Below are 40,922 nucleotides of genomic sequence, written 5' to 3'. Positions count from 1 at the left end.
CTAGCTCAGTTACCGAAGCAACCTCGCCCGCTCGACTTGCATGTGTTAAGCCTGCCGCCAGCGTTCAATCTGAGCCATGATCAAACTCTTCAGTTAAAATCATTTTGAAGTTTTAATCTAAACTTCCAAATCTGGCTCATCAATTTTCTGACTTAAATTTCGCTCAAATAAACTTCGAGTAATTTAAACCAATCAATCAATGAAATATTTTCGATTAATCAATTAGTAAAAATCCACACAAGTTGTTCTTCATAATCTCTTAATGATCTTCTCGATGCTTCGTCAGCATCAAGCTAGGTCGGCTATATTACGCTTTATTTCTAAAGTGTCAACTGGTAATTTAAATTATTTTAAACTTTCTTTCTAAAACCCAACTCAATTATTCTTAACCAAGTCATTGTTTTATCAGAAGTTTTAATCTTCATCACCGCCGATGGATGTGCATTATAGGTGAAATATTTCGCCTTGCAACCCCTCTTTTTAAGTTTTATCAGTTTTTTAGTCCGAACGGTTATTTATTCGGCAAAATATTTTAAATCTGTATCATTCTTGCTCAAAATTAGCAGTATGCTTATTTTCAAATTTTAGCTACACTATTTTTATGTTCATTCGTGTTGTGTTGAAATGACTCAAAATTTAAAAATAATAACCTTGCTGTCATTTGTAGCAATGCAAACGCCTACTTTTTTGTATGCTGCACCCGCATCAAATCTTTATAGCACTACATTCTCTATTTTATCTTACGCAAAATGGGTACATGACACGCCCAAGCTCTGCGTCATAGACAATCATGCGATGGCACAACAATTCAAAAATGCCATGCACTCACATCATAACTACAGTATTCACGCTATTTCACTCAAAAATATTGCTCAAAGTGACTGCCAAATCTTAATTTTTTCCACGCTTTCTGCAGCACAAGAACAACACACCCTAAATACTCAAGTACAATTTCCAGCCCTATCTATTAGTTTGAACAATCTAGATTGTGAAACAGGCAGCGCATTCTGCATCTATAAGAAAAATCAGAATTATGCGTTTAAAGTGAATATGGAAAGTTTAACCCAGTCTAAAGTACATATTGATCCGCGGGTGTTATTGCTTGCCAAAACCACGGAGCCTAACTCATGAAGCAGTTATACTCCCCTATTACTTTGCATCAATTATTCACACGCGCACAACTCACTATTTTTGTTTTAACTTTTACAATTTGCTCTGGTATTTTTTTGGTGATCTCAACCTACACCATGAATGCTTATGCCAAAAATAGTCTGCAAAACTTATCTGCTGCGTTAAATGAGCGCATTCAGCCTGCAGTGGTTTTTAATGATCAAATGACGCTCAACAAAATTCTCTCTGAACATACGCAGCGTTATTCTATTCGGTCGATTGAAGTACTATCACCCAAACAAACGCGTATTGCTTTTATTGAGCAGCAAGACTTAGATCATTTCTCAATTCAAGCTTTATTGGATTATTTGTTTTTTAATCATCCTGTTCGGCTGAGTATTGACCATGATCAGCAAAACTATGGCGAACTGGTGGTGTATGGAAACTCTAGTGACTTGGTCAGTTTCTTTTATAAAATCGTTTTAGGATTAATTTTCGGTTTTATTTTGCTTTTAATTGCTGTGTTTTGGTCAATTAATTCAATTTATCAATATCTCATGCAATCTTTAACTTCGATTGTCAGCTCGGCGCGCGAGATTAGTGCACAAAAGAATTATAAGCTACGCGTTTCAAGTTCAGATATTCAAGAACTTCATGAACTGAGTTATGCCTTTAATGGCTTACTCAATGAGATTGAACAATCCCATAAGAATTTATTGGTTGAAAATCATAAACTGCAATTTCAGTCGCAATACGACAATTTAACGCAGTTGCCAAATCGTAATTATTTTTATGAAACACTGTTTAAGCTATTTACCCAGCCTTCTGCTACGGCTGCAGTATTTTTTTTAGACATTAATAACTTTAACCAAATCAATAACCAATTTGGGCATTTGACGGGCGATAATATTTTACGTGATTCATCACATTGTCTAATTCAGATTTTGCCCTCACATGCGTTTGTTGCGCGTTTAGGTGGCGATGAGTTTGCAGTAATCTTAACTGGCTCACACTCCACTGCAGAATTAGAGGATTATTGTCAAAAGATTCATGCTTGCTATACCTCTACATTTAAGTATGAACAGCAACAAGTTTCCTTAAATGTCAGTATTGGCGTAGCATTGATTGAATATGCAAAAACTCCTGAAAATTTAATTGCCGATGTCGATCGCGCAATGCTCAAAGCCAAACGTGATCAATCAAAATGGTATATTTCACCTCAATCAAACAATAAACAGGTTCCTTATGCTTAAAAAAGTTCTGATCGGCACACTTATTCTTGTTATGGTTTCACTCAGTGCTTGCATGAGTTTGGGGAATGTCAGCTATAAGCAGGCGCGCATGCTAAAACAAGAAGGCTTTATTTTAAGTGATGATGGCTGGACCTTAGCCCTGCCTGAACGCTTGTTATTTGGTTTTGATGAATACGCCATTCAAAATAGCCAAAAAGAACGCCTCAACCAATTGGCACAACAGCTGCATAAATATGACTTGGATAAACTCAAGTTTATTGGTCACACAGACAACGTAGGTTTAGCCAGCTACAATCAAACCCTATCGGAAAAACGCGCCCAAAATGTGGCTCAGATCTTTTTAGATCAGGGTTTTGAAAGAAAAAATATTCAGGTGATTGGACGTGGTGCAACACAACCAATGGTAAGCAATGACACACCAGCAAATCGTGCCACCAACCGACGCGTCAATGTGACGATTGTGCCTTAATAAAAAAGACACTAAAACTTTTCTTATATTGAGCCTCATTCTTGAGGCTTTTTTATGCTGACCAATAACTAATACGAAATCAATTTTAAACCAACAAGGCTTTCATAAATTTCAGGCATAAAAAAACCGCTTAACGCGGTATCTTTATTGACTTAACCATTTCTACTTAGTATCTGTTCTATTTAGAAAATGGTCGGAGCAGTAGGATTCGAACCTACGACCCCCTGGTCCCAAACCAGGTGCACTACCAGGCTGTGCTATGCTCCGTTTATCTCTCAAAGAGATTGGGGTGAATGACGGGATTCGAACCCGCGACAACTGGAATCACAATCCAGGGCTCTACCAACTGAGCTACATCCACCATTATGTTTGGTTCTTTTATACCAAGCTACCAAAAAATGGCGCGCCTGACAGGATTCGAACCTGTGACCATCCGCTTAGAAGGCGGATGCTCTATCCAACTGAGCTACAGGCGCATGACCGATGATACATAATATCATGCGATACGTTGCCTTGAAGAATTGGTCGGAGCAGTAGGATTCGAACCTACGACCCCCTGGTCCCAAACCAGGTGCACTACCAGGCTGTGCTATGCTCCGATTCATCTCAGCTTTTTGTGTATCGCACATCGTGCGGTACGGTGTGCATTCTAGGCGCGACGCCCGAAGACGTCAACACCTATATTTAAAAAAAATTAAAAAAAAGCTTCAACCGTATATTTATCAAGCATTTTTGATATTTTTCAATCAATTTTAGCGTTTTAAGCTCGCACTGAAATTCAACATACGATCTAGTGGTAATTTAGCACGTTCTGCCATGGCAGGTTCAACGAATACTTCTTGATCACCTGTTTGCAATACATGCAAAATTCCATCCAATTCATTCATCGCCATCCACGGGCAGTGTGCGCATGAACGACAGGTTGCACCCTCACCTGCAGTTGGTGCTTCAATTAGAATTTTATTTGGTACAGCTTGCTGCATCTTGTAGAAAATACCGCGGTCTGTTGCCACAATTAAACGCTCGTGTGGCAAAGTTTTTGCCGCTTGAATAAGTTGCGAGGTACTGCCCACCGCATCAGCTACATCAACAACTGATTCTGGTGATTCTGGATGCACCAAAACTGCTGCATCCGGATACATGGCTTTCATATTGGCTATACCGCGTGAACGGAATTCTTCATGCACAATACACGAACCATCCCAAAGCAGCATATCTGCGCCAGTTTTCTTTTGAATATAGCGTCCTAAGTGCTGATCTGGCGCCCAAATGATTTTTTCACCTAAGCTATCGAGATGTTCAATAATTTCAACCGCACAGCTTGAGGTAACGACCCAATCTGCACGCGCTTTTACCGCAGCGGACGTGTTGGCATAAACCACAACTGTATGATCAGGATGCGCATCACAGAAGCGGCTAAACTCATCGACAGGACAACCTAAGTCTAGCGAACAAGTCGCTTCTAAAGTTGGCATAAGAATGGTTTTTTCTGGCGATAAAATTTTGGCAGTTTCGCCCATAAATTTTACACCAGCTACGACCAACGTGGTTGCCGCATGATCACGACCAAAACGTGCCATTTCCAGTGAATCCGAAACACAGCCACCTGTTAATTCAGCCAGTTCCTGTACTTCAGGATCGCAGTAATAATGGGCAACCAAGACAGCATTGTGCTTTTCGAGTTCTGCTTTAATTTGCGCAAATTTTTCCTGCTTGGCTTGCTCACTCAAATGATGTTCTTTGGTTTCACCCAAGCGATCTAAATGCGCCTGCACAATTGATTTGGCTTCATTGGCAATTAAATTGGTCGCATCATTCATAACAACGTCTTCTCTATCTTCATGCTTGCCCGAACACAAGCTTACTCAAGTCACTGATGATATGGGGGCAATTTGCTCATTCACCAGCCCTTTGCCGATTGAATGCTAAAAAAGCCTCACAACGGAGGCTTTATCACTCAATTTGAATTTTTACGAACGGTAATCCGCGTTGATCTTGACATAATCGTAAGACAAGTCACAAGTATAGACTGTATCTGTCGCTTGACCACGTCCTAAATTTACACGAATGGTCATTTCGGTTTGTGCCATGACTCGCGCCCCCGCTGCTTCGGTATAGTCGGCAGCAGCACCGCCATCTTTGCAAATTTGCACATCATCCAACCAAACCTGAATTTTTTCAACGTCTAAATTTGGCACGCCTGCATAACCAATTGCAGCAAGAATACGCCCCCAGTTTGGATCTGAGGCAAAAATGGCCGTTTTTACCAATGGTGAATGTGCAATGCTGTACGCAATATCACAACATTCTTGGGTATTGTCACCATCTTCAACACGTACCGTGATGAATTTTGTTGCACCTTCACCATCACGGATAATCAGTTGTGCCAAACGCAACATCACACGATTCAAAACATCTAATACCACAGCATAACGCGGGTCATTTTCACTGCAAATTTCAGTGCCACCCGCCTGACCTGTCGCCACCAAGATACATGAATCATTGGTCGAGGTATCGCCATCTACAGTAATACGGTTAAATGATTGTTCTACGCTGCGTTTGAGCAATTGCTGCAAGATGTCACGTTGAATTGGTGCATCGGTTGCAACATAGCTAAGCATGGTCGCCATATTTGGGCGAATCATACCTGCGCCTTTAGAAATGCCTGTCATACTATAAGTAATGCCATCTAACTCAAACTGCTCAGATGCACCTTTGGGTGTGGTATCTGTGGTCATAATACCTGTCGCAGCATCATGCCAAGCATCCTCACGTAACGATGCCAGCGCAGGTGCTAAACCAGCAACCAAGCGTTCAATCGGCAATTGCTCGCCAATCACACCTGTAGAAAATGGCAAAACTTCTTGGGTAGATACACCTGCCAATTCAGCCAATTTGGCACAGGTAATTTCTGCATTTTGCATACCCAATTTGCCTGTACCCGCATTGGCATTGCCTGTATTAATGACCAAGTAACGCGGATTGCCCTGAGCTAAATGTGCTTTGGACACATACACAGGTGCAGCGCAAAATGCGTTTTGAGTAAAGACACCCGCCACATTTGAGCCTGCTGCAAATTCAAAAATAACCAGGTCACGTCGGTTCTGATAACGCACATAAGCCTCTGCTGAACCAATTTTTACACCTTTGACCACATGCATGTGTGGCATAGAGACGTCACCAACTGCCATTTTGAAATTTCCAGTACAAATTTGAGAATGTCACAGCTTAGTGGAAATTGAAGAAAAAATCGAGCATCCACCCTGCTTGATTCAACTTTTGTTAATACACAAGGTCATATATAAAAAACCAGCCCGTATGGACTGGTTTTAATCTTCAATGTAATGCATCAGCAACTAAAATTATACTGATTGAGCCTATTGGGATTATGGCGTAGTCGCAACCACGGTTTCACCCAATAAAGCCTGTTTTGCACGTTCTTGACTTGCTGCAGATAAAGCAGGATTTGCAGCCACAATACGATTTACATTGGCAGCATTCGCAGGTGCAATCGCTGCAGTATGCAACACGATTGGACGCTGATCTGGATTGGCAAAGGTATAACGAATACCTGTGCGTGGGCTTGCCACAGTCACGTGACCATTATCCACTTGTACCTGTGCAGTGGTCGCACCCACAGCAGCTTGAACTTTTGCAGGAGTTGTCGTTGTTGCCGCATTTGCAAATGCGAAAGTAGGCAAGCTCAAGGCAACAATCATTAAAGGTTGTAATACTTTTTTCATTTTTTGTTCCACACGTGGATATTGCATGTGCAACTAAATAGCATTTAATTCCAAAATCTGCAAATGCTATACACATCTTGCAAAACTATTACCACAAAGATTTTGCGCCCCAAAATACAAAAAGCAGAACCAAAGTTCTGCTTAAGTTGTAACAAGTCAGGTTTAGATTTTACCGTGACACTGTTTATATTTCAGTCCTGAACCACATGGGCATGGCGAGTTACGGCTCGCAGGCGCAACAACAGTTTGCTCAGCAGCACTATACTGTGGTTCTGATTCAAAGGTTTCGCCCGTTAAACCGTCTACATCAGCATGTGAAAGATTAAGCTGCATCGCTTCTGCTTGCGCTTGCTGTTGAGCTTCCATCGCTGCCAATTCTTCAGGTGTTGGGACATGCACACGCGAAAGATCGGTCACGACATCGGCTTTAATCACGCCCAACATATTCACAAACAAGTTAAAGGCTTCTTTTTTGTACTCTTGCTCAGGATTCTTTTGTGCATAACCACGTAAATGAATACCTTGACGCAAATAGTCCATCGCCGCCAAATGATCTTTCCAATGACGATCAAGTGAACTGAGCATAAAGTGGCGTTCTAACATCGCTGCAGATTCATCACCCATTTGCTCACGACGTGCACGATAACGTGTGACAATTTCATCGGCAATACGTTCTACTAAAGCTTCTTCATCTAGGCGACGATCATCTTCAAGCCATTGGTTAATTGGTAATTCGATACCTAAATCATCACGCAAGGCACGCTCTAAACCATCAATATCCCATTGGTCATGAATTGATTCTGGTGGAATATAATTGGCGATCATACCTGTGACCACCTCACGGTGCATTTCTTCAATATAGTCTTGCAGCGTGCTTTCTGCCAGAATATCATCACGCTGTGAATAAATGATCTTACGTTGTTCGTTGTTTACGTCATCGTATTTCAACAAGTTTTTACGGATGTCGAAGTTACGTGCCTCAACTTTACGCTGTGCATTTTCGATAGAGCGTGACACCATTTTGTGTTCAATCGCTTCATCTTCCTGCAAGCCCATAGCACGCATCATTGCTACAACACGATCACCTGCGAAAATACGCATTAAGTCATCTTCGAGTGACAGATAGAAACGTGACACGCCTGGGTCACCCTGACGACCTGCACGACCACGCAACTGGTTGTCAATACGACGCGATTCGTGACGTTCTGAACCAATAATGTGTAAGCCACCTGAACTTAACACCATGTCATGGTTTTGTTCCCACTCTGCCTTTAAACGCGCTTCATCTTCAGGAGTTGGGTTTTCAATTTTGGCTAGCAAAGCTTTCCAGTTACCACCTAGCAAAATATCTGTACCACGACCCGCCATGTTCGTGGCAATAGTCACCGCACGTGGTGAGCCTGCTTGCGCAATGATGTCAGCTTCGCGTTCGTGTTGCTTCGCATTCAATACTTCGTGCTGAATACCTGCTTCACGCAGTTTATCCGATAAAATTTCTGAAGCTTCAATGGTCGCTGTACCAATCAGAATTGGTGCGACACCCGCTTCATGCACGCGTTGAATTTCTTGAATAATCGCGTTGTATTTACCAGTACGGTTTAAATAAATTAAATCGTTTTGGTCATTACGAATCATTGGTCGGTGCGTTGGAATGATGACGACATCTAGACCATAAATTTCTTTCATTTCTGCAGCTTCAGTGTCTGCAGTACCCGTCATTCCCGAAAGCTTTTTGTATAAACGGAAATAGTTCTGGAAGGTTGTGGTCGCTAAAGTCTGGTTTTCAGGCTGAATTTCTAGACCTTCTTTCGCTTCTACCGCTTGGTGCAAACCTTCTGACCAGCGACGGCCAGGCATGGTACGACCTGTGTTTTCATCGACAATAATCACTTCACCATCATGGATGATGTAATGCACGTTGCGTTGATACAAGAAGTGCGCACGAATAGCTGCAGATACGTGATGCACCAAATTCAGGTTAGATGCAGAATACAGACTTTCGCCTTCTGCCAATAAACCCATTTGAATTAATTCATTTTCTACCGTTTCATAACCAATTTCGGTCATTTCTACAGTACGTTGTTTTTCATCAATCCAGAAATGTCCACCATCGGCTACTTTTTCTTCTTTTTGTGCATGCAATTTTGGCGGAATGGTGTTGATTGCTGCATATAACTGCGATGAGTCATCACTTTGACCAGAAATGATTAATGGGGTACGTGCTTCATCAATTAAGATCGAATCGACTTCGTCAATAATGGCATACGTCAGGCCACGCTGTTTTTTCTCACTCAGTGAGAACACCATGTTGTCACGCAAGTAGTCGAAACCAAATTCGTTATTGGTACCGTAAGTAATGTCTGCACGATAAGCCTGTGCTTTTTCAGTCGGGTCTTGCATGGAGTAGATAATGCCAATGCTTAAACCTAAAAACTCAAATAAAGGACGGTTGAGTTCAGCATCACGCTGCGCCAAGTAGTCGTTCACAGTAATGACGTGCACGCCCTGACCGCTTAAAGCATTTAAATAGCAGGCCAAAGTTCCCATTAGGGTTTTACCTTCACCTGTACGCATTTCTGCAATTTTACCTTCGTGCAAGGTAATACCACCAATCAACTGCACGTCATAGTGACGCATGCTCATGACACGTTTAGCCGCTTCACGACATACTGCAAATGCTTCTGGTAATAATTTATCTAAACTTTCGCCTTTGTTATAACGTTGTTTGAATTCTTCGGTTTTTGCAGATAAGTCTGCATCGCTTAAGGCAGATATCGTCGGCTCGAGCGCATTAATCTTGTCTACGATTTTACGCATGCGTTTGAGTTCGCGCTCATTTTTAGTACCGAAGATTCCTCCGATCAGACTTGCCAACATGAATAAACTCTCTAAATCTTGCTTGTCAAATAAATAGGTTTTTCTTAGTGGTTATTATGGTGCTAGAAATTTGAAGTACAAGGGTTTTGCACAAAAACCTATTAAAAATTCCAATCTCTACTTGCCATTTCTCGCTGCTAAGTGGCAGTTAATGTAACAAATTTCGAGCGGACGATATATAGCAATCACACATGAATCTATTTTGAAAATGCAATAAAAACGACACAGCATATTCAATTTACTCATAAGCACATACAAAAACACTATTTAATTCTGCAAAAGGAATGGCGCATAGTAGTACGCACACATCACACAAAAAACAAGACAGAGGTACACAATGACTATTCGCTTAGGTGACACTGCACCCAACTTCACGCAAGATTCAAATGAAGGCCCAATTGATTTTTATGAATTTTTAGGTGACAGCTGGGGCATTCTATTTTCGCATCCTGCCGACTACACACCTGTCTGCACCACCGAGCTAGGCTATACCGCAAAACTGAAAGATGAATTCAGCAAGCGCAATGTCAAAGCGATTGCACTTTCTGTAGATGATGCTGAATCTCACAAAGGCTGGATTCAAGATATTAACGAAACCCAAAACACGACGGTTAATTTCCCAATTCTTGCTGACCAAGATCGTAAAGTATCTACGCTGTACGATTTTATTCACCCGAATGCCAGCGAAACACTGACTGTTCGCTCATTAATCATTATTGATCCAAATAAAAAAGTACGCTTGATCATTACTTATCCTGCTTCTACAGGACGTAATTTCCACGAAATTTTACGTGTGATTGATTCACTACAACTGACTGACAATTACAAAGTTGCAACGCCTGCCAACTGGCAAGATGGTGAAGATGTGGTGATCGTGCCTTCCATTCAGGATGAAGCGGAACTTAAAGAACGCTTCCCAAGTGGATATAAAGCCATCAAGCCTTATTTGCGTTTGACCAAACAACCGAACCGCACTTAATTAAGTGTTACATGAGCAAGCCTATCTTCGGATAGGCTTTTTACAATCAAAGCATTTGAAACACGCCTAAATTCAATCAGCATTAAAAAAGGATTTAACCCAAAAGATTAAATCCTTTTTAATAAACATTTTGATCGAATGATCTAGTCGCGTTTATCTAACGGTATCCAGTCAATCACCCATGCAGATTTCATATTCAAACTTGGGTCTGCGGTAATTTTCTTGCGGGTTGCATCTGCAGCATCACGGTCTTTAGATGGCCCAACCATAATCCGAACCCCTTTAGACGTTGGACTTTGGGTAACTTTATAACCTTTGGCTTTCAGTTTTGCCGCCAAAGCATCGGCATTGGCTTGGTTAGCTGCCAAAGCCACTTGTACCATCCACTGCTTATCGCCTTCTTCCAATAACTTACGTGCTTTTTCAGCTTCAGCCTTTTTCTTGGCAGCTTCTTCAGCTTTGCGTTTTTCCTCGGCTTTACGCTTATCTTCGGCAGCCTTACGTTCTGCTTCTTTTTTCGATTCTGCTGCTTTTCGCTCTTGTTCAGCTTTACGTTTTGCATCGGCTTGGCGTTGTTCTTCCGCTTTGCGCTTCTCTTCTGCAATGCGTTTTTCTTCCGCTAAACGCTTTTCATCTGCTGCTTTTTTCTCTGCAGCACTACGCTCTTGCGCAGCTTTTAACTCAGCAGCTTTCTTGGCATCCGTTGCTTTTTGCTGCTCTAACTTCTTTTGCTGAGCGGCTTTTTCTTCAGCCAAACGCTTTTGCTTGGCTTGTTCATCTTCGACCAATTCAGGCGGAATATTGTCAGAACTTTGCTGCTGACCAGAACGTAATGCATTTAAGGCAGCATATTCTTCTGCAGCTTTACGCGCTGCTTCTGCTTCTGCCTGTTGTTGCATCGCTAAAAACTCAGCTGCACGTGCTTCTTGCTCTGCCACTGCTTTTTCACGCGCACGGCGCTGCTCTTCAAGCAGACGCTGCTCGGTTTGCACATCGACAGTTAAAGGTTGCAATTGCACCATTTCTGCCTGATTGGCATTTTTATGTTGAACTTGTTCGGCTTGGCTTGGGGTTTTCACATTATTTTGATGTATTTCTTCTTGCCCTTTTAAAAGCAATGCTGCCAATAAAACACCACCACCTAATAAAACAACGCCACCCATCCAGCGCTGTTTGTTATTCATTGACATTCTTCCAAATACTCCCATACCGCTTCTAAGGTATGAAATGATCCACATACCAAAATCAGCTGATTATTTTTTGTTTCATCCAGTGCTGATTTAAAAGCCAATTGTATACTGTCGAAGTGTTGTATTGTTTCGCCTTGCAAAGCCTGATCCAAAACCGTGATCTCTGCCGCACGAGGCACATTTAATGTGGCAATTTTCCACATTACGACACTATCTTTCAATAACTCAACCACAGAATTTATATCTTTATCTGCAAGCATTGAAAAAACACTGACCACTTCAGTGTACTGTTTATTGTAATTTAAGAAATTGCGCAATTGCTTTAACAAAAATTCAACGCCATGCGGGTTATGTCCTGCATCAAAAATCACGGTTTTGCCCTGAATTTGACGAATTTCAAAACGTCCCGCCAATTTGGCCGTTTGAATACCTTGTGCAATTGCGTCTTGGGTGATTTCTAAACCACTGTGCAAGACTGCTGCCACAGCCGTTGAAATATTATCAAGTGCCAAGCTGCCTGCTGGAAGTTTTAAGGTGCAGCCCGATGCAGCAAACATCCACGACTCACCATCTTGCATGTCCCGATAAAAATAATCACGATTCAGGGTAAACAATGGTGCATTACAAGCTGCTGCCTTATCTTGAATAGCTTGAGGCAAATCTTGCTGACCTGCAAAAATGACAGGAATGTTAGGACGAATAATGCCTGCTTTTTCATAGGCAATTTTTTCGATGCTATCGCCTAACCAATCGACATGATCTAAACCGATATTGGTAATAACCGCCACATCAGGATTGACGACATTGACCACATCTAAGCGTCCACCTAAACCGACTTCAAGCACCCATACATCGCAATCACGTGCTTTAAAAATCACAAAGGCTGCCAAAGTCGTGGCCTCAAAAAAAGATAAACTCAGATCGCAATCACGTCGTGCTTGATCGACTTGCACAAAAGCATCAATCAAACTTTGGTCATCGATTTCGACGCCTGCTAATTTGACTCGTTCATTAAAACGGTAAATATGTGGCGATTGGTACAACCCAACCCGATAGCCCTGCGCATTTAAAATAGCCGCTAAAGTGGTTGTGGTTGAGCCTTTGCCATTGGTTCCCGCAACCGTAATGACTTTGGCTTTAGGATGGGTCACCCCCAGTTTTTCTGCAACGGGAATAACCCGCTCCAAACCTAAATCAATACCCGTAACGTGAACATGGCTCCAATAATTGAGCCATGTGTTTAAATCATCGGTTGCAAGAGGTGCTGTGTTCAAGGCAAGTTCATCAGTTTCGCAAGAATACGATAAACTGTATCACGTAATGCATGACGATGGACAATTTGATCGACCACACCATGATCAAGTAAGTATTCTGCACGTTGGAATGGTTCTTCCAGTTTTTCACGTACAGTTTGCTCAATGACACGTTTACCCGCAAAACCAATCATCGCTTTAGGTTCTGCAATGTGTACATCACCCAACATTGCCAATGATGCAGTTACACCACCGTATACAGGATGAGTTAATACTACGATGTACGGCAAGCCTGCTTCTTTCATGCGTTGAATTGCTGCAGAAGTACGCGCCATTTGCATTAATGACAACATGCCTTCTTGCATACGCGCACCGCCCGATGCTGCAAAGCAAATTAACGGTTGTTTTTGCTGAATCGCACGTTCAGCAGCTTGCACAAAACGGTCACCAACGACAGTACCCATTGAGCCGCCCATAAAGTCAAACTCAAACGCACAAGCAATGACTGGCATATCTTTTAATAAGCCCTGCATAACCACTAACGCTTCGGTTTCACCCGTTTTCTTTTGCGCTTCAGTCATACGCTCAGGATAAGCTTTGCTGTCTACAAATTTGAGTGGGTCTTTGGCAGAGAATTCTTGACCTAATTCGTTTTGTACTTGGTCAAAGAACCAAGTTAAACGCTCACGCGCTTTCATGCGTAAATGTTCATCACATTGTGGGCATACATAAGCGTTGAATGACATTGCCGTACGTGTCACCAAGGCATGACATTCTGGACATTCAATCGTTGGTTCAGTAAAGATCGCTTTTAACGCTTGTTGCTCATCTGGTGTTTCAATACCAGGTACACCACGTGCAGTCCACGGCGTCGATGGGCTTAGAATTTTCCCTGTTTTCACTTCTTGACTCATACTAACTCATCGAGCGCAGCTCGAAGCTCCTTCACTTTATTAACCGTTGCAATGACGGCTTGTTCTGGTGCTAAGCTCGCAAATTGTTTTACAAAAGCACTTCCGACAATGACTGCGTCGGCAGCCGCGCCCATTGCTTTGGCAGATGCAGCATCACTGATGCCAAAACCCACACCCACAGGCACGTTGGTTACAGCTTTAATCTGTTGGATGCGGGTTGCTGCTTCTGCAACATCAAGTGTTGCTGCACCCGTCACGCCTTTCAAAGAAACATAATAAATAAAGCCACTGGCTTGGTTTGCAACAAATTGAATACGCTCTGGTGTAGAAGTTGGCGCTAACAAGAAAATTTGATTCATCCCATATTTATTCAGGACTTCATCAAATTCTTGGGCTTCTTCAGGTGGTAAATCGACCAGAAGTACACCATCGACACCACAGTCATGTGCATATTCAACAAACTTTTCATAACCAATGACTTCTACAGGGTTTAAATATCCCATCAATACCACAGGAGTTTCCTGATCTTTTTGACGGAACTCTTTGACCATGTTTAAAGCATCTAGCGTATTGGTTCCACCTGCCAACGCTCGCTCTGCAGCGAGGGCAATTACTGGACCATCAGCCATTGGGTCTGAAAACGGCAAACCTAATTCAACGACATCTACCCCTGCCTCGACCATTTGATGTAACAACGGAACTGTGACTTCTGGATGAGGGTCACCTGCCATAACATAAGAAACCAAGGCCTTACGCTGTTGAGATTCAAGCTGTGCAAATCGTGTGGCTAAACGTGACATAGGGTTGTATTTTCCTTGAATGATTAAAACTGAGACATTTGCTATTGTAGAAATACAAATTGACCCATTGTAACGCTATTTTTTACTCAATGAATAGCGCACAGGCATGGGTTGCTGCATTTCTGTTTGCAAAACGATTTATTCAGAACAACCGCGAGGCTACATTTACTGATATTTGCGCTTTTTTCTCAATGATCAAAGATGCCTAATTTTGCCTGCTTATCGGTTTTTGAAACTTGCTCAATCGTGCTTTTAAATTTAAAAATATTGATAAAAATAAACAACTTCAGGTTTTATCTTAGGCTTTATCAACCTTGCAAAAGCTGATTCGGTCATGGCTACACACAGCTTATTTTCAATCTCTTAGCGCGAAATCACCTGTTGATAATGAGCCAATCCATACTATTTATGGCGTATTTTGCTGTAGAGAAAGTGCATCCTCAGCTTGCTGCAACTGCTGTTTACGTTTTAGCAAGGTCTGTCCTGTACAGGCTTTATAGGCACGCGCCAAAGCCGATTGGTCTGAATAACCCAACAACTGTGCAATATCGCTTAGGCTCACATTTTGTCGCAGTAAGTTTTCACAGCGCTGCATCCGTTCTATTTCAAGAATCTGTTTAAAACCCGTACCTTCCTGTTTAAGCTGACGCTGTAACGTACGCCCTGAACGAAATAAACGCTGCGCCACCCATTCAATGCTCGGCACTTGCTGTTCATAACGTAAATAATGCGCCACCTGCTCTTGGACTTGCTGCTGCACGGTTTCTAATTGTGGTTTTAACGCAATCGCATCTTCAGCTTGTTTGGTGAGTAAATGAATTAAAGAGGGATCGGCTTGCTGTGGTTTTAAACTGAGGCTTTCTAAATTTAAAACAATTTGATATTCCGCTTGCTTAAATAAAACCTTACAACCATAAAACTTTTCATAATGCAGCATCGCCATACGCGGTGCATGGGCAAAATGAATCTCCCGTATCGGAGAGTGTTGAAAATCAAAAATTTGCATGGCCAATTGAGTCATACAGGCAAAAGTCATTTCATGAACCAAGCTGTATTTTTCATCCACCAATGGCCATGATAAATATAAAGCATCTGATTGTTGTTCCAGTCGCATTGGTACGGCTGCCGTACCATCCACCACCAAGCGACTAAAACGCATCATATATTGAATGGCTTCTGCAACACTGTTACTACGCGATGCCATATAGCCAAGCACGCCAAAATGTTCAGGCTGAATATAACGTGCCAATTCAAAAACGAGCGTTGGACAATCTAAAAACTGAATACTGTGTTGGATGATCTCGTTAAAAAACTGATAGGACGATTGGGTATCCATGGGCAATGCCAACACATGCTGTAAATGCTGCAATTGTGCAGGCGAAAATCCAAGCTGCTCAGGAACTCTGCCCTGTGCAGATAAATAGCGTAACCAAAGTTGATAATAGCCATTTGGAATTTGAATTTCGCTCATGTGCTTGCTCATTTTGACATGCATCATTTTCTTTTGTCGTTTAATGTATAAAAACTGGCAAATACTGTCAAAACAAATCTGCCAAAGCCCGACATACTGCAAACAGGATTGACCAGAGTGAAATAAAATAAAATGAATGCACTTGTCCAATATCATGTTGCGCCCATAGTACGCAGCAATCTCGATTTTAAATTAGCCGATGTGCCGCGTTACTGGTTTGCAGGTGACCCGTTTTTGACCCGCATGTTTGATGCTTTAAGCCTGACTTTTCCTGATGGCGAGCGTTATTTCATTCAATCGGTACGTTTGTTCCGTGATCAAATTCAAGACCCAGACTTAAAACAACGTGTTGCCGATTTTATTCGGCAAGAAGCTCAGCACGGCATTGCACACGACAAAATGAATCAGGTTATGAAAGATCAAGGCATGCCTGTAGATCAGTTTATTCAGCGTCTAAACAAAGTGTTTAAGTTTGAACTGAAATATCGCTCGCCCCAATACAACATCGCCATGACAGCGGCTGCGGAACATTTAACTGCACTTATGGCAGAAACTTTTTATGGCGAAAAAGACACGCTACAAGATGCACATCCTTATGTCCGCGCCTTATTTGCATGGCATGCGATTGAAGAAATGGAACATCGTGATGTGGCGTTTGATGTGATGCAACAGGTGGGCAATGTGCCTGAAGTGACCCGAAAAATGGCGTTGGTGCTGACCACAGGTTTAATGTTCGGATTTACCCTGTACCGCGCCAATGTCATGCTGAGATGCGATGGGTTTAATCGTACCCAGCGCCTTAAAATGAATGTACGTGGCTTGCAATGGCTGTTTGGCAAACAAGGGAAATTACGCAAAATGCAATCACAATATCGTGATTGGTTTAAACCTGACTTTCACCCTAGCCAACATCCAATCATCGCGCAATATGATGTCTGGCTTGAGACTTTGGCGCAAACAGGCGACCCAATTCAGGCAGGTGAAGCATTTTGGCAGGCAGGAAAATAAAGCTTTTGGTTTTGCTTGGCTTTTAACCAATGAACACCTAAGCATTGCTTAGCTTTATACAAACTTGCCTCTAATATCTTTATATAAAGTAAGGCATAAGGCAATGCTGAGTCATATCTTATTATTTCTTATTTATGAGTGACTCATACCGTTTTGGCGCAAGAGATCGCTGTTACTGTTACAGCCCCATCTCCTACGCAGAAAAAGGTTTTAGTCCTGATTCATAATAAAAAAGTACTGGCGATAATATTTCAGCTCGGCAATCGAATCACGAATATCATCCATCGCCAAATGCGACGCATTCTTTTTCAAACCGCTCATAATTTCTGGACGCCAGCGCTTTGCCAACTCTTTCACTGATGATACATCCAGATTACGATAATGGAAATATTGCTCCAATTCAGGCATTAAACGGTGTAAAAAACGGCGGTCTTGGCAAATTGAGTTGCCACACATTGGCGATGTTTTCGGATTGACCCATTTTTTTAGAAACTCAATGGTTTGCTGCTCTGCATCCTGCGCAGTGAGTTTGCTGCGACGCACACGCTCAATTAAGCCCGATTGTCCATGCTGACGTGTATTCCACTCATCCATGGCATTTAAAATACGATCAGGTTGATGCACAGCCAGCACAGGACCTTCTGCCAAAATATTTAAATGATCATCGGTCACAATGGTAGCCACTTCAATAATTTGGTCGTTATCGGTATCTAAACCTGTCATTTCCAAATCAATCCAAATGAGGCGAGTATCAGGCGTGCTGCTCATAAATGTGCAATCTTATTCGGCTTAAAAACAACATAGTAGCAAATTTCTTGCTTCTTGGCTGTAACTGTGCCCCCGCTTCATGCTATTTTTGCCATCCTGAGTTCATGGTTTTTTAGGATATGAATGGCTTTAATTCGTAAGCGTCGATTGACTGAACAACAGCAACGTCGAATTGAAAAACAACACAAGTCACGTCAGACAGACATTAACACTTCACATGATTTAGAAGGCTTGGTGGTACAACACTATGGTCGTCAATTAGAAGTGCAGGCTTTATCTGTTCCTGAAATTCATCCTGAAAAACCTGTGGTGCACGCAGGTGAGCCTGAACCGTTTTGGAAACCTATCGAAATAGGCAGCATTTGGCGTTGTCATACTCGCACCAATTTAGAATTATTGGTGACGGGAGATCGGGTCAAATGGCAAGCCGATCCGAATACAGGTTTAGGGATTATTACCGTGATTCATCCACGCCAATCTTTATTGACCCGACCTGATCGTTATCACAAAGTTAAACCTGTTGCCGCCAATATCAGTTTGATTGTGATTGTTTTTGCGCCTTTGCCTGAACCTGCACCGGGCTTGATTGACCGCTATTTGGTTGCTTGTGCCGATGCCGATATTCCCGCCTTATTGGTCTTAAACAAATCTGATTTGCTCAAAGAAAACGACCCGATTTTAGACTTGCTTAAGGAATATCAAGACTTGGGGTATGAAGTCATGCAAACCCAGTCCGATGCGAATTTAGAGCATTTGGCGGCACGTTTGGCAGGTGAAACGGTGGCTTTTGTTGGACAATCGGGTGTGGGGAAAAGCTCGCTGATTAATGCCATCGTGCCTGAAGCGGCGCAAAAGACCAATATCATTTCAGAAAACTCAGCACTTGGACAACACACCACAACCTCTACTCGTTTAATTGGCTTTGGAGATGGTGCTGCCTTAATTGACTCACCGGGGATTCGTGAATTTGGTTTGTGGCACTTGAGCCAAGATAAAATTCAAAATGGTTTTCCTGAAATTGAAAACCTGTTGGGTCATTGCCAATTCCGCAACTGTACCCATAAACATGAAAAGCAATGTGCGCTGCGACTGGCTGCTGCAGAAGGCGAAATTTTATCGCGTCGTTTAGACAGTTATTTAAGACTGTGTGATGAAATTGCCGAAGCGCAACAAAAAAATTAATTTTATTGTGGCGCTGCCCTTGAAGCGGTGTTTTTGATCGCCATATTTATACGCTATACTCTTGAACAATTTTGACATTGTAATTAGGTGACTTGTGGAACGTTGGTTCGAATTTATGGGGAATCATCCCTTCTTATTTGGGACGCTGGCTGTATTGGTAGTGTTGTTCTTTGTGTTAGAAGGTCAACGCAATGGTCGCAAAATTTCCCCACAATCTTTGGGTATTTTAGTCAAAGCTAAAAATGCCATGTTGATTGATTTACGTGATGCCAAAGATTTCCGTGAAGGTCATATCAGTGGTAGCCGCAATATTCCCTATAGCCAAATTACCAAGCATGTTGAAGAGTTAAAAACCTCAGATCGCCCATTGGTCTTTATCTGTAACTTGGGTCAGGTTGCAGGCAGTGCTTTACAACAGGTCGCACATACCGATGCCTATCGTTTAGATGGCGGTATTAGCAACTGGAAAGCACAAGGTTTACCTTTAGTAAAAAGCAAATAGTTTTACCCAATATTTTTCGCAAGGAGAACAATCATGGCTGAAGTCACTATTTATTCAACGACTGTATGTCCATACTGCATTCGTGCAAAACAACTCCTTGAGCGTAAAGGCGTTGCCTATAAAGAAATTAATTTGTCGAATGAAGCGCCTGAAGTACGTGTTGAATTAATGCAACGTACCAATCATCGTACCGTTCCACAAATTTTCATCAATGACCAATTTATTGGCGGCTTTGACCAATTATATGCGTTAGATCGCGAAGGCAAGCTTGATCAATTATTGGCATAAACATAACACGATAACCAACTCTTAAGGATTTAACATGAGTGAAGAACAACAAGCTCAACCACAATTGGCATTAGAGCGTATTTATACCAAAGACATTTCTTTTGAAGTTCCTGGGGCACAAGTATTTACCAAAGAATGGCAGCCTGAATTGAACATCAACCTGTCATCTTCTGCAGAAAAAATTGATCCAACCCACTTTGAAGTAGCATTAAAAGTTGTGGTTCAAGCCAACAACGCCGGCGATACTGCATTTATTGTGGATGTTACCCAAGCTGGTATTTTCCTGATTGATGGCGTTGAAGAAGAGCGTTTACCGTACATTCTTGGCGCATACTGCCCGAACATTTTGTTCCCATTCTTGCGTGAAGCAGTGAATGATATGGTTACCAAAGGCAGCTTCCCACAATTATTGTTAACGCCAATCAACTTCGATGCCGAGTTTGAAGCCAATATGCAACGTGCTCAAGCCGCTGCAGCTGAAGGTCAAGCTTAATTCGCGATTGGATATAAAAAACTGCTGAAATTTCAGCGGTTTTTTATGTCATCCGTTTGCTGATGGACGATCAAAATTAAAAATCATCATCCTGAGATGGATCTCGATACAAGGCATCGTGTATCGCTTCGACCAATTGCTGCGCAATTTCCTGTTTCGAGGCTTTTTCCAAATCGCGTTTTTCCATACGGTAGCTTTCGGCAAAAAATACCGTCATGGCATTTTCATCGGAAGCAAAACCAATATCGGCACGGGAAACGTCATTGCAGGCAATCATATCTAGCTTTTTCGCCACCAACTTGCCTGCTGCATACTCTTCTACATTGCGGGTTTCTGCAGCAAAGCCAACCATAAACGGACGTTTTTCCTGTTGCGCAATGGTCGCAACAATATCAGGGTTTTTGACCAACGCCACATTCAGCTCATCGCCTAATTTTTTAATTTTGTGTTCCGCAATTTCTGCCACGCGGTAATCTGCCACCGCGGCTGTAGCGATGAAAATATCACAGCCTTGTTCAAGCATCTGCAAACTGGTATCTAGCATTTGAATTGCAGAAGACACATTAATTCGCTGTACCCCATTTGGCGTATCTAAACTAACTGGGCCTGCAATAAGCGTGACTTTTGCCCCTGCTGCATAACAGGCTGCAGCCAAAGAAAAACCCATTTTGCCTGTACTATGGTTAGAAATATAACGCACAGGGTCTAAAGCTTCGCGGGTTGGGCCTGCTGTAATGGTGACATTTTTGCCTGCCAACATGCCAAATTTTTCCACCAAAGCACGCTGTGCCTGATGAAAATACTGCGTCACCTGATGCGCCAAATCTTCAGGTTCTGGCATACGCCCTAAACCAACATCTCCACAGGCTTGTTCGCCCGCATCGGGCATAATTACATGCACGCCATCTTCCACCAAAGTGGTTAAGTTACGCTGTGTGGCTTTGGCTGCCCACATTTGCTGATTCATGGCAGGTGCAACCCAAACTGGTGCAGTGGTGGCTAAGTATAAAGTACTGAGCAAATCATCGGCCAGACCTGCAGCAAATTTGGCTAAGGTGTCGCAACTGGCGGGCGCAACCAAAATTAAATCGGCCCACCGTGCCAATTCAATATGCCCCATGCCTGCTTCGGCTTCGGTATCTAATAATTCGGTATGTACTGGATTGCCTGACAGTGCTTGAAAGGTCAGCGGTGTAATAAAAGCTTGTGCCCCCTTGGTCATGACCACGCGAACACTAAACCCCGCATCCTTTAAACGACGCACTAAAATCGCACTTTTATAGGCCGCAATGCCGCCTGTCACAGCTAAAATAATGTTTTTATGAGGGAGGACGCTTAAATCGAAGCTCACAAATAAGCCACCTTTTTGTTGCAGTGGCGCTCACAATAGCATTAAATAATGTCATTCCCAAGAGATCTGTTGGGATTTAAGTTTCAAATTTAGAATAAAAAAGTCAAATAACAATGCATTTATCTATTAAACATTGGCCTGAACAAGAACGGCCACGTGAGCGTCTGATTCAAAATGGTGCTGCAAGTTTGTCCGATGCCGAACTACTGGCTATTTTCCTGCGCTCAGGCTCGCAACAACATTCTGCGGTGGAGTTGGCACGATTGCTAATTCAGCATTTTGGCAATCTCACTACTTTACTCGATGCACCCATTGCCGAGTTGTGTCAATTTCACGGCATGGGTAACAGTAAATATTCACAGCTCATGGCAGTTAAAGAACTCGGACGGCGTTATGTGGCTGAACATTTAAAACAAGATGCGCTAGAGCTTAGCAACTCCAAACGTTTGATGGAGTATTTGCGTTTTGAACTTTTGGGCGAAACCCAAGAAGTGTTTGCGGTACTTTGTCTAGATGCCTGTTTACGCAAAATCAGCTTTAAAAAGTTATTTTATGGCGCAGTGAATTCGTGTGAAATTTCTATTAATCAATTGCTGCGTTTTGCAATTAGCCAACACGCTACGGCGATTGTGATTGCACACAATCATCCTTTCGGATTGCCACATCCCTCACGTGCAGATTTAATCCTGACGCAGCAGATTCAGCAAGCCTGTCAGTTGCTAGAGCTGCGTTTGATCGATCACTGTATCATCTCAAGTGAAGGTAATTTTTCCTTTGCCGAACAACAACTGCTTAAATTTGAGGACACTTAAAATTTGCATATTGACAAAGCCTGCACAAGCACAGAAGATCATCAAAAAATTGTGATGATTCTAATAAAATGATAGTCGATCAACCCAGTGTATTTAACTTACTGTTTTCTTGGCGGGGCACGATTTTACCGAAGGTCTTACCGCCTTTGGGCGTGGTAATGTTGATCTCCACCATTATTGGCGGTTTGTCTTATATTGGTTATTTTCATTTTCCAGAATTGCCTTTGGTTGGCTTTACTTTAATTGGGGTGGTGCTGTCGATTTTTTTGGGCTTTAAAAACTCTGCCTGTTATGACCGTTGGTGGGAGGCACGTAAACTTTGGGGCATGCTGATTGCCAACGCGCGCCACTTTGACCGCGACTGCCGTATACTTAGTCAAGCACGACGTGAACGCGTCATTCAGCACGTCATTGTATTTGCCAATGTCTTGCGCGACCGCCTGCGTCATCAAACTGCCAATCCAACCGAGTTAATTCAAACCAGTGGCATGAGTCAGCAAGCAATTACCCAACTGTATCAACAAGCCAATGCGCCGCAATACACGCTCAGTTTGATTCAATGGGAGTTAATGCAAGCACTTAAAGAGGGCGAAATTTCCGATATTATTTACACACAAATGAATCAACACGTCACAGAGCTGAGTTTGGTACTCACGGGTTGTGACCGTATTGCTACCACACCGCTCCCTTTTGCGTATTCAGTCCTACTTAACCGAACAGTGTACTTTTTCTGTTTTATGTTGCCCTTTAGTTTAGGGTCTACACTCGGATTGGCGACTCCGCTTTTGGTCGGTATTTTGGCTTATACTTTTTTAGGTCTGGATGCGCTCAGTTCTGAAATTGAAGAACCTTTTGGCACGCAAAGCAATGACTTACCTTTAGATGCCATGGTAAGAACCATTGAAATTGAATTATTGGGTACGTTGGGTAAACCAACGCCACCACCAATTCAGGCACAGGACAATAATTTGCTTTAGACCCTCTTCCCAACCTTCTCCCAGAGGGAGAAGGAGTTTTTATCCTTTCTAAATTTTAATAATGGATATCACATCTGCTTATATGAGAAGGTTGGGATGAGGGAGTTACTCAACAAAACTCTCCCAAATCCCAATTTGACCATCTTTCACCCGCGGAATATTGCCCAATTTAATCCACGGCATATTTTCACCATGAAAATCGCTGCCGACAGATACTTTTAGACCATGTTCAGCAATCATGCGATCCACCATTTGACGGGTCGATGCAGGGTCAATATTAGGCGGCAATTCCACTGCATCACCCCCATATTTGGCAAAAATTTCAATCAAATAACGAATATTGGTCGCAGATAAATCATAACGGGTTGGATGCGCCAACACGGCAAAACCCTGACTGTCATGAATTACCCGAATCGTATCTTCCAAACTCAAGCCATCAAATTTCACATAAGCCTTTTTGCCTTCTTTGATGTATTTATCAAATGCTTGCTGCACACGCGTTACAATGCCTTTTTCTTGTAAGGTTTTGGCAATGTGCGTACGGGTAATCCGATCTGCTACGCCTTCGACTTTAAGAAGTACATCATTATAAATATCTTGTCCAATCAGCGGAGTGAGTAAATCACAAATTTGTTTGGCACGTTCTGCACGAATTTGTTTTTGCTGTTCCAGCAGCGCCTGTAAAGATGCAGGATTTTGCATGTTTAGCGCCACCACATGCACGCTATAGCTTTTTTTAGTGGCAGGACGTGACCATTGACTGGAAATTTCCACTCCCGAAATAATCTTTAAATCTTGCCCCTGAGCCGCTTGCTCTGCCAAAGCCAGCCCATCCATTGTGTCATGATCAGTCAATGCCAAGGTATGAATGCCCTGCTGAATTGCCGCAGACACCAATTCTCCAGGTGACAAAGTTCCATCAGAAATATTACTGTGTGTATGTAAATCTACGCCGTGCATCACTTATACTATGTCATTTATTTGATCAGATTTAGATACTCTAACATGAAAGCACTTTTAGACTTTGTGCCCCTCATTATTTTCTTTTATTTATACAAAACTGTAGATCCAAAAGACACTAATCATCAATTACTACAACTCATCGGCTCTGCAGGCGGTGTCGATAACAACCATATTTTGGTGGCCACCACAGGTCTGATCATCTCGATGTTAGTGGTGTACGGCGCATTGTTCATCATGCAAAAATTCCGTTTAGATAAACAACAGTGGATTGTGCTGTTTATGACCGTAATTTTTGGTGGCGTTACTTTAATGTTAAGCGATGACTTTTATATTCGCCTGAAAGCTGCCATTTTAAACATTGTATTTGCAGGTGCTTTTTTGCTATCACCATGGTTCAGCAAAGACCGTAAACCACTGATTCAACGCTTATTTGGGCCTGTGTTCAACTTGACCGAAGCTGGCTGGAAAAACCTGAATTATACTTGGGCAGCCATGTTTGCAGTCATGTCTTTCCTACACGTATTTTTTGCATTTTTATTTATGGACGGAAAATATTGGGGCGAATTCACTGCTTTTGGTGACATGATTGTGATGTTTTCCTTTATCATTGTGCAGTTTATTGTATTGCGCAAATACTTTAAAACATCTGAATAATTTCTGATCTGCGATATTCGAGAGTAACTATGCCTTTATTTGTTCTGAGTTGTACTGACCGTGAAGGTACACTGGAAAAACGTCTTGCGACCCGTCCTGCACATCTTGCACGTTTGCAACAACTCGATGCCGAAGGTCGCTTAATTGTGGCGGGGGCAATGCCAAAAGACCCAAGCAATCCACAAGCAGGCTTTTATGGCAGCACCATGATTGTCGATTTTGACAGTCGTGAAGCACTCGATGCTTGGCTACAAGATGAACCTTTCTTAAAAGAAGGCGTATATAGCCACATTGACGTTAAGCCATTCAATAAAGCATTCCCTCAAGGATAAGCGCTATGCGTTTCGTTGTTGCCAGTGTTGTTGCTGTTCTGCTCAGTTCACCTGTATATGCAGTTGAGCCAGCCACAACCACACCTACTGCACCTGCTCCTGCTGCTGTGACCAACACGGCAGCTGTAGCAACAGCCAATGGGGTTACTCCTGCACAAGATAAGCCCCTGACTGCAGAACAAATTGCCAAAAATAAAGCCCTTCAGGAAGCTAAAACCAAAGCCTTGATTAAAGATCAGAGCACACGTTTGCAACAACTTGAACAGGCAAACCTCGATGCTTTGGCACAGAATCAGGAACTGCAACTTAAAAACGATAATTTAGGCGTGCAAGTTCAAGTACTGCAAAGTGAACGCAGTGCGCAAATGTTTTTATACGGTGCTGCAACACTCGCGGTTGGCGTATTGCTCGGCTTCTTAATTGCTAGCTATGTCTATACCAAACGTCGCCGCCAATGGTAAGGTGAGCCCTCACCTCTTGATTTAAGGTACTCTGGTTTTGTTTCAGCCTATTCAAACTGCCGAGCTGGATTGGCAACTGGTCGATGGTATTGATGTGCCCATTTCCAAACAATTTGGCGATGTGTATTTCTCTAAAGACAACGGTTTATTAGAAACACGGCATGTGTTTTTACAGGGCAATGACTTACCCATCCGTTTAGCAGCGCTGAATGATTTTGAATATTTTTGTGTAGGCGAAACAGGCTTTGGTACAGGCTTAAATATTTTAGCGCTCTGGCAATTATGGCAACAGGTACGTCCCAATAATCGCAGCCATTTACACGCAATTTCTGTCGAAAAATTTCCACTTTGCAAAGCCGATCTTATACGTGCCTTAGCGGCTTGGCCCGAACTCAGTCATCTGTCTGAACAGCTGACTCAGCAATACCCTGCCGCTATTGCAGGCTGTCATCGTTTAAACTTTCCAGATGAACGCTTTAGCCTAGATTTATGGCTAGGCGATGCTCAGGAAGTTTTTCCTGTCATTGCTAAAACTGCTCCTGTCAATGCGTGGTTTTTAGATGGCTTTGCACCCGCCTGTAACCCCGATATGTGGCAGGAAACCGTGCTCAACCCGATTGTAGCACTGTCCGATTATGGCACGACTTTTGCCTCATTTAGTGTGGCAGGCGTACTCAAACGTGGCTTAAAACAACACGGTATTCACATCACCCGCCCAAGCGGTTTTGGGCATAAACGGGAAATGCTGAAAGCCATCTGGCAAGCGCCTGAAATAGAGCCAATATCCGATCAGAACGAAACTCAAATTACAACAAATACCACAACAAGCAACCAACAGCGCCATATTGCGATCATAGGCGCAGGAATTGCGGGTTTAAGCTGTGCGTGGGCATTTTCCCAACGAGGGCATCAAGTCACGCTCTATGACCAAACAGCGCCACTTGCAGGCGGTTCTGGCAATCCTTTGGCACTCTTAAACCCAAAACTTTGCCCAATTCATCAAAGTGCTGATCATTTAATGACTTTGGCATGGCAACATGCTTTAAATCACTATGCCGCATTCAAAGCATTTCGTCCGTTGCAGATTCATCAACTGGCACTTAAACATGCCGATGAATTGCTGGATTTAGCCACACAATACCCAAAAGGTATTTTAGCAGCACAGAGTGCAACCGAACTTACGCCACAAAGCGACTTTGCCAGTTTAAACTTATTGCAAGCAGGAGCAGTTTCTCCACATCAACTGCGTGATGAAATTCTTGCGCATCCGCACATTCAGTTTCAGCAAGCTCAAATTAAACAAATCACCACGACAGCACAGCAACTGATCTTACACAGCGTAGATACTGAACTTGGAGTGTTTGATCATGTCATCGTCTGTGCAGCGCTGCAAAGCGGTGCTTTTTTTGAGCATTACCCTGTGCTTAAACCCATTCGTGGGCAAGTTAGCTGGGTAAATAATACAGATCAGGCTTTGCCATTATCACAAGCCTATAGCTATGGCGGCTATTGCATGCAGCTCAATGCCGATCAACTGATTTTAGGTGCATCGTTTTATCCAAATCGGGAAGATTGTGACGTCTTGGCAGAAGACCATGTGCATAACTACGAACTTATCCACAGTGTCTTTCCTACGTATTCCGAAAACTTAGCACCCGTAGACACTTGGCAAGGTCGTGCTTCGCTACGCGCCCAAAGTCAGGATTATTTTCCCCTACTTGGCAAAATGCGTGATGATCAGGAAATTTACAGCTTTGCAGGACTCGGTTCTAAAGGCTTTTTATTTGCTCCGTTGTGCAGTGAAATACTGGCAGCACAAGTGTTAGCAGAAGCATGCCCTGTACCTAAAAACTTACTACAAAAACTGGCAGCTACACGCTTTCAGAAAAAGGTGAAAACCAAGAGACCTTATTTTAAGGCTCTTCCACCTTCAAGCTAACGCTCGCTTAGAGAAAATAGAAATAAAACGATACCCAACAAAAAAGCGCCTTACGGCGCTTTCTTCATATTGATGATACTTAGTGACCTTGTTCCAAAGGCATGCCTGCGTCGCGCGCAGCACGTGTACCACCCATTAAAACCACATATTCACGTGAGCTGTCCAAACCTTCTAGTTTTTCCGCTGCACGTGGGGCTTTACTTCCGCCACCACATAAAATGTAAATGGGTTGATCCGCCGACACCTGAGTAAGACTCTCTGCTGATAGATCGTTAATTGGCTGATTCACAGCACCTTTAACATGAGCTTCTGCATAAGCACTTGCATCACGTACATCCCAGATAATCGCGTCAGCTGGGAACTCAAATGTTGTAATTTCTTGTTTACGGATCATTGCGCACTCCTTTGATGTAAAACAACACTTGGCAAATGAAGAAAACATCCCTAGCATCTCAGATATTGTTTCCATTTGCAAAGGTCTTCATTATGCCTTCTTTCGATATTGTTTCTGAATTAGAACTTTTTGAAGTGAATCATGCGGTTCAAAACACACAAAAAGAAATCGGTACTCGTTTCGATTTTCGTGGTCAGGATGTTTCTATCGACCTCAATGAAAAAAACAAAGAGATTAAAATCTCCACTGAAAGTGATTTCCAATGTGAGCAAGTGTATACCATGCTCGAAAATCACTTCTATAAGCGTAAAGTCGACATTCAGGCGCTTGACCCACAAAAAATGACCGCATCAGGTAAAAATGTGATTCAAGTGATCAAACTTAAAGATGGTCTTGACTCAGATACCGCAAAAAAAATTAACAAAGCCATTAAAGACAGTGGCATTAAAGTGCAATCTTCTATTCAGGGTGACAAAATTCGTGTGACCGACAAGAAACGCGACACATTGCAACAAGTAATGGCGTTCTTGAAAGAGCAACAATTTGGTCTGCCACTGCAATTTAACAACTTTAAAGATTAATTTGGGGATGTCATGACACCAACCAATCGCTTAAACAAACTGGTCAAAGCAACATCAAAATTGCCGAAAGGCATTCAAAGCCGCCTTTTGAGTCAAGCCTTTGGTCGTGTCGTGCCGATGGTGGGCACTGCGAAAATTCGCTATCTAGAAGTAACCCCATCGCAAGTGGTGGTCAGTCTTGCCAATCATAAAGCCATGCAAAACCATATTGGACAGGTACATGCCTGTGCTATGGCGCTGCTGGCTGAAACTGCTACAGGTTTTGTGACTGCTATGAATGTACCTGATAGTGCCATTGTGCTGATTAAAAGCCTGAAAGTGGACTTTAAACGTCCAACTCAAGGTGCAATGACAGCCATTGCCACACTCAGCCCAGAACAGCAACAACTCATGCACAGCACCGACAAAGGCGAAACACTGGTCAATGTCAGTGTGATTGATGAATCAGGCGAAGCTCCGATTCAGTGTGAAATGTTGTGGGCATGGGTGTCCAAAGCACATTTAAAGCAGAAACAAGCCTAACGCCTGTTTCCTCTCCAAGAAAAAATCCCAGCTACTGTGCTGGGATTTTTTTCATTACGATGTTTGACTAGCTTGATACTTATGATGCTTGACTAGCCTGAGCTTCTAAAAACTTCTGTTTGGCTTCTTCAGGAATCTGACGTTTTGAGCCTTTGACATCAACCGCAACAAAGGTAAATACCCCTTCGGTAACACGCACAGCTTCACGTGAATCATCATGGCTGTCCCACACTTCAATTTGCATTTGAATTGAAGTATTGCCCACTTTCAAAATTTTGGTGTAGCAACTGATCACATCGCCCACTTTTACAGGCACCAAAAAAGTCATTTGGTTAATGGAAATCGTGGCACAACGTCCTTTACTAAAACGCTCGGCATGAATCGCACCAGCCAAATCCATCTGTGAAACGATCCAGCCTCCAAAGACATCTCCACTCCAGTTGGTATCTGCTGGCATGGCAATTGTTTGTAGGGAAAGCACTCCCTCTGGTTTTGCATGAGAATCTGACACGTTCACTCCGGACATTTGCATTAAATTAGCACGAACAGTGCATTAAGACTGGGCGTTGAGTTGCTGATCCAACCACTGTTGTAATTCAGTCGCTCGTAGCGCGCCGCTTATTCTAGCAATTTCATTGCTTTTATTCATCAATACCAGTGTTGGAATACTGCGCACATGGAATGCACCGCTTAAGCGTGGATTGGCCTCGGTATCAATTTTGGCAAACACCACCTGCGGATTCTGCTTGGCAACTGTTGCAAAATGTGGTGCCATCATCTTGCAAGGACCACACCAGTCCGCCCAAAGATCAATCAGAATAGGTAAGTCACTATTTTGAATAAAATTACTGAAATTTTGCTCATTCAGTTCAATGGGTGCAAGCGGAATCAGCGCTTGATGACACTGCCCACATGCAGGATTGGCAGATAATTTATCTTCAGGTACACGGTTTTTTGCACCACATCCAGGGCATACAATAATCATTTACTGAACTCCAAACAGTTGCTGTAAAAACTCTAATTGGGTCTGAATGGCTTTTTTAAACCATTCACCATGATAAATATCAAAATGTTGCATATCCCACTCTTCATATTGCACATAAGGCGCAATATTGGTTGCCGTTTCACGACTCGATTCAATTGGAATCAGACTATCACGCTGTGCGGCAATAAATAACACAGGGATGTTGATTTGCCGCACTTCTTGAATGGGGCGATAACGAATCAAATTAAAAAACACCCGAGCAGGAATTTCCCCACTCCAGTAATGATCGGGGTTCACAATTGACATATAACCTGCATAACTGTCTGTGGTCGGTAAAAAACACAGTTCTTTTTGCGCCACCACTGCAAGCGTTTTGGGCGACATCCCTACCTTTGCTCCCATATAGTCCTGACTGGAGATTTTTAGGGCTTTCGGAAGTTGCTGCAAAGGATATAACTTGGCACTTTCCGCACCATCTACAAAAGGCACTTGTACCATGACCGCGGCAATATTGTGTAAGCGTGAGGCCAAACTCAGCACATATCCGCCACTCAGTGAAGTTCCCCACAGAATCATACGTTTGGCATCAATCGACTTACGTTCCGCAATATGTGAAATCATGCTGCGCCAGTCATCTAACTGCGCCTCTATGGATACCAACTCACGTGGACGCCCTGTACTTCCGCCCCAATAACGATAATCAAATAGCACCACGGCATAGCCTGCCTGAGCAAAGTGTTGTGCATATTGTACCAATTTAAAATGACGCAAGGCCGCCAGACCATGCGCCATCAGAATCACCGCGGGTTTTTCTATAGATTTAGGGCGATAAAAGTCTGCAGCAATCACCTCGTGATCACTTTTGACATATAAAGGCTCAACCATATAGGAATGCATAAGCGCTCCATTGCGTTATTTTATCGTTATCGTCGTTATAAATATTTCAGAACATTCTGCTCTTGAATCTGCTTAATGCTATCATAAAGCATATTGTCATGAATAAAATGATGGAGTATTCCCATGTCTGAACAAGTCGGTTTTGCGGGTCAAATTGGTCCTGAGCATGTGAGCCAAGTTGTAGAAAAGGGCTTTAAGTCAATTATTAATAACCGCCCAGATATGGAAGGTGGCGCTGAGCAACCAACCAGTGCGCAAATTGAAGAAGCTGCGCGTGCAGTAGGTTTAGATTATGTCTATCAGCCAGTGGTGTCGGGTCAAATTACTGAAGTAGATGTGCGTACGTTTGCCAATCATTATAACGAATTGCCAAAACCTGTGTTGATGTTCTGCCGCACGGGTAACCGTTCAAACAACTTATTCCAGTTAGCAAAACAAATGGATTTGTTGGATGACTAAATCCATCCTCAAGTATGTATTTTGCTGTGTTCTGATCTGCAGCAGTATCTCGCTGAGTCACGCTCAAAGCGATGTTCAGACTTTAAATACCAAAGTCAGTGTTGCAGGTCAGATGAATGCTGCCAAATTTTCACAGTTGATGTGGCAAGGTTTTAAATCTGTGATTGTGAACCGTCCTGATCAAGAAATGGGCAATGTTGTTAAGGTGAGTGAATTACGCAATATCGCGGAAAAATCTCAGATCAGTGTAATTTATCAACCCGTTAATAGCGGTAAAATTTCTCAAACAGACATTCTTGAATTCGCTAAATATTATAATGAACTTCCTAAACCCATTCTGATAATTTGTCGTAGTGGCGCTCGTTCTAGTGCGTTATTTCATCAGGCAAAATTTCAAGGTTTGTTGCATGATTAAATTTATATTGGTGATGATGTGTGTCTTGGCGCTGAGTGCTTGTAGTTCTATGCAAGTACGCCCAACGGTGGGGGTGAGTGTGGGGACCTCTTTATAGTTTTTATTTAAACTTCCATAAAAAACAGCGCCGAAGCGCTGTTTGTTTGTTTTTTAATTATGGGCATGTTGTTGTATTTACACCATACGGACTTTGCAGGTTAGGTCCAAATGTACCATTCGAGCTATAATCGCTAGTTAAAGCAGGTAAAGTTAAATTATAAGTTGTTCTTTGTGGCAATGAAGTGATTGTAGATGCTGCACCAATTTGAACATTTAACCAATTCGCATAAATTTTTGGATAACGGATCGTAAAGTCAAATTTACCATCTTTATCCGTTGTATATTTAGCGGTTTCTCCTTGCCCTAGGAATGTTGGAACTTTTACAGGTACATTCATAACTTCAGGATTAGTAATAGCTACACCTGAAGCATTTGCTGGACAAACACTGATTGGCTGAGTGCTTAGGCTTGCAGGTACATCATCTGTATCATCAGCTGGCGTACCGTTATTATCCATGACTACACCATTGCGCTCATAATGATTTGGATTCGTCAAATCATAGTAACGTTCGCCTGCGGCAATCCATTGTTCACGAGCTGATTTTTCACCTAACTTAACTGAGTTTCTCCAGATGTACTGACCTTTACGGTAAGTAATAGGTGTAATATCCATCACAACTTCTTGATTAGCTAGCGGCTTACCATCAAAGTCAACCACACTCACAGAAAGGTTACGTGTGTAATAAACTCCATCACTCGATGAACCAACTTCCGTTGGGTTTACTCCTATTACAATTGAAGCAATTGGATTTTGTACTGCCGCCTGAACAATATCAACTTGGGTTACTTGAGTCGCATCAATAAAGCCATCTTCTTTAAATTTCGCTGTTAAACGTAGATCTTCAGCTGCAAATGTTGCGGCATCATAATTTTCATCACGTGCAAGTTCGTCTACTTGTACTTTAAATACGGCTTGTCCGTTGGCATCTGTGGTTAAACCTGATGCTCCTACAATTATTGCCCCATTACGTGCAAAATTATTAATAGCCAATTCAACATACTTATCAGCTATGCCGCCACCATTAGCATCAACCAAAGTCACGGTAACATCCGTGATATCATTACGTACATTCATGGTTGGTTTAGCAGCTGCAACACGTAAACTATAACGTGCAGGCTGTGGTTGTGGTGTTGGAGTCACAATAGGTGCAGGTGTAAATGCTGTTAAACGGTGTATTTGAGATACTGTACCTGCTTCATTAGTATGACTTGCAGTTAGCTCGATTCCACTTGCAATCAATAAATCAGCATCAACTGTACTTCCATCAATCTCAACCGAGAAGAACGCATTACCATTTGAATCCGTAATCACTGTTTGAGGTTCACTGGTATTGGTTTGATGCCCACTTCCTGGTGTTCCAATAATTAAAGTAGCTGCGTTATTTGCAGACAGCCTTACTGGCTGATTACGAACTGGCTGATTATTTCGATCTAATAATGCAACAGTTATAATTGAACGGTCACCCGCAGTGCTTAAATTCGATTTAGAACTCAGTATTGTTAAGTGATTCGTGTTTATCGCTTCAGTTACCGTAAAACTAAGCGTAGTTTCAAGCTTTTCACCTTTAGGGTTAGTGATAATACCTTTAACCTGAATACCCTTGTCTAATAAAGCTTGTTTTGCAACAGCTGGAATATCTTTAGGTAATGTAAGAGTTACTGGTAATTGTCCGTTAGCTGACGTAGAAACTAAATCTGCACTCAGTTTCACACCAGCTGTAATTGCTTCAGTATTCAATGCCAAATTCACAGGATAAGCTGAATTTGCTCCAAGCTCGTCCTTAACGGCTACTTGCACTGTATAGCTCTTACCTAATTCCAAATTAGATTGATCTGCTGTTAAACGTAAGTTTACAGAATCCTTTGGAATCTCAACTTGAATTGAACCGGTTTGCTGTAAACGGTCATTCGGGTTATTTAAACTTGTGCCGACTACCGCAAAAACGATACCATTTTTAATCAAGTTTGCATCGTACCCACCTTCAGCAACTCGAACAGTAAATTCTGCTTCACCATTGCTGTTGGTTACAGCCGAGTTAGAAGATAAAGACACACGTGAGCTAGTTAACGAAGATAAAGCAATTTGAATTGGTGTATTTGGAATAATGGCATTGTCTTTATCTTTTGCAACAACTTTAACACGAACTTCACCACCCAACACTGACACAGTTTGAATATTACCTACATATGCAATATCCAGACCTGCAAGCTCTGGTAAAACGACTGGTGGTTGTGCAACATCAACTTTCTTTGTAACAGTAAATGCGGAACCATCTGTACGAGTTGATTTCACGACTACCGTTAAACCATTCGCAATTAGATTCGTGAGTTCAGTTACATTGCCCGCTTTTACTTTAATTGTAAATTTTGCATGACCATTTACATCTGTGCGAATAGCTTGTGTAGAAACGTAACTCACACCATTATTTAATGCTGCATCATTTAAACCAATACTGATCAGCTGATTTTTAAGTACTTCGCCATCTGTACCTTTTGCGGTGACATCAACAGTTAATGTTTGCTCTTGACCAACTGCTAGAGTCAAATCTCCCAACATATCAACTGTAAAGTGATCAAGATCAATCACACCTAGCTCTGTCGGTGCTTTAAAGTTCAAACGCAATGTTTGTGTCTTACCACTTGATGAAGTCGCAACTAACGGTACACCTTGAATGGCTAAAGCAGCTTGCTCAGACGATGACTTCGCCTTGTAGTCAAGAATAAAAGTTGCAAATCCATCTGAATCTGTCTGTTTAGAAGACTGACCTGTATGACTCAAGCCTAAATCTTGCAACTGTTGATCACTTAAAGACCCTGCGATACCTAATGAAACAGTTTCACCTTTTAACGCACTGCCTTTTACACCGACTGCCTTGACTTTAACTGTGAAAGTATGATTTTTTGTATAATCAAATACCGCTAGATTTGAATCTGTGTCAGAAGTGATTGGATCTATAGCTAAATAGCGCGTCGCTTCTTCAGCAACTTCTTCATCAGCAACTGTAATCGCAATTGAATTGCTTACACCGTTGTCAGTCGTAAAATTAGCTTTAATTCCTGCTTTTACCAATGCTTCTACTGCAGCAGGTGTTTGGGCTTTAGTCTCAATATTAAAAGTAGCAAACCCGTTCACCAAGTCTTTATCCGCAGCCCCATCCAATGTTACACCATTTGATGTTGCCTCAGCATTTAAGTCAATTTTAACCTTACCTTTAGTTGCTGCTAAGCCTTTATTGTTAATTGCCTTAACAGTTACAGCAACTGAGTCATTTTTTGCATTAACTTTATATGAAGATGCAATTTCTAAACGCTGAATAGCATCTGCATCTGAAGCATTTGTATTTTCTGTTACTACATCAACAATAACGCTACCAGACGCAAGGTTAATACCATCTGTATAGGTTGCACTTAACGAAATACCTGTGTCGGATAAAGCAAGTGGATGTGTAACATCGGCCGTGCTAATCGTAAATTCTGCAATACCTTGTGCATTCGTTTTAGCAGTCGCATTATTGAGTTTAACGCCATACGCGAGCTCAGCCTTTGTAAAGCTCAAACGAATCTCTTTTCCACTTAATGGCTCATGTTGATCATTCTTTGCTAATACTTGGATTTTTACAGGAGTTGTACTTTTCGCAGCAACAGCCTGATCTGGCTTAATTACTGAAAGAGTTGAGACAATCTGAGATGTGTCTTTAAATGTTAAATCTGCTGTTGCGGTTTTTTCCGCTTTATGTTCATCAACTAGCAAAAAACTTAATGTTTCAGACTTACCCGCAAAAGTAGCAAGATCAGCTGATGTAAAATTACTACTCGCTTTCAGTGTATATTTCACCTCACCCTGAGCATTTGTTTGTTGAGTTGCTGCGCCATTAGTGATAATAAATTTATCGCGCATCGCTTCAGGCATATTTAAAGTAACAGACTGATTCGCTTTAATACCACCCTTAGCATCTGTTACAGTCGCAGTGACATCCACACTGCCATTTGGTAGATTTAATACTGTGCCTTGGGTCACATTGATTCTATAGTCACTGACAATCGTACTACTTTTCTTAATATTTAAAGTGTAAGGGATACTAACTGAAGTCCCATCAACAGTAGCAGTTAATTGTACTGAACCTTCAGCTTGTGCTAACGCAGGAACATTAATTTCAAATTTAGCTACACCATTTTCATCAGTCGCAACTACAGAGTTGGTACTGCTTACACCAAACTCATTTGTCGCAATTGATAAGCGAATATTTTTGTTGGCAATACCACCATTATCTTCATTTAAAGCTTTAACCGCCAAGTAAACTTTTGAATTATCTGGTGCAAATTGAATTTCCTGACTACTCGCACTCTGTAAATCTCTTGTTAAATGTGTTGCTACCTGTGACGTGTCTGTTGTTGAGGTATTGTCTCCACCACTATTTGGAGGATTAGTTGTACTACTATTATCCGTATTGTAATAACCATCACTTCCACCACCACCACACGCAACCAATGCGATAGAAGAAGCCAATACTGTAGACTTTACCCCTAATTTTTTTAAGTTAATAAAATATGTCATATTCGTACCCATCGTTTTTATAAATGTCACAGACCCGCAAGATAGTTTACGGCTTTTAACGGAATTTACTCAAAATTACAAAAACTTTCAATGTAAATCTTCCAAACCACAAATTAAATCGTGATATCGGCTGTTAATTGTAGTTATTTCAACTTAAAGGTTATAAATTAAATATTAGTTAACCATTTAATAAAATAGGTGTAACCATCATGTACGACCTCATTATCATTGGTGCAGGCACCGCAGGCATTAGCGCCTATAAAGAAGCGATTAAATACACCCAAAATCTACTCATCATCAATCACGGCCCATGGGATACCACCTGTGCCCGCGTTGGTTGTATGCCCAGCAAAGTTCTCATCTCTAGTGCCAATCGCATGCACGACTTTCAGCATGCACAAGAAGTTGCACTCACGGTAGATGCAAAAATTGATACATCCCAAATCATGACGCACGTACGTCAATTACGTGATCGTTTTACCCGTGCCACACAAAAAGATGTAGATCGCTGGGAAGCATCCCATAAGATTTCAGGTTTTGCGACTTTTATAGATGCCCATACAATTCAAGTGAATGGACAGCAATATCAGGCAAAAGCTTTTATTATTGCAGTCGGTTCTACTCCTGCTTATGAGCAAGCATGGAAAGAAAAATTAGGCGAACGCTTAATCACATCAGATCAAATCTTTGAATTAGAGAACTTACCCCAATCTTTGGCCGTCATTGGCAGTGGTGTAATTGCAATCGAATTGGCTCAAGCTATGCAACGCTTAGGGGTAGATACCACTATTTTTGCCCGTAGTCGTAAAGTTGGTTCACTCCGCAGCCCAGAACTACAAACCATTGCACAAGATACACTCAGTCGAGAATTGAATATCAAATTTGAAACCTTGCCTACACAACTACAAAAAACAGAACAAGGCGTGAAAATTGAATATCAAGAAAATGGACAAATACAAAGCTTAACTGCCGATTATGTATTGGTTGCTACGGGTAGACGCAGCTATTTAGATCAGCTTCATCTTGAAAATATTGATACAAGTTTCAACAACATCAAACAACTCCCAATTGATCCTCATACCAAACAACTCGGACAGCATGCTATTTTTATTGTGGGTGATGCACACACGAATACTCCCATTCAACATGAAGCAGCACATGAAGGGCGTGCAGCCGTGCATAATTGTTTAAGCTTTCCAAACATTGAAAATATAAAAACATTAACACCCATGGGCATTGTGTTTAGCTCACCTGAAATGGCATCTGTAGGACAAAACTATAAACAACTGAAAGAGCAAAATATTGCATTTACGACAGGCTTTGTTTCTTATGAAAAACAAGGTCGCGCTTTGGTGCTGGGAAAAAATAAAGGTGCGATTGAAGTTTATATTAATAATAAAAGTCAAAAGTTATTAGGTGCTGAATTATTTGTGGATGCTGCTGAGCACATGGCGCACTTATTGGCTTGGATGATTGATGAAGAACTCACACTTGAGGATATTTTAGATAAACCGTTCTACCATCCAACACTAGAAGAGGGTTTAAGAACAGCACTTAAACATGCACGTCGACAACTACGTGAAATCTAATCAAATTTAGAAAGTATGCTTACTCTTTAAAACCATCATCATCTGATGGTTTTATTTTGCCTTCACTTTTTATAGTTTTTAATATTTTCTTTTCTACATAAAAAAACACCCCCAACGCTAGTTGAGGGTGTTTAGAATAATGAGCTGGCGATGACTTACTCTCACATGGGTAACCCCACACTACCATCAGCGCGAAGAGGTTTCACTTCTGAGTTCGGTAAGGGATCAGGTGGTTCACTCTTGCTATGGTCGCCAGCACAACTGTTTACGGAGACTTGCATTGGTCTTATTCACGATGGTGATGCACTGCGTTTTCCGAATCTGTAACAGATTGGGCTGTATTGGGTCTGAATTTTATTGTTTAGCGTTAACTAAATCAAGATCAGTCTGAATTGACTGATTGGATTTGAATCGATTGAGCATACAACCCCAACTGTTTGGGTGTTGTATAGTCAAGCCTCACGAGCAATTAGTATTGGTCAGCTTCACATATCGCTATGCTTCCACATCCAACCTATCAACGTCGTAGTCTTCAACGGCTCTTTAGGAGGCATAAAGCCTCGGGGAAATCTTATCTTGAGGTAGGCTTCCCGCTTAGATGCTTTCAGCGGTTATCCCTTCCGAACATAGCTACCCGGCGATGCGACTGGCGTCACAACCGGTACACCAGAGGTTCGTCCACTCTGGTCCTCTCGTACTAGGAGCAGATCCTCTCAAATTTCCAGCGCCCACGGTAGATAGGGACCGAACTGTCTCACGACGTTCTAAACCCAGCTCGCGTACCTCTTTAAATGGCGAACAGCCATACCCTTGGGACCTGCTTCAGCCCCAGGATGAGATGAGCCGACATCGAGGTGCCAAACACCGCCGTCGATATGAACTCTTGGGCGGTATCAGCCTGTTATCCCCAGAGTACCTTTTATCCGTTGAGCGATGGCCCTTCCATACAGAACCACCGGATCACTAAGACCTACTTTCGTACCTGCTCGACTTGTGGGTCTCGCAGTTAAGCGCGCTTTTGCCTTTATACTCTACGCGTGATTTCCGACCACGCTGAGCGCACCTTCGTACTCCTCCGTTACTCTTTAGGAGGAGACCGCCCCAGTCAAACTACCCACCAGACATGGTCCTCGTCCCGGATAACGGGACAGAGTTAGAACCTCAACATTACCAGGGTGGTATTTCAAGGACGGCTCCACTCGGACTAGCGTCCAAGTTTCAAAGCCTCCCACCTATCCTACACAAGTAAGGTCAAAGTTCAATGTCAAGCTGCAGTAAAGGTTCACGGGGTCTTTCCGTCTAGCCGCGGGTACACCGCATCTTCACGGCGAATTCGATTTCACTGAGCCTCTGCTGGAGACAGCGCCGCCATCATTATGCCATTCGTGCAGGTCGGAACTTACCCGACAAGGAATTTCGCTACCTTAGGACCGTTATAGTTACGGCCGCCGTTTACTGGGGCTTCGATCAAGAGCTTCGCTTACGCTAACCCCATCAATTAACCTTCCAGCACCGGGCAGGCATCACACCCTATACGTCCACTTTCGTGTTTGCAGAGTGCTATGTTTTTAATAAACAGTTGCAGCGGCCTGGTTTCTGAGGCTGTCGACAGCTCAAGGAGCGAGTCCTATCACCATCAACAGCGTACCTTCTCCCGAAGTTACGGTACCATTTTGCCTAGTTCCTTCAGCAGAGTTCTCTCAAGCGCTTTGGTCTACTCGACCTGACCACCTGTGTCGGTTTCGGGTACGATTCCAGTGTAACTGAAGCTTAGAGACTTTTCCTGGAAGCAGGGTATCAGCCACTTCACTGTACAAGTACAGCTTGCTATCAGATCTCAGCATAGAGCACCCCGGATTTGCCTAAGATGCATGCCTACTTCCTTTCACCTGGACAACCAACGCCAGGCTGACTTAACCTTCTCCGTCCTCTCATCGCATTACACTGAAGTATTGGAATATTAACCAATTTCCCATCGACTACGCCTCTCGGCCTCGCCTTAGGGGTCGACTCACCCAGCCCCGATTAACGTTGGACTGGAACCCTTGGTCTTTCAGCGAACGGGTTTTTCACCCGTTTTGTCGTTACTCACGTCAGCATTCGCACTTCTGATACCTCCAGCAGACTTCTCAATCCACCTTCTTCGGCTTACAGAACGCTCCCCTACCACTTGACTAATGTCAAATCCGCAGCTTCGGCACATAGTTTTAGCCCCGTTACATCTTCCGCGCAGGCCGACTCGACTAGTGAGCTATTACGCTTTCTTTAAAGGGTGGCTGCTTCTAAGCCAACCTCCTAGCTGTCTATGCCTTCCCACATCGTTTCCCACTTAACTATGATTTTGGGGCCTTAGCTGGCGGTCTGGATTGTTTTCCTCTTGACTACGGACGTTAGCACCCGCAGTCTGTCTCCCGGATAGTACTCATAGGTATTCGGAGTTTGCATCGGTTTGGTAAGTCGGGATGACCCCCTAGCCGAAACAGTGCTCTACCCCCAATGGTATTCGTCCGAGGCGCTACCTAAATAGCTTTCGGGGAGAACCAGCTATCACCGAGTTTGATTAGCCTTTCACCCCTATCCACAAGTCATCCCCTGGCTTTTCAACGACAGTGGGTTCGGTCCTCCAGTTAGTGTTAC

At 42.5% G+C, this 40,922-nt stretch carries 37 protein-coding genes, 4 tRNA genes, 2 rRNA genes and 3 other annotated features; of the genes, 20 read left to right on the top strand and 23 right to left on the bottom strand.

What is annotated here, in order from left to right; genetic code table 11:
• A 16S ribosomal RNA gene (locus F947_RS12630) occupies positions 1-96 on the bottom strand; the annotation flags it as partial.
• Positions 97-624: 528 nt separating this feature from the next.
• Between F947_RS12630 and F947_RS12625 the strand changes: the two genes are divergently transcribed.
• The 3 genes from F947_RS12625 to F947_RS12615 are packed head-to-tail and all read left to right on the top strand — an operon-like array spanning position 625 to position 2,832.
• Complete coding sequence (locus F947_RS12625) at positions 625-1,131, top strand: regulatory sequestration protein YfiR (RefSeq protein ID WP_004976281.1); 507 nt, start codon at positions 625-627, stop codon at positions 1,129-1,131.
• The gene (locus tag F947_RS12620) at positions 1,128-2,363 is read left to right on the top strand and encodes a diguanylate cyclase DgcN/YfiN (RefSeq protein WP_004976279.1); all 1,236 of its coding nucleotides are present in this window, start codon (positions 1,128-1,130) and stop codon (positions 2,361-2,363) included. The genes F947_RS12625 and F947_RS12620 overlap by 4 nt, the downstream gene beginning before the upstream one ends.
• Positions 2,356-2,832, top strand: a complete 477-nt coding sequence (locus F947_RS12615) for an outer membrane lipoprotein YfiB (RefSeq protein ID WP_004976277.1) — start codon at positions 2,356-2,358, stop codon at positions 2,830-2,832. The genes F947_RS12620 and F947_RS12615 overlap by 8 nt, the downstream gene beginning before the upstream one ends.
• Before the next feature lie 190 nt (positions 2,833-3,022).
• Here F947_RS12615 and F947_RS12610 read toward each other — a convergent pair.
• The 8 genes from F947_RS12610 to secA form a co-directional block, all read right to left on the bottom strand.
• Positions 3,023-3,099 (bottom strand) — tRNA-Pro (locus F947_RS12610).
• A gap of 18 nt (positions 3,100-3,117) precedes the next feature.
• Positions 3,118-3,193 (bottom strand) — tRNA-His (locus F947_RS12605).
• 38 nt (positions 3,194-3,231) lie between these two features.
• A tRNA-Arg gene (locus F947_RS12600) sits at positions 3,232-3,308 on the bottom strand.
• Positions 3,309-3,354: 46 nt separating this feature from the next.
• Positions 3,355-3,431: transfer RNA gene (locus F947_RS12595), tRNA-Pro, on the bottom strand.
• Between the two features lie 153 nt (positions 3,432-3,584).
• The gene (gene nadA, locus F947_RS12590) at positions 3,585-4,652 is read right to left on the bottom strand and encodes a quinolinate synthase NadA (protein ID WP_026438463.1); all 1,068 of its coding nucleotides are present in this window, start codon (positions 4,650-4,652) and stop codon (positions 3,585-3,587) included.
• Positions 4,653-4,802: 150 nt separating this feature from the next.
• On the bottom strand, positions 4,803-6,023 hold the full coding sequence (gene argJ, locus F947_RS12585; RefSeq protein ID WP_004976273.1) for a bifunctional glutamate N-acetyltransferase/amino-acid acetyltransferase ArgJ: 1,221 nt from the start codon (positions 6,021-6,023) through the stop codon (positions 4,803-4,805).
• Between the two features lie 195 nt (positions 6,024-6,218).
• Positions 6,219-6,575: a hypothetical protein gene (locus F947_RS12580; protein ID WP_026438462.1), complete on the bottom strand. Its 357-nt coding sequence runs from the start codon at positions 6,573-6,575 to the stop codon at positions 6,219-6,221.
• A 162-nt stretch (positions 6,576-6,737) separates the two neighbouring features.
• A complete protein-coding gene (secA, locus tag F947_RS12575; protein WP_004976270.1) occupies positions 6,738-9,452 on the bottom strand; it encodes a preprotein translocase subunit SecA in 2,715 nt (904 codons plus the stop codon).
• 337 nt (positions 9,453-9,789) lie between these two features.
• On the opposite strand from secA, the gene F947_RS12570 reads away from it, so the two are divergent.
• Complete coding sequence (locus F947_RS12570) at positions 9,790-10,431, top strand: peroxiredoxin (RefSeq protein WP_004976269.1); 642 nt, start codon at positions 9,790-9,792, stop codon at positions 10,429-10,431.
• A gap of 143 nt (positions 10,432-10,574) precedes the next feature.
• Here F947_RS12570 and F947_RS12565 read toward each other — a convergent pair whose 3' ends face one another.
• The 5 genes from F947_RS12565 to F947_RS12545 all read right to left on the bottom strand — a co-directional run bounded on the left by F947_RS12565 (position 10,575) and on the right by F947_RS12545 (position 16,059).
• Positions 10,575-11,621: an SPOR domain-containing protein gene (locus tag F947_RS12565; RefSeq protein ID WP_373683197.1), complete on the bottom strand. Its 1,047-nt coding sequence runs from the start codon at positions 11,619-11,621 to the stop codon at positions 10,575-10,577.
• Entirely contained in the window at positions 11,612-12,895 is a 1,284-nt protein-coding gene (folC, locus tag F947_RS12560) for a bifunctional tetrahydrofolate synthase/dihydrofolate synthase (protein WP_004976264.1), read from the bottom strand. The genes F947_RS12565 and folC overlap by 10 nt, the downstream gene beginning before the upstream one ends.
• Positions 12,892-13,788 (bottom strand): acetyl-CoA carboxylase, carboxyltransferase subunit beta, encoded by an 897-nt coding sequence (gene accD / locus F947_RS12555; RefSeq protein ID WP_004976262.1) that lies wholly within the window; start codon positions 13,786-13,788, stop codon positions 12,892-12,894. Before accD ends, folC begins: the two co-directional genes overlap by 4 nt.
• Positions 13,785-14,588 carry a tryptophan synthase subunit alpha gene (gene trpA / locus F947_RS12550; RefSeq protein WP_004976260.1) on the bottom strand — a complete coding sequence of 268 codons (804 nt, stop codon included), beginning with the start codon at positions 14,586-14,588 and terminating at the stop codon, positions 13,785-13,787. Before trpA ends, accD begins: the two co-directional genes overlap by 4 nt.
• A gap of 406 nt (positions 14,589-14,994) precedes the next feature.
• Positions 14,995-16,059, bottom strand: a complete 1,065-nt coding sequence (locus F947_RS12545) for an AraC family transcriptional regulator (RefSeq protein ID WP_004976258.1) — start codon at positions 16,057-16,059, stop codon at positions 14,995-14,997.
• A gap of 132 nt (positions 16,060-16,191) precedes the next feature.
• Between F947_RS12545 and F947_RS12540 the strand changes: the two genes are divergently transcribed.
• Complete coding sequence (locus F947_RS12540; protein ID WP_004976256.1) at positions 16,192-17,067, top strand: metal-dependent hydrolase; 876 nt, start codon at positions 16,192-16,194, stop codon at positions 17,065-17,067.
• Positions 17,068-17,277: 210 nt separating this feature from the next.
• Here the strand turns inward: F947_RS12540 and orn are convergent, their stop codons facing one another.
• Entirely contained in the window at positions 17,278-17,835 is a 558-nt protein-coding gene (orn, locus tag F947_RS12535; protein ID WP_004976254.1) for an oligoribonuclease, read from the bottom strand.
• A gap of 123 nt (positions 17,836-17,958) precedes the next feature.
• Here orn and rsgA point away from each other — a divergent pair, with 123 nt between their 5' ends.
• From rsgA to secB, 4 genes are all read left to right on the top strand, one after another.
• Complete coding sequence (rsgA, locus tag F947_RS12530; RefSeq protein WP_004976252.1) at positions 17,959-19,017, top strand: ribosome small subunit-dependent GTPase A; 1,059 nt, start codon at positions 17,959-17,961, stop codon at positions 19,015-19,017.
• Between the two features lie 94 nt (positions 19,018-19,111).
• Positions 19,112-19,519, top strand: a complete 408-nt coding sequence (locus F947_RS12525) for a rhodanese-like domain-containing protein (RefSeq protein WP_004976250.1) — start codon at positions 19,112-19,114, stop codon at positions 19,517-19,519.
• A 33-nt stretch (positions 19,520-19,552) separates the two neighbouring features.
• Entirely contained in the window at positions 19,553-19,807 is a 255-nt protein-coding gene (grxC, locus tag F947_RS12520) for a glutaredoxin 3 (protein ID WP_004976247.1), read from the top strand.
• A 34-nt stretch (positions 19,808-19,841) separates the two neighbouring features.
• Positions 19,842-20,300: a protein-export chaperone SecB gene (secB, locus tag F947_RS12515; protein WP_004976246.1), complete on the top strand. Its 459-nt coding sequence runs from the start codon at positions 19,842-19,844 to the stop codon at positions 20,298-20,300.
• A 76-nt stretch (positions 20,301-20,376) separates the two neighbouring features.
• On the opposite strand, the gene coaBC is transcribed toward secB, so the two are convergent.
• Positions 20,377-21,651 carry a bifunctional phosphopantothenoylcysteine decarboxylase/phosphopantothenate--cysteine ligase CoaBC gene (gene coaBC / locus F947_RS12510; protein WP_004976244.1) on the bottom strand — a complete coding sequence of 425 codons (1,275 nt, stop codon included), beginning with the start codon at positions 21,649-21,651 and terminating at the stop codon, positions 20,377-20,379.
• A 113-nt stretch (positions 21,652-21,764) separates the two neighbouring features.
• On the opposite strand from coaBC, the gene radC reads away from it, so the two are divergent.
• Both radC and F947_RS12500 read left to right on the top strand, forming a co-directional pair.
• Positions 21,765-22,463 (top strand): RadC family protein, encoded by a 699-nt coding sequence (gene radC / locus F947_RS12505; RefSeq protein ID WP_004976243.1) that lies wholly within the window; start codon positions 21,765-21,767, stop codon positions 22,461-22,463.
• A gap of 68 nt (positions 22,464-22,531) precedes the next feature.
• The gene (locus tag F947_RS12500; RefSeq protein WP_004976242.1) at positions 22,532-23,440 is read left to right on the top strand and encodes a bestrophin family protein; all 909 of its coding nucleotides are present in this window, start codon (positions 22,532-22,534) and stop codon (positions 23,438-23,440) included.
• A gap of 105 nt (positions 23,441-23,545) precedes the next feature.
• Here F947_RS12500 and F947_RS12495 read toward each other — a convergent pair whose 3' ends face one another.
• Positions 23,546-24,400, bottom strand: coding sequence for a PHP domain-containing protein (locus tag F947_RS12495; protein WP_004976240.1), 855 nt, complete (start codon positions 24,398-24,400; stop codon positions 23,546-23,548).
• A 45-nt stretch (positions 24,401-24,445) separates the two neighbouring features.
• On the opposite strand from F947_RS12495, the gene F947_RS12490 reads away from it, so the two are divergent.
• Genes F947_RS12490 through mnmC form a run of 4 tightly spaced genes read left to right on the top strand, consistent with a single transcriptional unit; the run spans position 24,446 to position 27,789 of the window.
• Positions 24,446-25,057, top strand: a complete 612-nt coding sequence (locus F947_RS12490) for a septation protein IspZ (protein WP_004976239.1) — start codon at positions 24,446-24,448, stop codon at positions 25,055-25,057.
• A 29-nt stretch (positions 25,058-25,086) separates the two neighbouring features.
• On the top strand, positions 25,087-25,389 hold the full coding sequence (locus F947_RS12485) for a YciI family protein (RefSeq protein ID WP_004976238.1): 303 nt from the start codon (positions 25,087-25,089) through the stop codon (positions 25,387-25,389).
• A 5-nt stretch (positions 25,390-25,394) separates the two neighbouring features.
• A complete protein-coding gene (locus tag F947_RS12480; protein ID WP_004976237.1) occupies positions 25,395-25,850 on the top strand; it encodes an SH3 domain-containing protein in 456 nt (151 codons plus the stop codon).
• Positions 25,851-25,887: 37 nt separating this feature from the next.
• Positions 25,888-27,789, top strand: coding sequence for a bifunctional tRNA (5-methylaminomethyl-2-thiouridine)(34)-methyltransferase MnmC2/FAD-dependent 5-carboxymethylaminomethyl-2-thiouridine(34) oxidoreductase MnmC1 (gene mnmC / locus F947_RS12475; RefSeq protein WP_004976236.1), 1,902 nt, complete (start codon positions 25,888-25,890; stop codon positions 27,787-27,789).
• 79 nt (positions 27,790-27,868) lie between these two features.
• On the opposite strand, the gene F947_RS12470 is transcribed toward mnmC, so the two are convergent.
• Positions 27,869-28,183 carry a rhodanese-like domain-containing protein gene (locus F947_RS12470; protein ID WP_004976235.1) on the bottom strand — a complete coding sequence of 105 codons (315 nt, stop codon included), beginning with the start codon at positions 28,181-28,183 and terminating at the stop codon, positions 27,869-27,871.
• Positions 28,184-28,275: 92 nt separating this feature from the next.
• On the opposite strand from F947_RS12470, the gene F947_RS12465 reads away from it, so the two are divergent.
• A complete protein-coding gene (locus F947_RS12465) occupies positions 28,276-28,764 on the top strand; it encodes a YajQ family cyclic di-GMP-binding protein (RefSeq protein WP_004976234.1) in 489 nt (162 codons plus the stop codon).
• Positions 28,765-28,776: 12 nt separating this feature from the next.
• Positions 28,777-29,286: a DUF4442 domain-containing protein gene (locus F947_RS12460; RefSeq protein ID WP_004976233.1), complete on the top strand. Its 510-nt coding sequence runs from the start codon at positions 28,777-28,779 to the stop codon at positions 29,284-29,286.
• A gap of 79 nt (positions 29,287-29,365) precedes the next feature.
• Here the strand turns inward: F947_RS12460 and F947_RS12455 are convergent, their stop codons facing one another.
• From F947_RS12455 to F947_RS12445, 3 genes are read right to left on the bottom strand one after another with little or no spacing between them, the layout of a single operon-like run.
• A complete protein-coding gene (locus F947_RS12455; protein ID WP_218618957.1) occupies positions 29,366-29,812 on the bottom strand; it encodes an acyl-CoA thioesterase in 447 nt (148 codons plus the stop codon).
• A gap of 27 nt (positions 29,813-29,839) precedes the next feature.
• Positions 29,840-30,271, bottom strand: coding sequence for a thioredoxin TrxC (gene trxC, locus F947_RS12450; RefSeq protein WP_004976231.1), 432 nt, complete (start codon positions 30,269-30,271; stop codon positions 29,840-29,842).
• On the bottom strand, positions 30,272-31,168 hold the full coding sequence (locus tag F947_RS12445; protein WP_004976229.1) for an alpha/beta hydrolase: 897 nt from the start codon (positions 31,166-31,168) through the stop codon (positions 30,272-30,274).
• A gap of 123 nt (positions 31,169-31,291) precedes the next feature.
• Here F947_RS12445 and F947_RS12440 point away from each other — a divergent pair, with 123 nt between their 5' ends.
• On the top strand, positions 31,292-31,627 hold the full coding sequence (locus F947_RS12440) for a protein tyrosine phosphatase family protein (RefSeq protein WP_004976227.1): 336 nt from the start codon (positions 31,292-31,294) through the stop codon (positions 31,625-31,627).
• The gene (locus tag F947_RS12435; protein ID WP_004976225.1) at positions 31,620-32,042 is read left to right on the top strand and encodes a protein tyrosine phosphatase family protein; all 423 of its coding nucleotides are present in this window, start codon (positions 31,620-31,622) and stop codon (positions 32,040-32,042) included. Before F947_RS12440 ends, F947_RS12435 begins: the two co-directional genes overlap by 8 nt.
• Before the next feature lie 154 nt (positions 32,043-32,196).
• Here the strand turns inward: F947_RS12435 and F947_RS12430 are convergent, their stop codons facing one another.
• A complete protein-coding gene (locus F947_RS12430) occupies positions 32,197-36,696 on the bottom strand; it encodes a hypothetical protein (protein WP_004976220.1) in 4,500 nt (1,499 codons plus the stop codon).
• Positions 36,697-36,905: 209 nt separating this feature from the next.
• Here F947_RS12430 and F947_RS12425 point away from each other — a divergent pair, with 209 nt between their 5' ends.
• Positions 36,906-38,285, top strand: a complete 1,380-nt coding sequence (locus tag F947_RS12425) for a dihydrolipoyl dehydrogenase (RefSeq protein ID WP_004976218.1) — start codon at positions 36,906-36,908, stop codon at positions 38,283-38,285.
• Between the two features lie 142 nt (positions 38,286-38,427).
• On the opposite strand, the gene rrf is transcribed toward F947_RS12425, so the two are convergent.
• Positions 38,428-38,542: ribosomal RNA gene (gene rrf / locus F947_RS12420) — 5S ribosomal RNA — on the bottom strand.
• Positions 38,543-38,746: 204 nt separating this feature from the next.
• Positions 38,747-39,619, bottom strand: a sequence feature (23S ribosomal RNA rRNA prediction is too short).
• 1 nt (position 39,620) lies between these two features.
• Positions 39,621-40,377: a sequence feature (23S ribosomal RNA rRNA prediction is too short), on the bottom strand.
• Positions 40,378-40,388: 11 nt separating this feature from the next.
• Positions 40,389-40,825, bottom strand: a sequence feature (23S ribosomal RNA rRNA prediction is too short).
• Positions 40,826-40,922 lie beyond the last annotated feature (97 nt).

Source organism: Acinetobacter towneri DSM 14962 = CIP 107472 (assembly GCF_000368785.1).
In the GTDB taxonomy this organism is placed as follows: domain Bacteria; phylum Pseudomonadota; class Gammaproteobacteria; order Pseudomonadales; family Moraxellaceae; genus Acinetobacter; species Acinetobacter towneri.
The sequence above is the reverse complement of the archived record's forward strand: the minus strand, read 5'-3'. Positions and strand labels throughout refer to the sequence as shown.

Coding starts and splice junctions, on each gene's coding strand:
- F947_RS12455 (WP_218618957.1), bottom strand. CDS start 29,812: ATGTCCGGAGTGAACGTGTCAGATTCTCATGCAAAACCAGAGGGAGTG.
- orn (WP_004976254.1), bottom strand. CDS start 17,835: ATGAGCAGCACGCCTGATACTCGCCTCATTTGGATTGATTTGGAAATG.
- F947_RS12570 (WP_004976269.1), top strand. CDS start 9,790: ATGACTATTCGCTTAGGTGACACTGCACCCAACTTCACGCAAGATTCA.
- nadA (WP_026438463.1), bottom strand. CDS start 4,652: ATGAATGATGCGACCAATTTAATTGCCAATGAAGCCAAATCAATTGTG.
- F947_RS12480 (WP_004976237.1), top strand. CDS start 25,395: ATGCGTTTCGTTGTTGCCAGTGTTGTTGCTGTTCTGCTCAGTTCACCT.
- F947_RS12435 (WP_004976225.1), top strand. CDS start 31,620: ATGACTAAATCCATCCTCAAGTATGTATTTTGCTGTGTTCTGATCTGC.
- F947_RS12545 (WP_004976258.1), bottom strand. CDS start 16,059: ATGAGCGAAATTCAAATTCCAAATGGCTATTATCAACTTTGGTTACGC.
- F947_RS12495 (WP_004976240.1), bottom strand. CDS start 24,400: ATGCACGGCGTAGATTTACATACACACAGTAATATTTCTGATGGAACT.
- accD (WP_004976262.1), bottom strand. CDS start 13,788: ATGAGTCAAGAAGTGAAAACAGGGAAAATTCTAAGCCCATCGACGCCG.
- F947_RS12620 (WP_004976279.1), top strand. CDS start 1,128: ATGAAGCAGTTATACTCCCCTATTACTTTGCATCAATTATTCACACGC.
- F947_RS12485 (WP_004976238.1), top strand. CDS start 25,087: ATGCCTTTATTTGTTCTGAGTTGTACTGACCGTGAAGGTACACTGGAA.
- F947_RS12500 (WP_004976242.1), top strand. CDS start 22,532: ATGATAGTCGATCAACCCAGTGTATTTAACTTACTGTTTTCTTGGCGG.
- F947_RS12615 (WP_004976277.1), top strand. CDS start 2,356: ATGCTTAAAAAAGTTCTGATCGGCACACTTATTCTTGTTATGGTTTCA.
- secA (WP_004976270.1), bottom strand. CDS start 9,452: ATGTTGGCAAGTCTGATCGGAGGAATCTTCGGTACTAAAAATGAGCGC.
- F947_RS12470 (WP_004976235.1), bottom strand. CDS start 28,183: ATGATCCGTAAACAAGAAATTACAACATTTGAGTTCCCAGCTGACGCG.
- trpA (WP_004976260.1), bottom strand. CDS start 14,588: ATGTCACGTTTAGCCACACGATTTGCACAGCTTGAATCTCAACAGCGT.
- grxC (WP_004976247.1), top strand. CDS start 19,553: ATGGCTGAAGTCACTATTTATTCAACGACTGTATGTCCATACTGCATT.
- argJ (WP_004976273.1), bottom strand. CDS start 6,023: ATGGCAGTTGGTGACGTCTCTATGCCACACATGCATGTGGTCAAAGGT.
- F947_RS12580 (WP_026438462.1), bottom strand. CDS start 6,575: ATGAAAAAAGTATTACAACCTTTAATGATTGTTGCCTTGAGCTTGCCT.
- secB (WP_004976246.1), top strand. CDS start 19,842: ATGAGTGAAGAACAACAAGCTCAACCACAATTGGCATTAGAGCGTATT.
- F947_RS12430 (WP_004976220.1), bottom strand. CDS start 36,696: ATGACATATTTTATTAACTTAAAAAAATTAGGGGTAAAGTCTACAGTA.
- F947_RS12460 (WP_004976233.1), top strand. CDS start 28,777: ATGACACCAACCAATCGCTTAAACAAACTGGTCAAAGCAACATCAAAA.
- F947_RS12440 (WP_004976227.1), top strand. CDS start 31,292: ATGTCTGAACAAGTCGGTTTTGCGGGTCAAATTGGTCCTGAGCATGTG.
- F947_RS12490 (WP_004976239.1), top strand. CDS start 24,446: ATGAAAGCACTTTTAGACTTTGTGCCCCTCATTATTTTCTTTTATTTA.
- radC (WP_004976243.1), top strand. CDS start 21,765: ATGCATTTATCTATTAAACATTGGCCTGAACAAGAACGGCCACGTGAG.
- F947_RS12465 (WP_004976234.1), top strand. CDS start 28,276: ATGCCTTCTTTCGATATTGTTTCTGAATTAGAACTTTTTGAAGTGAAT.
- F947_RS12425 (WP_004976218.1), top strand. CDS start 36,906: ATGTACGACCTCATTATCATTGGTGCAGGCACCGCAGGCATTAGCGCC.
- F947_RS12565 (WP_373683197.1), bottom strand. CDS start 11,621: ATGTCAATGAATAACAAACAGCGCTGGATGGGTGGCGTTGTTTTATTA.
- trxC (WP_004976231.1), bottom strand. CDS start 30,271: ATGATTATTGTATGCCCTGGATGTGGTGCAAAAAACCGTGTACCTGAA.
- rsgA (WP_004976252.1), top strand. CDS start 17,959: ATGGCTTTAATTCGTAAGCGTCGATTGACTGAACAACAGCAACGTCGA.
- F947_RS12625 (WP_004976281.1), top strand. CDS start 625: ATGACTCAAAATTTAAAAATAATAACCTTGCTGTCATTTGTAGCAATG.
- F947_RS12445 (WP_004976229.1), bottom strand. CDS start 31,168: ATGCATTCCTATATGGTTGAGCCTTTATATGTCAAAAGTGATCACGAG.
- F947_RS12540 (WP_004976256.1), top strand. CDS start 16,192: ATGAATGCACTTGTCCAATATCATGTTGCGCCCATAGTACGCAGCAAT.